Genomic DNA, 57,522 nt, shown 5'->3' with positions numbered 1-57,522 from the left:
CTGTCGCTGACGCGGCGGTTCCGCGGCGGCTCGTGCGCGCGGTCGAGCCGCGCGATCACGAACGCGACGTACCCGCCGAGCAGCAGGCACGCGAAGAGGACACGCACCAGCGTGTCGACCGTCGAGGGCTCCACGCTCAGGCCGCCGCGTCCGGGGTTGCGCTGTCGGCCGGAGGGTCGCCGACGCCGGTAGCGAGCCACTCGATGCACGCGCCGGTCGCTTCGGCGATCGCGACGATCGAGTCGATGCCGGGCTCGATCTCGCCGCGCTCGTACTTCGACAGCGTCGACTGGTTGATCTTCGTCGCCTCGGAGAGCGCGACTTGGGTCATCCCCCCGCGTGCTCTCCGCAGCCGTTGCCCCATCGCGACGCGGCGCGGATCTCGGTCACTCATGGGACTCGACCCTACGTCGAATCCTACTAGGCGTCAAGGATTAGGCGGTAACGATGTCTCTTGCAGCGAAACACGCACCATGCGCCTATCCAGGCGTGAGCGACTACGCGCGGGAGCTGGGCGAGCGCCTCAAGGTGGCGAGGGAGGCCGCCGGACTGACGCAGCAGCGGGCGGCCGCCGATGCGGAAGTCGATATCGGGACGCTCTCCAAGTACGAGCTGGGCAAGGTGGCCGAGCCGTCGATGGCGAAGGTGCGTCGGCTGGCCCTCCTCTACGGCGTGCGCGTCGAGTGGCTCGACTCCGGCGACGGCCCGATGAAGCACGGACAGGAGCGTGTCGAGCGCGACGACGAGCTCGGCTACCCGGAGATCGAGGCCTACATCGAGGCCCACCCGGAGCTCGAGCCCGACGAAATCGCGGCTGCTCGGCGTCTTCGGCGCAGCGGTGGACCCGACGAGATCACCTACGAGGTGGTCGACGGCTTCGTGCGCGGGTGGCGCGCGCGGAAACGTGGCCGCGCGATCCAGAGGCCGAAGCTCACGGAGTAGTCATCGCTGCCGCAGGCTGAGCTGCTCGGCCTCGCAGACCACGATGACGCGGCGCCACGGCCCGTCGACGAGCGGTACCGCGTAACAGAGCTCGTCGCCGCGAACCTCCGCGCCCGCCTCGAGCGCCTGGTCCGCGAGGCCGCGTTCCCATCGCGACACGCGGCGAAGGCGGGGCTCGACCATCAGACCCGGCGTGAACACGCGGCTCGTGACGCGGCCGTTGTCGATGATCGTCGCGACCGCCTCGCGAACCTCGACGATGCGGCGCGCGATCATCTCGGCGCTCGCGTTCGGGTGGCGGTCCCGCAGCTTCAGCAGCGACCACGCCGTGCGCTTCAAGTCGAGGTCGAAGTCCCAGCGAGGTAGGAGCATCGCGCCCGCGAGGTAGCGCGCGCCCTTCTCGCTGTCGTCGCCCTCTATGCGAAGCACCCAGTGCCCGCATTCGTGCGCGATCAAGCCGTGGCGGCGGACCAGCCGCACCCGTGGGTTCACGCGGATTACCTGCGCGTCCGCGTCGAGTTCCGCGCCCGCGCCCGACCAGGCTTCGATCTCCAGGCCGAGCCCCTTCGCGAGCTCGAATGCGCTGACCGGCGCCCCGACCTTCGCGCGCTCGAGCGCTCGAGCGGCGGTCCCCTCCCACCTCAGCCAGGGCGACTCCACGTGGTGATCGATCCCTATCTGCGGATCGATCTCCAACGGAGAAAACGACGAAACTCGTGAGCGAACGCACGAGTTCACGAGCACGCTCCGCCTAGTACTTGACACCTAGTCGGATTCGCCGCAGGGTAGGCCCATCGACGACGCGCTGAGCGCGACGCGGAGGGCGGGATGGCGAACCGACGGGTCACGATCGAGGGCAGGCCGGCACCGGGACGGGCGGCGGCCGCGGGCTTCGCGGTGGCGGTGCTCCGCGTCGCGGAGACCGGCGCGCTGCTCGAGCGCGACGGCCGCGTCGTCGAGTCGGTCATCGTGCTTCCGCACGGCGTGCGCGCCGCGGGCGAGCGTCTCGCGACCAGCCTCGGCCTCGAGGTCGCGTCGTGAGCGCGTCGATCAGCACCGACGACTGGATGCCGATCGAGCGGCTCCAGGAGATCGTCGAGGAGGGCGGCGGCACGTGGCCGACTTTCGATGCCGCCGAGTACGAGGCGGCCTGCGCGCACATCGACTCGTGGCGCTCCGCCCGCCCGCGCGGGGTGCGCCGCGTCAGCTACACGACGTGGTCGAAGCCCGGGCACCCCGATGAGGTGCGCGCGTTCGCGACCGATCGGAGCGCGTTCGTCGCCACGGGATGCGGGGCCACCGTCGCAGCTGCCGAGCTCGACCTCGCGCGCAAGCTCCCGCTCCCCGCGCCGGCGCCGCTCCCGACGCTTGCGACGTACGCCGAGATCGCGAAGGTCGAAGGTCTCGCCGACCTCGGCACGGAGCGCGACCACAGCCCGCGCACCGACGGTGAGACCGTGCGCGTGGGAGCGGCGGCGTGATGCGCTGCGACGGCTCCATCCGCATGCGGAGCGGCGACCTCGAGGAGTGCCCGGGCTGCCGCGACTGCAGCCCGCTCCCGGGCCCTCGTGAGCCGCGCTTCGTCGCGTACGAGCCTCGCTGGGGCTGGCTCTACGACGACGGCGTCTGGCGCGAGATGAACGGCCGCGCGATCCGGAGCGCGACCGCGGCCGAGCTGAGTGCTCACGGTCTCGCGCCGAGCGCGAGGGCCGCGTGAGCGCGAACACGTACTGCACGCGGTGCGCGACGTGGACGAGCTTCGGCCGTCCGTGCCCGTGCCCGCGGCGCCGGAGCGAGCTCGAGCACGTCGTGCTCGCCGCTGCGGTGCTCGCGACCGAAGAGCGCCGCGCGACGCCTGTGCGCGCGATGGCGAGGTGGATGAAGCGCGTCGCCGCTGCGCGACGCGGTGAAGGGAGATCGTGATGTCGACGACGAGTACTCGGGCACCGCAGACGCAGGCACGCACCACGCAGCAGCGCCCGCCCGCGCAGCGTCCCGGCGCGTCCCTCGCGCGCGCGCAGAGTGACGCCGCGGTGCGCGGCACCTTCCACCTCCCCGAGCAGGTCGAGGACGCGCTTCGGAAGGCGCAGGAGCGGTGCCACCTCGTCGCGCCCGCGACGACCGCGTCGGCGCTCCCGGCCGGATGCTCGGTCGCGATCTCGCCGGTGTTCGTCGACGTCGCGACCGAGACCTACGGGATCCCGGGATCGGGCGACGACGGCGGCGGCAAGCGCGGCCTCGGCAAGAGCGTGCTCGATCGGATCTTCGCGGCGGTGGGCGGCAGCTGGGACCCGCAGCAGACGCGCCGCATCGACGACGGCTCGGACCCCTACTTCGTCCACTACCAGGCCGTCGGCCACGTCCGGAACTTCGACGGCTCCGTGCGCGTCGTGAAGGGCGAGAAGATCGTCGACGTCCGCGAGGGCTCGCCGGCGATCCAAGACCTCGTGTCGGTGTCGCTCGCGAAGCTCCGGAAGTTCGCCGAGCACAAGAACAAGAGCGAATCGGAGCTCCGCCGCGTCGCTCGCGAGCGCGCCGAGAACCAGGTGCGCGGTATCCGCCTCCACATCCTCGGCCACGCCGAGTCGAAGGCGAAGAACCGAGCGATCCGATCGCTGGGCATCCGCACGTCGTACACCGTCGAAGAGCTGCAGAAGCCGTTCGCGGCGGCGCGCCCGATGTTCACCGGGCACAGCGACGATCCGGAGCTGCGCCGCATGTTCGCGCAGCGCATCGCCGACACGTTCCTCGGCACGACGACCGCGCTCTACGGAGCGCCCGCCGCGCTCCCCCCTGGGAGCCCGCCGCCGCCCGTGGGGATGGCGCGCCGAGACGCGCTCGACGACGGGTTCGACGAAGACGCGATCGACACGCACGTCGTCGACGACGCGCCCTCGCGCGCCACGTCGCGTGCGCCGCAGGACGAGCGCGCGGACGAGACCGACGACGCGGGCGAGCCCGCGGGCAGCTCCATGATCCTCCCGTTCGGCCGCGCGAAGGGCACGACGATCGGGACCGCTGACGACGAGGACCTCGAGTGGGTCGCCAACGCGCTCGCGCGGATGGTCGAGGACCCGCAGAAGTCGCGCTTCCGCGACGACAACCAGCGGCTGCTCGACGCGATCGATCGCGAGCTCGCGCGCCGGCGCGGCGAAGAGGAGCCGCCCGAGGACGCTCCGCCCAGCGACGACGACTACCCGACCTGAGCGGAGTCGCGATGTCGAAGCCTCCGCACGAGCGCTCCGCCGAGGAGTGGCACGAGTCGATCTGCGCGCAGCTCGCTCACCACGGCCTCGGCGCGAGCTCGGACCCGAAGCTCCGGAACGCGGCGGCGCACGTCGCGATGGTGGTCGCGCACGCGATCAGCGAGGCGCGCCGCTCGAGCCCTGCACCCCGCCGCGTCGCCGCGCGCCGTCTCCCGAGGACCGGAACGTGACCCGCATCGCCGTCATCGCCGATTCACACTTCGACGAGCACTCGCGCTTCGACGAGTGCGTGCGCGTGCACCAATGGATCGCGGACGACATCCGCGAGCGCCGCGTCGATCTCGTCCTGCACAGCGGCGACGTGTTCGAGCGCAAGAGCTCGCCGCGCGAGCGCGCCGCGGTCGCCGACTGGCTTCGATCGGTCGCGCGGTTCGCACCCGTCGTGATCGTGCGCGGCAACCACGACGCGCCGGGCGACCTCGCGCTGTTCTCGAAGCTGCGCGCGCAGTATCCGATCATCGTCGAAGAGGCCGCGGCCGTGCACGTCGTGGCCGGCGTCGCGGTCGCGTGCCTCGCGTGGCCGCGCAAGGCCGAGCTCGCGGCGCGCGCGCCGGATCTCGACCCGTCGGATGCGTTGCGTCGCGTGCTGCTCGGCCTCGGGCAGCAGCTCGCGGAACACAGCGGCCCGCGCGTGTTGCTCTCGCACGCGATGGTGCGCGACTCGCGCGTGAGCACCGGGCAGCCGCTCGTCGGCTGCGACATGGAGCTCGGCGTCGAGGACCTCGCGCTCGCGAACGCCGACGCGTACGCGCTCGGCCACATCCACATGCCGCAAGAGTGGGAAGCGGCCTCGCAGCCCACCGATCGCCCCTGGTACGAGGCGACCGCGCCGGTGATCTACCCGGGCTCGCCGCGTCGCACTGCGTTCGGTGAGGTCGAGGAGAAGGGGTACGTGGTCCTCGACTTCGAGAACCACGAGCCCGTCCGCGTCACGCGCATCACGACGCCGTGCGCGCGGATGCTGCTCGTGAGCGCCACGTGGGAAGCGGGCGCGCTCCGCTGGGACGGCGAGCACCAGACGCCGGACCTGATCGGACCACTAGAGGGCGCCGAGATTCGGCTCCGGTACACGGTCCGCGCGGACGAGCGCGTCGCGGCGCGCGACGCTGCCGTACGCGTGGAGGCGGACTGGCGCGCGCGCGGCGCGGTCAACGTGAAGCTCGAAGACGTCGTGGTGGCGATGAACGCCGCGCGCGCGCCCGAGGTCGCGAAGGCCCGGACGCTCGAGGAGAAGCTGCGCGCGTTGTGGGCCGCGCGCGGCGACGTCGACGAGGACCGCGCCGCCCGGCTGTTGCCGCGCGCGCACGAGCTCGAGGAGGCCGCGTCGTGATCCGATTCGATGCCATCGCAGCGCGCGGGATCGGTCCGTTCCGCGACGAGATCCGCGTCGATCTCTCGTCGATCAGCGGCCGACTCGTCGCGGTGACAGGCGAGAACGGCGCCGGGAAATCGACGCTGCTCGAGCTGCTCGCGGGCGCGCTCTACCGCGAGTGCCCGACTCGCGGCGCGCTCGCCGCGCTCGCGACCACGCGCGACTCGTTCGTCGAGGTGCGCGCGGTGAACGGTGCGCCGTGGACGATCCGGCAGACCGTCGACGCGATCACCGGCAAGGGCGAGTCGATGGTGCTCGACGCGCTCGGCGCGCCCGCGCTCATCGCGGGGAAGGTGCGCGAGTTCGACGGGTGGGCCGCGCAGCACCTGCCTCCGCGCGAGGTGCTCTTCGCGTCGACGCTCGCGGTACAGGGCTCCGCGGGCTTCGTCGAGATGAAGCCCGGCGAGCGCAAGGCGCTGCTCCTGCGCGTGCTCGGGATCGAGTGGTACGAGCGCCTCGCCGAGGTCGCCCGCGAGCGCGCGCGCGACGCCCGCGAAGCGATGGAGCGCGCCGCCGCGCGACGCGCGGAGGTCAGCGGTGCGTGCGTCGACGTGGCGACCGCGGAGGCCGAGCTGCGCGACGCGGAGCGCGGTGTCGAGGAATGGGCCGAGCGCGTCCGCCAGGCGCAGGAGGCCGCGCGTCATGCCCGCGCCGAGGAAGCCCGGATCGCGGCGCTGGTCGAGGCGGCCCGCACCGCGCGCGAGTACCGCACCGAGCTCGACGCGAAGCTCACCGCAGCGCGCGCGAAGGTCGCCGACCTCGAGGCGCGCGCGCGCAACAACGTCGCGCTGCTCGAGCGCACGGAGGAGATCCGCGGCGCGGTGCGACGCGCGGCCGAACTGCGAGAGCAGCTCGCTGCGGCCGACGCCGACATGCTCGTCGCCGCCGAGCAGGCGCGTGCGGCGAGCGCGCAGGTCGAGCCGCTCGCGCGCGAAGCGCGAGAGATCGAGGCGCGCGTCCGCGTGCTCGGCGATCGCGAGCGCCGCGCGCACGACGTCCTGCGCGGGCGCGACGCGGTGCGCGCCGCGGCTGCGCAGGTGTTCGCGCTCGAGGCCAGCGTCGAGACGGCGAGCGCGGCGGTCGACGTGGCGCAGCGCGCGCTCGAGGAGCAGCGCGAGCGTCGTCTCGCAGGGGCGGACGATCGCGTCGCGACGCTCCGCGCCGCGCTGCAGTCGACCGTCAACCTGGTGGACGCAGGGGCGAGCGCCGACGAAATCCGCGACGTTTCCGCGAGGACGCTCGAGCAGGATGACGCGGCGGTGCGCGCGGCGCGCGAAGCCCCCGCTGCGCTCGCGGCCGCAGGAGACGCCGTGCGGTCCGCGCGCGAGAACCTCGCGCACGCCAGCGACACACTCCGTGTCGCGCGCGAGCGCGCGTCGCGGCTGCCGGCTATCGAGGCCGCCGAGCGCGAGCTCGTCGACATCGGCGAGGAGCTGCGGACGCTCGACGGGCGATCGCGCGACCTCGACGCGCGACAGCGGGACGCGGGCTCGGCGCGCGCGAGCGCCGACGCGACCGCGAACGCGAGCACCGCGGCCGCGCGCGCAATCCGCGCGGAGCTCGAGTCGCTCGCGAAGGTGCTCGAGCTGGTGCCGAAGCTCGACGCGGCCGAGGGCCGGCTCGCCGAGCTCGAGCCGCAGCTCGAGTCGGCGCGCGACGCGGTCGACACGCTGGCGTGCGAGCTCGAGATGGTGCCCGAGCCCGCGCCGATCCCGCCGGCGCCCGACGTGCGCGCCGCGGACGAGGCCTCGGCCGCGGCCGAGGAGCGCGCGCGCCGCGCGCACGGCGCCGTCGCAGTCACGCAGCGACAGCTCGAGCACGCGCGGGCGACGGCGGAGCGTCTTGCCGCGCTCGACGCGGAGCGCGCCGACCTCGAGAGCGAGCTGGCGGACTGGACGCGGCTCGCAGCCGACCTCGGGCGCGACGGACTGCAGGCGATGGAGATCGACGCGGCCGGGCCCGAGCTCTCCGCGACGATCAACGACCTCCTGCACACGTGCGTCTCGTCGCGCTGGACGGTGACGATCGACACGACGCGGATCTCGGCGGACGGGAAGCGCGTCCTCGAAGGCCTCGAGGTGCGCGTGCTCGACACCGAGCGCGGGCGCGAGGCGCCGGTCGAGACGTTCAGCGGCGGCGAGCGCGTGCTCATCGGCGAGGCGGTCTCGCTCGCGCTCGCGATGCTCGCGGCGCGCAAGAGCGGGTTCGAGGGCGTGACGCTCGTGCGCGACGAGAGCGGCGCCGCGCTCGATCCGGATCGCTCGCGCTCGTACGTCGCGATGCTGCGCCGCGCGGCCGATCAGGTCGGCGCCTCGCGAGTGCTGCTCGTCTCCCATTCGCCCGAGGTCGTGGATCTCTGCGACGCCCGCATCGAGATCGCGGGCGGAAAGGTCGAGGTGCGGCCGTGAGCGCGGCGATGACGGTGCGCGCGCAGGTCGTCGGCATCGGCTTCGACGTCGACGGCCACGAGCGGGTGACGCTGCGCATGAAGCCTGAGGACGTCGCGCACCTCGCGAAGGCGGGCGCGTTCGGCCGCGTGGTGCGCGTGACGTTCGACCCCGCCGACCCGAGCGCGCGCGAGAGCGCTGACGAGGATGGTCATGCCGCGCGGTGAGCGAGCACGACGCGCTGCCACGCTCGCGGAGCGCCGACGTGGTCACCAAGTCGACCTCTTCGACGGGCTGGCGGGCGAGCTCGTGGTCGACAACTTCGCGGGCGGCGGCGGCGCGTCGACGGGCATCGAGGCTGCGCTCGGCCGCCCCGTCGACATCGCGATCAACCACTGGCCGGAAGCGATCGCGGTCCACACCGCGAACCACCCGGCGACGCAGCACTTCGTCGAGGACGTCTTCCACGTCGACCCGCGCGAGATCTGCGCCGGCCGCCCCGTGGGGCTCGCGTGGTTCTCGCCCGACTGCACGCATCACTCGAAGGCGAAGGGCGGCAAGCCGCGCTCGAAGAAGATCCGCGGGCTCGCGTGGGTCGCGGTGCGGTGGGCACGCGAGGTGCGCCCGCGCGTCATCGTGATCGAGAACGTCGAGGAGTTCCTCGCGTGGGGCCCGCTCGATCGCGACGGGCATCCGATCAAGGGGCGCGCGGGCGAGACGTTCCGCGCGTGGCGCCGCAAGCTGGAGAGCTACGGGTACGTCGTCGATCACCGGCTGCTCGTCGCGGCCGACTTCGGTGCGCCCACCACGCGACGCCGGCTCTTCGTCGTCGCGCGACGCGACGGCGCGCCGATCTCTTGGCCCGTGCCGACGCACGGCCCTGGGCGCGCGCGCCCGTGGCGCATCGCTGCCGAGGTGATCGACTGGTCGCTGCCGACGCCGTCGATCTTCACGCGCTCGCGGCCCCTCGCGCCCGCGACGTTGCGCCGGATCGCCGAGGGCGTGCGCCGATACGTGTTCGAGGCGGCGCGCCCGTTCGTCGTGAAGTTCTACGGCACGTGCACGGCGACCGACATCGGCGCGCCGCTGCACACGGTCACCGCGGGCGGCGGGAAGTTCGCGCTCGCGGTCCCGACGCTCATCCAGACCGGGTACGGCGAGCGCGAAGGGCAGACGCCGCGCGTTCCTGGACTCGACAAGCCGCTCGGGACCGTCGTCGCGGGCGGCGCGAAGCACGCCCTCGTCGCCGCGTTCCTGACGAAGCACTACGGAGGCGTCGTCGGGCACGGCCTCGAGCGCCCGATCGGCACCGTCACGACGCAGGACCACCACGCGCTCACGACGGCGGCGCTCGCGCCGGTCGCCGACTGCCGCGCCGACGTCGGCGCGTTCTTGCGCGCGCACGGGATCGAGCCTCGGCCGATCCGGATCGGTCGCGAGCGATACCTCATCGGCGACATCGGCTCTCGCATGCTCGCCCCGCGCGAGCTCGCGCGCGCCCAGGGCTTCCCCGAGGACTACGTGATCGAGCGCGGCGCGGGTGGAAGCCCGCTCACGAAGACCGACCAGATCGCGCTCGTCGGCAACAGCGTGTGCCCGCCTCTCGCGGAGGCGATCGTGCGCGCGAACGTGCGGCATCCCGCGGAGGCCGCGGCGTGATGCATCCGAGCGCGAAGAAGCGGCACCGGACCGCGAGAAAGGCAGGAGGCTGATGGACGTCGTGATCGATCGACGCGCGCTCGCACGCGCGCTGGACCCCGTCGCGAAGGTCGCGACGAAGAAGAGCACGATGGTCGTGCTCGAGAACGCGCACATCGTCGCGCGCGACTCGGTGCTCAGCCTCACTGCGAACGAGACGCACCGCGCCGCGCGCGCGACGGCGCCGGCGAAGATCGCCAAGTCGGGCGAGGCGCTCGTGAGCGCGGCTGCGATCGCGGCGGCGGTCGCGAAGCTCGGCGGCGACGAGGTGCGCCTCTCGGCGGCCGACTCGTCGCTCGTTGTGTCGTCGGGCAGCGCGCGCGTGCGCCTGCCCACGGCGCGCATGGACGACTGGCCCGTGCCCCCGTTCGCCGCGACCGAACAGGGGTGGATCGAGCTGCCCGCGCAGGCTCTCCGCGACGTGTTCGCGGCGTCGTACGCCGTCAGCAGCGACACCTCGCGCCCGCACCTGGGCGGACTGCTCCTCGAGGTCGAGGGCTCGGCGCGCACCCTGCGCGCGTGCGCTGCCGACGGGCACCGCCTCGCGCTCCACACGAGCAAGCTCAAGGAGGCCCCCGCGGGGTCGTTCCGCGTCGTCGTGCCGTCGGAGGCGATCTCGCTGATCACGAAGGCGATGGGCGACGCCGAGCGCGTCGACGTGCTTCGCGGCGACAAGCTGTTCGAGCTGCGGGTCGGCGCGCTGCGCCTGTCGACGGTGCTCCTCGACGACGGCTTTCCGGCGTACGACCGCGTCATCCCGACGGGGCACCCGACGCGCATCAGCGCGGCGCGCGCGGAGCTCATCTCGGCGATCGACCTCGCGATGCTCGCCAGCCCGGACGGTTCGGGAGGCGTCTCGCTCGAGCTCGCGGCGGGCTCGCTCTCGGTGAAGGCGGAGTCCGCCGAACGCGGCGAGGCGCAGTCGGCAGTCGCCGTCGATCAGCAGGGGCCGGACACGCGGATCGCGGTGAACGGCGTGTACCTGCGGCATGCGCTGAACGCGCAGGTCGACGACGTCATCACCGTCGAGCTCGCGGGAGACCTCGATCCGCTCGTCGTCGTCGACGCGGCGCGCGAGCGCCTGAACGTGACCATGCCGATGAGGAACGCGTGATGGACACCGTGCTGCATCCGGGGCCGTTCCGCGCGGAGCTGCGCGAGGGAGCCCACGTGGTCGTCGACGCGCGCGGCGTAGTTGTCGCGCGCGTCGAGGGCGAGTGGCCGCACCGCACGGCGGAAGCCTTCGTTGTCGCGCTGAACGAGCGCGAGCGCGTGAGCGGCCGTCTCGTCGAACTCGACTCCCTGCTCGAGCGGCACGACCGCGAGGACGTCGATGACCTCGACAACTACATCGACTACCTCGAGGAGCGTCCCCACGTCGACGACTGGCGCAAGCTCAAGGCGCAGCACAGCGCGCTCGAGCGTGAGCTGAAGGAGGCGCGCGAGCTGAACAGCCGGCGCGCGCGAGAGATCTCCGAGCTGCGCAGCACGTGCGACTGTGGAGAGGGCGCGTCGCCGTGACCGCCGAACGAGTCACCACCGCTCTGCGCTCGCGAGCGTTCCTCGCCGCGAACGAGCACGAGCTGCACGAGGGTATCGAGTCGGCGCTGCGCTACGACGGCGTCGAGTTCGAGCGCGAGGTGCGCCTCGACGCCCGGAGCCGCGTCGACTTCCTCACCGACGACGGCGTCGCGATCGAGGTGAAGGTCGATGGCGCGGTGGGCGAGGTGGCCCGGCAGCTCGAGCGCTACGCGCGCTCGCCGCGGGTCACGAGCGTTGTCCTCGTGACCACTCGTGCGAGGCACCTGACGCTCCGCTCGTTCGCGACGATGGCCGACAAGCCGCTCGCGGTCGTGTGGCTCGGAGGCGTGGCGTGAGCGCCGCGCGCGATCTCGCGCGCGAGCCGCGCGCCTTCGGCACCGCCCGCCTCGTCATCGGAGATGACGGTCGCCGGTGGTGGTCCATCGAGGCCGCGCCGTCGGTGATGCTGCGCCTGCGCCGCCTCTTCCAGGGATCGGCGCGCAGCGGCAAGCGCATCGTCGTCGCCGACACGCTCGAGGCCTGTCGCGACATCGAGTGGGTCTGCGAGCGCTGGCGTCTGTCGATCGAGCCCGCCGACTACGCGGCCGAGCGCGCGGGCCGCCACCGTGAGGCGGAGGAAGCCGTCGAGCGCATCCTCGCGGCCGGCTACCTGCCGCGCACCTTCGACCTCGCGATCCAGCCGCGCGAGTACCAGCGCCGCGCGGCCGAGCTCGCCCTCCGCACGCGGCAGCTCCTGCTCGCCGACGACGTGGGCCTCGGCAAGACCGCCTCGGCAATCTGCGCGCTGACCGATCCGACGGCGCGCCCGGCGCTCGTGGTCACGCTTACCCACCTGCCGAAGCAGTGGGAGGCCGAGCTCGCGCGCTTCGCGCCGGGCATGCGCGTGCACCGGATCCGCGACGGCGCGATCTACGACATTGCGGCGTGGGGCCCGCGCCGCCGCAAGCGGCGCGCGGGGCAGCTCGAGATCGCGGGGACCGAGCCGAAGCTCCCTGACGTGATCGTCACGTCGTACTCGAAGCTCGCGAAGTGGGCCGACGTGCTCGCGCCGATCGCGAAGTCGGTCGTGTTCGACGAGGTGCAGGAGCTGCGCAAGCACGGCTCGAACAAGTACGAGGCCGCGACGCAGATCGCGCAGGCCGTCGACCTGCGCGTCGGGCTCTCCGCGACGCCCATCTACAACTACGGCGCCGAGATGTTCAACGTGCTCGAGGTGCTCGCGCCGGGCGCGCTCGGCAGCTGGCCCGAGTTCGCCGCGACGTGGTGCGGGAGCGAGGGTGCGGACCGCGAGAAGGCAGAGCTAAAGGACCCGCGCGCGTTCGGCGCGTGGGCTCGAGAGCAGGGCTTCATGCTGCGCCGCACCCGCGCCGACGTCGGCCGCGAGCTGCCCGCGGTGACGCGCGCCGCGCAGCACGTCGACTGCGACGCGAAGCCGCTCGAGGAGATCCAGGGCCGCGCCGCCGAGCTCGCGAAGATCATCCTCGCGCAGGACCAGAAGGGCTTCGACAAGATGAAGGCCGGCGGCGAGCTCGATTGGCAGCTCCGCCGCGCGACCGGGATCGCGAAGGCGCCGTTCGTCGCCGACTTCCTGCGCCTGCTCGTGGAGAGCGGCGAGCGCGTGCTCTGCTTCGCGTGGCACCACGCCGTCTACGACGTCATCGAGGAGCGCCTCAAAGACCTCGGCGTCGCGCGCTACACGGGCGAGGAGAGCGCGACGCAGAAGGACGCCGCGCGCGCGGCGTTCGTCGACGGCAAGGCGCGCGTGCTGCTCATGTCGCTGCGCTCGGGCGCGGGACTCGACGGGCTGCAGTCGGTCTGCCGCACCGTCGTGTTCGCCGAGCTCGATTGGTCGCCGGGCGTGCACGAGCAGTGCATCGGCCGCGTGCACCGCGACGGCCAGACCGACCCCGTCGTCGCCTACTACCTCACGACCGATCAGGGCTCCGACCCGATCGTGATGGACGTGCTCGGCGTGAAGCGCGTGCAGGTCGAAGGCCTGCGGAACCCCGACGCCGAGATCGCGGCCGCGCAGCAGATCGACCCCGACCACATCCGGAAGCTCGCCGAGAGCTTCCTCGCGAAGAGGAGCGACGACGATGCGTGATGAAGCGCGAGCGCTGATGGGCGGCGGGAGCGAGGAGGCGGTCGACCGCGTGGCCGCGCGGCTGCTCGCGTCGGCGCAGCGCGTCGAGCAGCTCGAGCGCGAGATCGACCTCGAGCGGCAGCTCGTGAAGAACGCCGAGCGCGGGCGGCAGCGTGCGATCGCGGAGCGCGACGCGGCGGAGCGCGAGCGGGACGCGCACGGAACTCGCATCGAGAGCGCGCGCGGGCATCTCGAGGCGGCACGCGACCGCGTCCGCGTGGAGGGCCTCAGCTGGGCGTTCGGCGCGGCTATGGACGCCCTCCGCGAGCTCGGAGGCGATCCCGTGATCGACGAGGAGCGCCGCGATGCGTGAGCGCGAGACGACGTGGGAGGAGCGCGCGACGTGGGACGTGTGCCCCGTGTGCGCTGCGCCCGACGGCGAGTGGTGCAGCTCGGCGGTCGGCGCGCAGCTCGGCTTGCGCGTCGACGGTCGGCGCATGCAGGACGGCGAGGGCGCGCACCTCGCGCGACTTCGGCGCGCGCCGGTACGCGTGCGGATGGTGCCCGCGTGAAAGCGATGTCGAGCGCGTCCGCCGATCTCGAGGACCTGCTCGTCGGCGAGCACGGCGAACTCGTCGACACGAGGCAGGTCGCGGCGGTCCTGCGGATGACGAGTCAGGGCGTCCGGATGCTCGTGCAGCGTGGCCGGCTCCGCCCCGTTTCGACCCGCGGAGCGCGCGGGCTGATGCTGTTCCGCACGCGCGACGTCGCACGGTACCTGGAGGGAGAGGATGGGTCGAAGACGCAGAGCGAAGATCGAGGGGGTGCAGCGGCTCCCGGACGGCCGCTACCGGCTGCGCGGGGAGTACGTCGACCCGAAGACCGGGAAGCGCCGCGAGCTCGATCGCAGGGTGGAGGCAGCGGACGACCTGGATGCGGCATCGATCCGCGCGAAGCTGCTCGACGAAGCGACGGCGGGCCGCGCCGAACGAAGGGCACGCGCTCGCCTCGGTGAGGCGCTCGACGCGTGGCTCGCGTCGAAGGTCCTCACGATCCGACCGAGCACGCACGACCGCTACACGACGGCCGTCGAGAAGTGGAAGGGCGCGATCGGCGAGTACTTCCTCGACGCGATCGAGCCCGACGACGTGCGCGGCGTGCTCGCCGGGTGGCGCGACAACGAGCGCGCGACCGAGACCATCAACGGGAGGCTCCGCGTGCTGCGCACGTTCGCGAAGGACACGCGCGCGCCGCACATCGTCGACGGCGTCGCGGCGCTCCCGACGACTCTCGAGGAGGACGAGGCGGCCGAGGACGAGGGCCGCGGCCTCACCGTCGACGAGCTGCGCTCGCTGCTCGACGTCGGTCCGCGCGCGCCGCTCCTCCTGCTGCGCGAGGACAAGAAGACGCCGCGGTTCAAGACGCTGCCGAAGGGGTGGGCGCGCGCGTGGGCGTTGGTCGCGACGCTCGCGTGGACGGGGCTCCGCCCGGCCGAGGCGGCCGCGCTGCGATGGGACGACGTCGACCTCGAGGCCGGCGTGCTCCGCATCCGGCGCTCGCACTGGCGCGGCATCATCGGGCACCCGAAGGCGCGCGCGTCGAAGCGCCGCGTCGCGATCGCGCCCGAGCTCGCGTCGCTCCTGCGCGCGCACCGCGAGACGATGCTGCGCCAGCAGTGGGCCGGGACCGAGAGCGGCCTCGTGTTCCCGTCGCCGCGCTACGGGCGGCCGAGCAAGGCGAAGCGCCGCAAGGGCGAGCTCGTCGAGCTCACGACGAACACGTACGCGCGGAAGACGATCGAGAAAATGATCGAGGCGGCCGGGATCGATCTCGGCGAGCGGCCCGCCCTCTACTGCCTGCGGCACACGATGAACAACCTCGTGCGCCAGCACGCGACCGAGGAGGTGCGTCGCTCGATCATCGGTCACGCCGAGGAGGTCGAGACGTACACGCACGTCGCGATCGAAGAGCAGCGCGCAGCCTTCTCGCGGGTGACCGCGGTAGTGCGGGCTCGAGCACTCAGCGAGGCGTGAGCACGACAACGTCGTTCGCGACACGCACGCTGCACCTGCTGGAACCGTCGACCAGACGAGGCCTGAACGCCTCCAATCCGTCGGCGAAACCGGCGTTGAGAAACGCCTTCGGTACATGCTCCTTCGCAGCGAGCAGCCGCGAGCGAAGGTCGTCCGCAGCATCCACCGACATCTCCCCGCTCTGCACCGCAAACGCAACGAGGTCGAACATCCGCAGCACCGGCACCGGCACTTCGACGTCGTTGTTCAGGAGCGTCCTGATCGCGTTGCCGTCGTTCGAAGTGGTCGGCATCTGCAGCGTGAGCGCCGCCGCGTACGTCGACGACTCGCCGATGTCGACGTAGCGATAGTAGTCGTCACGGAGATCCTGGAGACGCTGCCAGATCGCGTCAGGTGACTCCTCTGCGATCGCGCCGCTCAGCTGGCTTTTGATGCGCCGGATCGTCGGGACGCCTAACACCTGTATCAATCCGCTGTCGCTCGCGGTTCGATACCGACTGGCCAGGTCGCTTCGTGGGCGACTGAGGAGCTCCGCGTCTACCTCGGGCACGACGGTCGGCTGAACGCCGAAGCGGTCGCGCAAGCACTTCAGAGGCAGCGTGCTGCGCCCGATGAACAACTGGAAGACGACGTCAGCGTCGCACAGGAGCAGAGGCGGGTTGGGTGGCTGCACGGGACCTACTCGATCCCGGGCACTCGATCTCCGAACCGCTCCATGAAGGTGCGACGATCAACCATCAAAAGCTCGGCGCCCTTCGACCAGCTCACCGTCCCACGCTCGACGGCACCGACCACGGCCTGAACGTACGAAGGCGGCAGGTACAGAGGCACACCGACCGCCGTCGCGGTGCGCTTCTCGAGCCAATCCGACTTCTTCTCAGGATGGCGCCCGAAGTACTTCATCGCGGGCAGCGCCCGTTCCGTCAGCTGCTCAAGGTGCGCGCGGTAGTCGAGCGTCTGCGCGCGAGCTGCGCCTTCCGCATCGAGGAACTTGCCCTCCACGGCGGCCCTCAAGATCACGCGCGCCTCGACCTCGAGCTTCGCGACGAGCGTCGCGAGGTCCTCGGCCTCGAGGCGCTTCCAGTTGATGCCGGATGCCTGTGCGACGTGGCGAAGGACGCTCGCCGGGACCAGCATCTCCTGAGCGAAGGCGTCGGCACGCTGCTCTGTGACCGATTCCGACAGCGAGCCGATGGAGCTCTCGTCCTCGGTCTTGAAATCGATCGATGCCCCTTCCGACTCGGCGTCGAAGATGAGGTGCGCGATCTCGTGGCACAGCACGAAGTTCCGATGGAACCAGCTGCTGCGGAACGAGTTCGCGAAAATCGACGGACGGATCGCCTGCGGCCCGGACTGAACGTAGAAGCTACAGCCTTCGATCTTCGAGTCCGGAACGGGCGTTTCCACCACGAGGACGCCGAGATGACGGAGGTGCTGCCGAAAGACACTGCCGATGCCGGTCGCTCCCTGCGACAGGCCCCGCTCGGTGCGCAGTGCGCGCGCCGCGATCCGTCCCTGCTCCGCAGGAGACGCGGTCTCGTCCATCGCCTTGCGCTTCGCACCCCAGAAGACGTTTCGCCACATCATCGAAGGCGAGGAGCCGGTGGTGGCGCATTCGAACTGATCGCAGGAATGCGCCAGCCGGCGAAGCACCGCGACGTACGTCCGATCTGTGGCGGATACGCGGTCCTCACGCATCCGGAACCACACCCCGGCCATCTGGGTCGGGCTCGGCAGCTCGCCTCGTCGTGCGAGCGCGGGCACCGGCGTTCCAAACAACTCGCTCAGCGAGCGCGCGTACCCTGCGGGGATGGTCTTCTGACCCGCGATCCACTCGTCGAGCACGCGCGGGCTCACCCCGATGATCTTGGCGCACGCGCCCTTGGTCAGCTGCGCAGTCTCGAGAAGGTCCTTCAGCATCGGCCTGCCGTCAGGATGTTGGGAACGTGCGAGCCCTGCTCGCATTGGCAAGACCTGAGCAAACGACGCGCCGCTCGTGCAACGCGCTGCCGCGGTGCACGAAGCTGTGGCAAAGGTACCGCGCCTGTGCCGTTAGGCGCCATACCACTCCAGCGAGACGGCCCGCCCGGCGCCCCGGGGTTGCCGGGGATTGTGCCGGGGATCTCGGCGCCATCGATCACTGGAAACTGAGAGCGGGACAAGGGATTCGAACCCTCGACTTCAACCTTGGCAAGGTTGCACTCTACCACTGAGTTAGTCCCGCGAGGGACGGCCTATCTAGCCCGACCCCCCGGAGCCGTCAAGGACGTTTTCGTCATTCGTAGCGAACGCCTTCCGCGGGCAGCAGACGCGCGGCCCACCAGCTCGGCAGGAGCGTCGCGACGAGGCAGATCCCCAGCGCGATCAGCACCGTCGTGCCGAACTCCGACATGCTCGTCCGCACCGGCACGTGGTCGATCAGGTACACGTGCGGATCGAGCGGGAAGCGATAGCTCTCGAGCCAGAACGAGACGCCTCCGCCGAGCGCGAGCCCGATCACGGTGCCCACCAGCCCGATGATCAGCCCCTGCACCAGGAACACGACGAGCACGTGCAGGTCGTGCGCGCCCATCGCCTTCAGGATCGCGATCTCGCGCTTCTTCTCGAGCACGATCATGATCAGCGTCGCGATCACGTTGAACGCGGCGATGAAGATGATCGTCGCGATCACCAGGCTCAGCATCACCTTCTGGATCTCGAGCGCGGTGAAGAGGTTGTGGTTGAGCTCCTGCCAGTCGAGCGTGTGGTACGGCCCGCCGCCCAACACGCGCTCGAGGCGACGCGAGATCGCCGGGGCCTGCTCGAGATCGTGCAGTCGGATCTCGACGCCCGTGACGCTGTCGCCGTGATCGAAGAACGCCTGCGCCTCGTAGAGATCGGCGTAGACGAGGCGCGAGTCGTACTCCTGGAAGCCCGCCTCGAAGACGCCGATCACGCGGAACTCGCGCGAGCGCGGGGTGCGCGCCTCGGCGTGGAACATCGAGGTGTCGAGCCCGGAGAGCGGGCTGATCACGCTGACGCGATCGCCGACGTGGAGGTCGAGCGTGCGCGCGAGCGTCGCGCCGACGACCACGCCCGGCAGTGACTCGGTCGGCGTGACCTGCGCCTCGGTGTCCTCGAAGAGCACGTCCTCCACCGGCCCGTCGGACACGCTGGTGTCGGTCCCTTCGAGCGCGGCCTCGGCCTCCTCGGGGGTCGGCACGCGCACGACCGGGAGCTCGTCGAGCGGCTCGTCGTCGTCGGGCGTCTGTTCTTCCTGGCTCGGCGCCGGCGCGCTCGCCGCGGACTCGGTCGCGCGCGCTGCGTCCTCGGGCGCGCTCCCGTCCGCGATGCGCTCGAGGAACGCATCGAGATCGAGGCCCTCGGTGCGCGCACCACCTTCGTCGTCGGGCCTCCGCGGCGGCGCGGCGCCCTCGCGACGCAGACCTTCGAGCGATCCGTCGACGAGCTGGGTCGGGAGATCGAGCACCGTGGGCATCGCGACCGGATCGACGCCCTTCACGAGCACGCCCGCGATGCGATCGCCGCGCGCGAGCATCATCTCGTTGATCACGAACGGCGCGGCGCCGGCGACCTCCGGCATCTCCATCGCGCGCGCCATCACGTCCTCGTACTCCTCGAAGTCGAGGCCGTACTTCATGACGAGCACGTGCGCGTTGACGCCGAGCACCTTGTTGCGGAACTCGACCTGGAAGCCGCTCGTGATCGACATGACGACGAGCAGCGCCGCGACGCCGAGCGCGACGCCCGAGACCGCGATGAACGTGATGACCGAGACGGTCTTCTTCTTCTTCGACCGCAGGTAACGCAGGCCGATCGTGAGGGCGTAGTCCATGCGGTGCGGACGCGCGGGTCCTCTATCACGCAGCGCCGGGCCGAGCCATCGCGGGCCCCGACCGAACGTGGGATCGCCGGCGAGAGAGGTCTCTCGGCGGGTGCTGGCCGGGCGAGGGCGACCGCCTATATGCTTGCTGTAGAGATGTACCTTCGCTTGGCTGGGCTGCTCGCGGCGTGGGTGGCGCTCGCGGGCTGCCACGAACGCACGACGCTCGATCTCGACGCGGGCCCTGCGGATGCGTCCCCACCGGGCGCGACCGGGCTCATCGAGATCGAAGGGCCGACCACGCTCGCGCTCGCGCCGGGTGAGCACGCGGAGTTCGTCGCGCGCTGGACCGACGCCGACGGCCGGCCGGTCGCGGTGCGCGACGTGTCGTTCGCGCTCGAGGGCATGGCGCGCGACTCGACGCTCTTCTCGCTCGGCGGGCGCACCGACGAAGAGGGTCGCGTCACCGGGATGGTCATCGCGGGGAGCGAGACGGCGACGTTCCGGCTGCGCGTCGTCGCGCCCGGCGCTCGCGCCGCGTACCTCGACGTCGCGGTGAGCGGCGACGGGTTCGGCAGGCTCGTGGTCGCCGTGGAGGGCGGCGACGGGCGCGACATCGCGCAGCGCACGGTGCTCGTGCACCAGTCGACCTCCGGGAGCGTGTCGTGCGAGGACGCGCTGACGCGGCGCGAGGCGGATCGCTCGCGCACGACCGACGCGCTGGGCGAGGCGGTGTTCGCGCCGCTGCCGGCGGCGCAGCGATTCACGATCGTCGCGCGCGCGACGAGCAGCGCGTCGGTGATCGTCGCGGAAGGGTGCGTCGCGGACGTGACGCTCGAGCCGACGGGCGACACGCGCGCGACGGTGACGCTCGTGCCGCGGACGCTGGGCATCGAGGGCGAGTACGACGCCGAGCTCGCGCTGCAGGCGGGGACTGCGCCGCGCGTCGCGGCCGACACGCTCGCGATCGCGCTCGAGGCGGCCGTCGTCGCGAGCGGCGGCGATGCGTCGATGATGCTCGACGCGCTCGAGTCCGCGTTGCGCGATCGCGGCGCGATCGCGGCGCTCTCCGCGCTCGAGGCCGCACGTGCGACGGGCACCGCCGAGCGCGACCTCGCGACGCGTCTGGTGGTGGAGGAGGCGAGCCTGGTCGGCGGCCTGCAGCTCGTGCTCGACGAGGTCGTCACGCTGCACGACGCGCTCGTCGTCGACGGCGTGCTCTTCGTCGCGGGCTCGATGGACGGGCCCGTCGCGTCGTTCACGCGCGGCGAGGTTCGCCTCGGCGACGCGGACGCGGAGCCCGTGATGATCGATCTGCGCGAGGTGGGCATCACCGCGCGAGCGCCCGCGAGCGTGCGCTGGACCGCGGAGACCGACGTGCTGCAGCTCGAGTCGATGCGCATCGAGCTGCCGATCGCGACGCTCCTGCTCGCCGGCATCGACGCGCTCGCTCGTGCGCGCGGCGTCGAGAGCGCGGGCGGGCTGATCGCGTCGCGCGGCGGCTGCGACGTGCTGCAGGCGTGGATCGCGGAGCAGGACGAGATCGGCGCTGCGTGCTCGGCGGAGTGCGCGACGGCGGCGTGCGACGCGGTCGGCGCCGCGGTGATGACGCTGGCGCGCGGCGCGACGGAGCCTCTCGATGCGCTGCGCGCGCGCGTCGTGCTCTCGGGACCGCTGACGAGCGAGGACGCCGACGGGAACCTCACGGTCGACGCGCTCCGCGCAGCGGCGCTGAGCGGCGCATGGCGCAGCGCCGACGGGCTCACCGGCGAGCCGATCGACGCGACGTTCGGCGGCGCGCGCATCTCGCCGCTGCCGTGAGCGACTCGCGTTATCCGCTCGAGGCCGCGCGCACGCTCCGCGCAGAGGAGCAGGAGGTCGCCGAGCGCGCGCTCGCTGCGGCGATCTCCGCGCACGACGCGGCCCAGCGCGCGAGAGAGCGCGCCGAAGAGACGCGGCGCGCGCACGCGGCCGAGACCGAGCGCGTCGCGCGCGAGGAGCGCGCCTTGGACGGGCGTACCGCGCTCGACCTGATGCGCCTCGAGGAGTGGATCGCGCGTCGTCGGCGCGAGGAGCGTACGCTGGCGTCGCGTGTGAGCCACGCGAGCGAAACGGAGCGAACGTCCGAGCGCGCTGTCGAGGAGGCGCGCGCCGCGCTGGCGACCGTGCGCGCCGAGCGTGAAGCGGTCGAGCGCCATCACGGCGCGTGGCTCGATGCGCGCCGCCGCACCGCGGAGCAGAAGGAACAAGACGAGGCCGACGAGCGCGCGTCGCGTCGTCGCTGAGCGCGGGAAGCGCGACGCGGGCCCGCGGTGTTGCAGCCGCGGGGAATTTGCTCGGTGGGATCTCGCTCCCTAGAGTGGCTCTGGATGGTCGGGGCTGCGTCGCGTCGCACGCTGCTCGGCGCGCTCGCCGCGCTGTGCGTGACGTGTCACTCGCAAGTGAGCCCCACACCGTCGCACGCCGACCCCGAGCCTGCGCCGCCCGAGAGCGCACCGTCGGGGTTCGATGCCGACGTGGCGCGTGTGGATCCCACGTGTGCGCTGGGCACGGCGCGCGCGCGCCTCGATGCGAACGATGCGGTCGAGGCCCGGCGCATCGCGCTCGCTGCGTCGGCGCGCGAGGGTGAGCCCGATCGCGACGCGTTGGTGTGGATCGCGGCGCGCGGCGCGGAGCGCGCAGGAGAAGTGCCGCGCGCCATCGAGGCGTGGTCGTCGATCGACGCTGCGACGCCGCTCGGTGGCTGGGCGCGGCTCGCGGCGGCGCGCGCGGCGCTCGAGACCGATCCGGCGACCGCCGCGACGCTGCTCGCGCCGCTGGGCGATCTCGACTTCCCTGCTCGCGACGAGGCGCGCGCGCTCGAAGCGCTCGCGCGCGCACGCGCCGGCGCGGAGGACGGAGACGCACGCCTGCGCGCAGCGATTCCGAACGCGCGCAACGCGACGCGCGTCGAGCTCGAGCGTGCGCTCGCGGACCTGCTCGCATCACGCGACGACGTCGCTGCGCGCGTCGAGGCGCTCTCGCTGCTGCGCGGGATCGACGCGCGCGGACCGAGCACGCGTGCAGGGCGCGAGGCGCTCGAGCGCGCGAACGAGGTGCTCGCGTCGCTGCCCGCGGAGCGCCGGCGCTCGCTCGCATCGCCCTCGATCGAGCAGCAGATCGCGCGCGCCGATGCCCTCGCTGCAGCGATGGACCACCAGGGCGCGGAGGACGCGTACGCCGCGCTCGTGCCGCGGTTGCGCGACGATCGTGCGCGTCGCTGCGACGTGCGTCTCGCGCAGGGACGCTCGATGTATCGCAGGCGCGCGCGCCGTGAGGCATCGACGCTGCTCGTCACCGTGGCCGACGAGTGCCGCGAGCACGAGGACGTGCGCGCGTGGGCGCGCTACTACGCGGCGAAGTCGTACTCGGCGCTCCAGGCGTACCCCGAGGCGATCGCGCAGTACGACGTGCTCGCCGAGGAGCTCCCCGGCCATCGCCTCGCCGACGACGCGCTGATCAACGCGGCGCGCCTCTCGGAGGAGCGCGCCGATCCCGACGGGATGCGCGCGCGTCTGACGCGCGTCGTGAGCGAGTTCGTCGGCGGCGACATGCGCGGCGAAGCGCGCTTTCTGCTCGCGTGGAACGCGCGGCGCGAGGGGCGCCTCGCGGACGCGCTGGCGCAGCTCGATGCGGCGCTCGCCGAAGGCCCGGGCGCGCACGAAGCGAGCGGGGAGGGCGCCGAGGACGTGCGCGGGCGCGCGGCGTACTGGCGCGGTCGCGTGCTCGAGCAGCTCGATCGAGCGAGCGATGCGGCGGCGCAGTACGAGGCGCTCGCGCGCGCGCTGCCTCTCGCGTACTACGCGCAGCACGCGGTCGCGCGGCTCGCGACGATCGACGCGGCGCGCGCGCGCGCGGTGATGCCCGCCACGAGCAGGTCGCTCCCGCCGCTTCGGTTCGCGCGCCGCGCGGAGCTCGATCGCCCGGCGTTCGCGCGTGCGGTCGCGCTCTTGCGCGCAGGGGAGATCACGTGGGCCGAGCGCGAGCTCGAGCACGCGGGACTGCTCGCCGCCGACGCGACGCCGGACGCGCTCTGGCTCGCCGCTGCGCTCCTCGATCGCGCGGGCGCGCACAGCAAGGCGATGGAGCTCGCCCGCCGTCGCCTGCGCGCGCCGCTCATGGCGTCGATGCCCGAGGGGCGCGCGCTCGCGCTCTGGCGCATCGCGTATCCGCGCGCCTATCACCCGCTGATCGACGACGCCGCACAGAACGAGGGCGTCCCCGCGTCGTTCGTGCGCGCGATCGCGCGCGAGGAGTCGAGCTTCCGACCCGAGGCGGTCAGCGTCGCGCACGCATACGGGCTCATGCAGATCATCCGACCGACTGCGCAGCGCGTCGCGCGTCCGCTCGGTCTGCCCAGCGATCCCGGCGCGCTGCGGACGCCCGAGGTCAACGTGCGCATCGGCGCGCGCTACGTGAGCGGGCTGCGTCGTCGCTACGACCCGCAGCACGCGCTCGTGCCCGCGGCGTACAACGCGGGCGAGGGCGCGGTCGACCGCTGGCTGCGCGAGCGCGGCGATCGCGCGCTCGACGAGTTCATCGAGGAGATCCCGTACGACGAGACGCGCCGCTACTCGCGACGCGTGCTGCAGACGTGGGGCATCTACTCGTGGCTCGACGAGGGACAGCTGCCGAGCTGGCCTACGACGCTGCCGGCGCGCTGACGATCGAGCCCTCGATCACGCGATCGAGCGCGACGCGCGTCGCATCACGCGCCGCTTTCATCGCGCGCAGACCTTCGCCGAGCCGATAGGGCCCCACGCGCGGGAGATCCTCGATCACCAGCGCGACGAGCCCCGCGCGCTGCGGCACCTCGAGCGCGGGATCGTTCTTCCGGCGCCACGGCGAGCGCGATGCGAGGTGATGGAAGAGCACGCGCTCGCGCTCGGGCACGCCGCGCAGCCCGGGCCGATCCGACACGCCGCCATCGACGAGCCAGCGCCCGTCCACGCGCACCGGATGGAACATCAGCGGCACCGCGCACGACGCATGGATCGCGGCCGCGAGATCGCCCGCGTCGATCACGCGGGTCCGGTTCCAGGCGACGTCGTGCGTCGAGATCGTGATCGGCACGCGCGCGCGCTCGAAGCGACGCGCCGGCAACATCGACTCGAGCTTCGCGCGGAAGAGCGCGCCGCGGAGGAGCCCCGCGCCGAGCCCGGGATCCCAGAAGTGCTCGCGTCGCAGCGCCTCGAGCTCGCGCCCGAGCGTCGTCGCGTCGACCCCCGAGGCCCACGCGCCCGCGACCAGCGCGCCCGCGCTCGACCCCGATGCGCGCGAAGGGACGAGCCCTTCGTCCTCGAGCACCGAGAGCACCCCCGTGTGCGCGAAGAACCCGAAGAACCCGGACGACATCGCGAGCGCGAAAGGCCCCTCGTGGAGCCACTCGCGCAGCGTCGGACGCGCGCGCGTCATCCTTCCTTGTCGAACGTCTCCTGCAGCTCGAGCAGGAGCTTCTTCGCCTTCGCGCTCAGCTTCTTCGGGACGTCGACCTGGATCACGCAGACCAGGTCGCCACGCCCGCGCCCGTCGAGGCGCGGGATGCCCTGGCCGCGCACCTTCACGTGCTCGCCCGGCTGCATGCCCGCGGGCAGCTTCAGCTCGGCCTCGCCGTCGAGCGTCGGGACCTTCAGCGACGCGCCGAGCGCGGCCTGGGTGAACGACACGTGCAGCTCGTGCAGCAGCTCGTTGCCGTCGCGCACGAAGCGCGGATCCGGCTCGATCTGCACCGTCACGTAGAGGTGGCCCGCAGGCCCGCCTTTGCGACCGGGCTGACCCTGCCCGGCGAGACGGAGGCTCTGGCCTTCGTCGATGCCGCCCGGGATCGCGACCTTCACCTTGCGCTCGACCGGGACCTCGGCGCGACCGCCGCACTCGGCGCACGCCTTCGTCGCGATGCGCCCCATTCCATGGCACGTCGGGCACGTCGTCCCGAGGAAGAACCCGCCGCGCGCGTGCGCGACCTGACCGGCGCCCTTGCAGGTCTGGCAGACCTGGACCTTGCCGCCTTCCGCGCCGGTTCCGTCGCACGCCGTGCACGGCGAGGGGAACTGCACGGTGACTTCCTTCTGCGCGCCGAACGCGGCTTCGGCCATCGTGAGCACCACGCCGGTGCGCAGGTCCGCGCCGCGCGTGGGGCCGTCGCGACGAGCGCGTCCGCCGCCGAAGCCGCCGCCGAACCCGAACAGATCGCCGAAGATCTCCTGGAAGCTGGAGAAGATGTCGTCGACGTTGCCGAACCCGGCCTGGCCCTGCAGGCCCTGGTGGCCGTAACGATCGTAGACGGCGCGCTTCTCCTGATCCTGGAGGACACCGTACGCCTCGCTCGCTTCCTTGAAGCGCTCCTCGGCGGTCGCGTCGCCGGGGTTGCGGTCCGGGTGGAGCTCGAGCGCGAGCTTCTTGTAGGCCTTCTTGATCTCGGCCAGCGTCGCGGTCCGCTCGACCCCGAGCACTTCGTAGTAGTCGCGCTTGGCCATGCTTTCTTTGGTCGCGAGGGCTCGGAAGAGGCCGGCCACGATAAGTCGGAAACGATTCCGGTCAAGCCGCACGGAACCCGCGCGAAAGAGCGGTGTCGGTACCCAGCGAGACGGGCGAGCGCGCGGACGCGAGCGGGCGAGAGCACCGCGTGCGCACGAGCCCCCGACCGGCGTGGCCGCCGGAAGGGACTGCTCCGTCTCGCGGAGGAGGTCGAGCGACGATGGCGCAGGCGAGCGAGCGCAGGGTGCAGGTCGTGATGAGCTGGGGCGGCAACCCGCAAGGCGAGGTCAGCGTGAAGGCGGGCCGCTGCGTCGTGATCGGCGAGCGCGCCGCGCACTTCCTGTTGCCGGCGGACGCGGGGATCGAGCGGTTCGCGCTCGTCGAGAGCGACGGGACGGGTGGGTTCCTGCTGCGTGTGCCCGCGGGCGCGCTCCTGCGTGCGTCGCGCGACGGCGCGGACGTGAGCGCGGAGGCGACGAGCGACGCGACGGGCGCGCGCTCGATCGCGCTCGATCCCGCGATGCGCGCAGAGATCGAGCTCGGCGCGTTCACGTTCTTCGTGCAGGAGGGCGCGCCCACGATCGAGCGCACGCCCATGGCGCGCCCCGACTTCGCGAGCTGGCGCTGGGCGGGCGTGTCGCTCGCGGTGCACGGCGCGTTCTTGTTCTCGCTGCTCTTCTCGCCGCCCAACGCGGGCGCGCTCTCGCTCGACCTCACGCACGATCAGCAGCGCTGGGTGCAGGTGCGCCTCGACGCGATGGCGCACGAGCGCGAGGAGGTGATCCCCGAGGTCGCGCTCCAGGACGCGACGCGCGGTGCGCAGTCGGGACAGCCTTCGCCCGGTGAAGAGGGCGCGGCGGGCGCGCCGGACGAGACACGCAGCACCGGAGGCGGCGTGCGCGTGCGTGGTGATCGCCAGGATCAGCGCGTCCCGCTCGATCGCCAGAGCGTCACGAGCGCGGGCGCGCTCGGAACGATCGCGGCGTTCACGCGCAGCATGAGCGCGGTGTCGTCGCCGTACGGCGCGGCGGACGCGATGGGCTTCGCGACGGATGACGCGTACGGCGCGCTGATGGCGGACCAGGCGGGCTTCTCGCGCGGCTTCGGCGGGCTCGGGATGAACGGCGTCGGTCGCGGTGGCGGATGTCTCCCGGGGCAGCCGTGTGGTCAGGGCACGATCGGCGTCGGCGGGCTCGGCGGGATGGGCTTCGGAACGTGCGGTCGCGAGACGTTCGAGCGCATCGAGTCGACGCAGGGCCACGCCGCGGCGGTCGCGCAGTGCGCACCGGGGATGGCGGGTGGTGACGTCGGGATCGGCCGTCCGGGTCGCGAAGGCCGTCCCTCCGCAGTGCCCACGCTTCGCTGCGCGCCGGGCCCCGACGGCCAGTGCGGTCAGGTCGCGGGCGGTCTCTCGCGCGAGCAGATTCGCTTGGTGGTCACGCGCAACCGCGGTCAGGTGCGCCACTGCTACGAGCAGGCGCTGCAGCAGCGCCCGGATCTCGCGGGGCGCCTGAGCGTCGCGTGGACGGTGCACCCGGAGGGACGCGTGACGACGGCGGTGGTCGGGAATGGCAGTGACCTGCGCAACGCCGAAGTCGAGCAGTGCGTGCTCCAGGCGGTGCGAAGGTGGCAGTTCCCGGCGACCGACGGGATGACGGCAGTGACGTACCCGTTCCTGTTCCAGACGAACTGAGCGCCGGACTGGGACGAGCTGGCCTCGGATCCGCGGGATCCGAGGCCAGCTCGCGCTCGTGGAGCCCACTCTCTCAGCGTCGCTTCACCAGCGGCCACCTCTTCACGTTGTCGATGAGCTCGGGCTCGACGAAGAGATGGTCGAAATCGCTGAGCGCATACATGATCGGCCAGTTCGCGCGCTCATGTGCAAGTGCACTGCCGAGATACGTCAGCGTGCTCGACTTGGGCAGCGTCGAGCCACCTGCGTCGATTTTTCTGATTCGCGGCAGGAATACGAACTGAAGCCACTCTACCGGAGTCATGGTGTCCGCCGCGAAAGGTTGTTGGAAGTTCATCCTCTCGCTTGCGATTGGTGTCGACGCCCACTGGTTCGCGTCTCGAATCGCGCGCTCGATGCGCTCCGCGCCGTCGCGAACATCGTCCATCGAAGGCGCCTTCGCAGTGAGCATCGTCTGCGCCGACCAGAACGCCACTTCGTTCCTGATCTGATCGTCAGTGGGCCAGTACTCGAAGTGGTTTCCGACCTCGATCATCCGGGCGGACATCTCCCGCCACTGGCCCTCCAGCGGGACCCCGGCCTCCGTGATCTCGCGGTGGATGACGAGGCCCATGCGATTGTGCTGGCGTTCGGAGTACTGCGGGGTACGCCCGCCTGCACACCATGCCTCGATCGTAGTGAGCGCCTCGACGAAGTAGTCGGACAGCGGCGGAACGACGAATCGGTCGCTTGCGCAGTATTCGCGGCAAATGTGCAGATTTCTCCAGAAATCGTCACGGGATCGCACGTGTTTCCATACTTGTCTGAATTGCATGTTCGTTCGCTTCAGTCGTTGTGTTCGAAGGGAGTTCGAGCGAGTAGGGTCGATCTTGTCGGTTTCGAGCCGTCGGGGTTGTTTCGGTAGGTCCGCTGGACGCCGCCCCCGTACGTCCAATGCCGCCTTGCCGGTCCCGATGGGGGCTTCTCAGACCATTCGTCATAGCATGCGGCTGCACGACCCTGAATGTACGGTTCGTCGCCGTTCGTCATCTCGCGCACGTTGAACGTCTTTGGCTCCATCCTGCCGGTGGACCGGTTGAAGCCTTGCTCGTGAACGCCAACGTCGTGCGGCGTCGTTCCCACGTCGGCATCGGCGAAGTACGAGCCCTCTCCCGAGTGCGCTTGCCATTGTCCCTGCACGGGTGCCTGCTCAGGTGGCGGTCCGACGAATACCGGATGCGTGAAGTCGAATCCGTTCTTCTCGCCCTGGTCCCATCGATCGCTGCCGATGAAGTCCTCGACCAATAGCTGGCGTGCCGCGACTTGGTCTGGGGAGGCACCGTCTGAAGCAGCGAGATCGAAGATTTCGCGGTCGAAGCCCGGGAGCATCGCGGCATGTCGAATCGAGTCCGACTGACGCGCCGCTTCTCCATGCCGCTGGTCGTAGACGGCGAGTCGGTCCGCGAGATCTCCCTGGACGATACGCGGAGGCGTGGTGCCTTCGGGCGAGCCCTGTTGGTAGCGGGGCGTGGGCGATTCGACGTCGGTGTCGGACGGTTCGACCGGCCGGCGAGCCGCTTCGCACATCAGTCCGCGGACGTCGACCTGGCGCAGCGGGTTTTCGGTGTACGCGTGAGTGTTGGTCCCGCCCGCGACACCCCACGGATCGCTTTGGAGATATCGGCCGAGCTCCGGCGAGTAATAGCGGAAACGGTTGTAGTGCAACCGAGTCTCCGCATCCCAGAAGTGCCCGGGGAAGCGGAACGGCTGGTGGAATTCGTGTCCGCCTTCGACGACGACTCCGTACGGCTCGCGTCGCGCCCACCAGACCGCTTCGCCCTGCTGATCGCGGATCAGCTCGGGTGTGCCTTGGTGATCGGCGAAGACGTAATAGCGCCGGCCGCTCTCGGGGGCTGACTCGATGTCCTCGTACTCGACGAAGAGCACGGGGACCATCGCGAAGTCATCGGCGTAGACGTAGATGCGGACTCGGCCGTCGGGGAGTCGCTCCGCGGCCAGACGATCTGTGTCCCACCAATACGTGCTCTCGCGCGTGTCGTGGCGCTTCTTCGTGCGGCGGCCGAGCGCGTCGTAGTGGGCGCGCCACGTGCTGCCGTCGGGAAGGTCGATGCGGACGAGCTGATCGCGCGCATCGTGATGGAATCGAGTCTCGCTGCCGTCCGGGCCCCGGCGTGCCGCGAGGTGATGGCGGTGGTCGTACTCGAAGGCGTCGCCATTCGCCGCATAGAGGCGATTGCCCTCGATCAGCGTGACGCCGCGCAGCCCCGGCTTCTCGAGGAGGTTGCCGGCGCCGTCGTAGACGTACCGACTCGGCTCCTCATCGCTCTCGTGGCGGACGCTCGCGACCTGATGAGCGACGTCGTGCTCGTAATGGATCGTGCCGCGAGCCGAGTCGCGGTTCGCGACGAGGTCACCCTCGCCGCCGTAGGCGTACTCGCGCGACCACGTGTCGCCCGAGGACGTCGACACCGCCTTTGCCAAGCAGCGGCCGTCGGGTGCGTATTGGACGAGCTCGCTCGCACCGTCGGCGAGCTCGCGCCGGAACACGCCCGGTGCGAGGCGGCGCAGTGTGTGTGCCGCGCCGGTCGGATCGATGATGCGAACCGAGCTCTCCGCCCCACGCTCGTATCGGATGTCGAAGCGGCCGAGCGTCCGGGTGTGGACCAGACGATCGCCGACGTAGCGGTGCTCGACGCCGAGCCCGTCTCGCCGATCCGCGATGCGATGGCCCCACGCGTCGTAGTCGAACGTGACTCTTCCGGCGTCGTTCTCGGCGACACGGTACCGACCGCGCCCGTCGTGCTCGAAGCGCTGGACGTCGCCAGTCGCGAGCTTCCGCTCGGCGAGCAAGCCAGTCGGAGCATAGGAGAGCTCGAGCAGGATGCGACCGAAAGCATCGCGCTTTGCGATCAGCCGATCGGCGAGATCGTACTCATACTGGTCGCGCGTCGTGCCGGCGCGACGAACCTCGACGAGGCGTTCTTTTGCGTCGTAGCGATACTCGCTCAGCGTGCCGCCGCCATCGAGCAGCGACGCGAGCTTCTCGGCCTTGGTGTATGTGAACCGTGTGGTACGGCCCAGCGGATCGCGCTCGAGGACGCGATGATTCCACGAGGCGTGCTCGCTCGTGTACGTGCGACCATCGAAGTCGGTGTAGCGACGAACGTTGCCGCTCGGGTCGTAGCCCCAAGTACGACTGGCACCATCGCGCTGCTGCGCGAGCAGAAGGCCCTGCTCGTCGCGTCGTTCTCGGACCGAAGCCAGCGCGAGCTCGTTCGCGGGTGTCCGAAGGAGCGAGCGCTCCGATGCGAGCCACGTGGTCTCCGGGAACGAGGTCGCCGCGTCGAAGGCGAGCTGCTCGAGGTCGCCGAGCTCCCACTGCAGCGCGCAGCCCGGGACGCGATGGGCGTCGGGCGGAAGCGCGTCGTCGGCCTCGGGCAGCGGGATTCGCCGTCCGCTCGGCTCGACGCGCGCGATCATCGCGCCGCGTGCGTCGTACTCGAACTGCGTCGTCGCGCCGGTCGGATCGACCTCGCGCACGATCCGACCTGCGCCGTCGCGCTCCCAGAAACGCACTCCGCCGAATGGATCGACGACCTGCAGGAGCGCGCCGCTCGGGTCGTATTGATAGAGCCACTCGCCTCCGCTCGCCTCGCGAACGACGGTCGCGCGCTCATGCGTGCGGTGCTCGAGCCGCACCTCGAGCACGCCGTCTTCGCCACTCGAGCGCACGCAGCGCCCGTCGCGGTCGTACTCGAACGAGAACGTATATCCGCGACGATCGACGGTGCGCTCGACGCGCCTCGACGAGTCGTACGCGAGCCGGAACGTCTGCTGGTAGGCGTCGCGGCCCTCGACGAGGCAGCCGTGCTCGTCGTAGCGATATCGGGTCAGCGCCTTGCCGCCTCGAGCCGCGTCGAGCAGGACGACCTGCACCAGATGCCCGCGCTCCCAATCGACGCGCAGGCGCCGGCCCGACGGGAGGACGATGGACGCGAGCTGGCCCAGACCGTCGTGCTCGAGCCGAACCGAGGCGCCAGCCTGGTCGATGCGAACGAGCCGCGCGAACGACGCGCTCGGTCCGCGCTCGAAATGACGCTCGGGCTCTGCGTGCCCGCGCACGACGAAATGTCGCGTGTCGATGCGCTCGAGCTCGAGCCCGCCGGCGACACCGACGATGCCGTCGGCGAACGCGTGGGGGAACGCGACCGCCGGATCGTGCGGTCGCCGGTAGAGCACCCCGTCGAGGTCCCACTCGAGCGCGTGGTCGAGCTCGTGCGCATGGCCCCACCCGAAGCCGCGATCCGTGTCCGATCGCGCGCTGTCGTACGAGCGGCGCCAGACGAACGGCACTGGCTCGTCGACGACGCGGAAATCGGCGACACGGTCGAGCACCGCGCCGGTGACCACGTCGATCGGATCTCCGACGAGGCCGGGCTTCGAGCCCGCCATGCATTCGCGACGCGAGTCGCTCACGACGGGCCTCCGGGGGAGCGGGCTGCGAGTTGCCGCGCGAACATGCTTGCCAATCGGCCGCTCGCAGCGGCCGTTGCGTGGCGATCGTCAGGCGCAGTTCGGTCGGCCGACGCGCTCCCCGAGCCAGCGCACGAACCGGAATCGGCTCGTGCACGAGCGCCGCGCGAACGACTCACGCAGATGCCCGAGGACCAGTGATGCGCTGGGCATCGAAGCGCCGCCGATCAGCACCGTCGACGAGCCCATCGACACCACACCCACGCCTGGCGCGATGCCCACGTCGGTGCCCAGCAGCGCCTTCAGCGTGGCGTTCATCGCGTCGCACGTCGCCTGCAGAGCCGCCATCGTGCCCGCGAGCGCTTCGCCGGCTGCCTGGGCCGCCATGCCCGAAGCCTCGGCTGCAGCGGCCGAAGCTTCGGCCTCGGAGCTCGCGTCGTCGACCTGCTCGCGCGCCTCCTCCGCAGCCGCCGAGCGTTCCTCGCCAGCGTGCTGGTGAGCGAGTGCGTTCGCCATTCCGACACCGACGTTCGCGACATCGCTGAGGACCGATCCGATCGTCGCCAGTGCGATCGGGTTGCAGTGCATCGTGATGTCGGAGATGCGCGCGGCACGCGCGCCGCCGATGAACACGTTGCGCGATCCCGTCATCACCTCGAACGCCGGGGCGAGGCTCACGCAAGTGAGCCCGATCCCCATGTCGCCGCAGCGCAGCGCCGGGAACCCTCCGATCAGCACGCTCACGCATCCCGCCGGGACGGGAAAGCCGAAGCTCGGCAGGGGGATCGGTGCTGCCGGGGGGATCCAGCTCGGCGGATGAAGGTGTCCGTGCGGCGTGCCGAGGTGCGGCGACATGACCGTCGCGGCGGGAAACGGAACCAGCTCCATGATCGACGGCACCGGAATCTGAGACATCGCGGTGTCGACGAGGTCGGGAATCGCGCTCGCGAGGCCAACGATTCCACCGGCGTATTGGGCGATCGCGCCCCACGTTCCCTGTTCGGGCGGCGGGGCGTCGGCGAACGGTGCGATGGTGCGATCGAGGCAGTCGGAGAGAACGTCGATCGGTACGAAGCCCGTGTTCGCGCCGATGGGGTGGCCTTCGCGCGGCGAGCGCAGCGGGATGTCCTCGCCCGGGCTGCGCACGCGGTCGCCCTCGGCGGGTGCTTCGTCACCCGACATCCACCCTTCGATCCGTGCCCAGCCGATGTCGTTGATGATCGTCATGCGAAGACTCCGCAGTCGCAGCTCGCGTGGCCGCGAGACAGCAGCGCTCGCACTTGACCGAGCGTCGCCTCGGCTCGACGCGCCTGATCCTGCATCCGCGCCTCTCGATACAGCGCAGCGAGCCGCTCGAGGATCGCGGCCCAGCGCGTGAAATATCGCTGCTCGCGTGAGAGCTCCGCGCCGCGCAGCCAAGTCGTCGCGGCGCCGCCGTAATCGCGCGCCGCGAGCTGCATCTGCCCCAGCTTCTCGGCGAGATCGCAGCGGACCACGCCATTCAGAGTCTGCGAGGCGATCTGGTCTGCGAGCGCATACCACTGGCGTGCCTCGGCGAGCTCCTGGCGGGCGGCGCACGTGTCGCCGAGGCCGATGGCCGCATTCAGCGAAATGCCTGGCAGCTGCGCGGCGGTCGCGACGACCATCGCTTGTTGATATCGAGCCTTCGCCTCCCCGAGCCGGCCCAACCGGCGAAGCGTGTCGCCTGCTCCCTGCAGACAGTAGGCCTGCGCCGCGGGATTCTCGCTCTCCACGAAATAGTTGTGGAGCGCGCCATATTTTGCGAGCGCCTCGTCGAGCCGGCCGTAGGAGAAATCGAGACAGGCGAGCTGGAGAATCGCCATCATCCGTTCGGGGCGAGGGACGCTCGGGTCTCGCGCTTCCTCCGCGAGCGAGTCGATCAGGGCCTTGGTGCGGAGGTCGACCTCGTAGATCGAGGCGCCTGCGAGCCGGTGCTGGTCGACGAACGGAACGAGAACCGGCGCCCGCGGATCGTCGCGAAGGATGAAGCGCGTACGGACCATCCAGGGCTCGACGTCTCCGCGGAGAAACAAGCCCGAAGCGATCTCGGCCCAGGCTCGCGGCTCTCGCACCGCGGACGGGAGGAGCATGAGGACGACGCGACCCTCGTCGGTCGGCGTGCACTCGCGGAGATACGCCGCGAGCTCTTGGAGCCGCCGGGTCGGCGGCGTCGCCGCATCGAGCACGAGCGCAGGAAGCGGCGGCGGCACCTCACTTCCCTCGGGGCGCTGACGGAGATCGTCGACCTCGGCGCGCACGTAGTCGACGATGGTCGTCACGTACTGGGCTGCCGAATCGACGGGGTGCGCGAATACGAGCACGAGGTCGTCCGGGCGCTCCTGACGCGTGCGCTCGGCGAGCTTGGCGAGGAGCGGAACTTCGGCGTCCCGCGCTCGTACGATGAGCGTGAGGTCGCGCCGTTGATCGCCGAAGTCGCGCAGGGTGCGATGGATGGCCGCGAGCTTTCTCTGCACGAGTCGCTCCTCAGTTGATGCGGACGAGCGCACCCGCGATGGTGTGCGTCCCCGTCGCGTTCGATTCGATGCGCGCGCCCTTCACGGTCACTCCGGTGGGCGCGGTCTCGACCGAGTTCGAGCCGCCTGACGCCACTGCGACCTTCGAGGGGCCGGAGATGCTCACTTCGCCGTTGGATTTGAGCGTGATGCTCGCAGCGCCGCAGACGAGCTTGAGCTCGGTTGCGGCGCCGATCTCGACCTTGTTGCCGGTGCTCAGGATCTGCACCTTGCCGGGGGCGCTGAGATAGCCGACGTCCTTCAGGTAGAGCTCGGTCTCGCCGCGCTGGACCTTGAAGTGCTCCGCCGCAACGATGTTGAGCTGCTTGTCGACTCGCACGCTGCGGTTTTGTTTGACGTGCAACACGTCGTGTTTCGAGATGAGGCAGTTCCGGCCATCCGCGAACCGCTCCGTCACCGGACCGTTCACCAGAAGGTTGCGTTCGTGCTCGACCTCCTTGTGCTCGCGACCCCCGATCTTCGTCGTCTGGTTCTCGCGGATGTGATCGGTCGCGTCCACGTCGACGCGCGTATTGCGGTTCCCGACGACGTGCACGTCCTCGTCGGCGTCGATGATCTTGTAGCGATCGCGCTTCACGTGGAGGTGCTGGTCCTGGCCGATCACCTCGCGTTGCGTCCCGTCCACCGTGTTCGTCTGGTTGCGCTTCACGTGGGTCGAGTGGTCGTGCTCGACGTCTTCCGCGAGGTCCCTCTGGGCGTGCAGATAGACTCGCTCGCTCCCCGCTTTGTCCTCGAAGCGCAGCTCGTTGAATCCGTCGCTGTTCATCGAGCTCTTGGTGCGCACGACGCTCTGCGTCTTGTCGTCGGGCAGCGTGATCGGTGGGACGTTGTTCGCGTTGTAGACGCAGCCGGTCACGAGCGGTCGGTCCGGGTCTCCGTCGAGGAACGTGACGACGACCTCCATGCCGATGCGCGGGATGAACATCGCGCCGAACCCCGCGCCCGCCCAGCTCTGCATCACGCGCACCCAGCACGTGCTGTCCTGGTCGTTGGTGCCGACGCGATCCCAGTGGAACTGGATGCGGATGCGGCCGTGCTCGTCCGTCCAGATCTCTTCGTTCGACGGACCCACGACGAGCGCGGTCTGGATGCCGTGGACGCGCGGCTTCGACGTGCGTTGCGACGGACGATGAGGGACCGACGACGGGATGCACACGAACTCGTTCGCGTACTCGAGGTCGCTTTCGCCTTCTCCATCCTGCGCCGCGTCGCCCGCGTGGAGATCGCGTCCGCGGTGGCGCACGGCGACCAGCAAGTACTCGCCGTCGAGCCCGGGCTCGGGGTGTCCCGACAGCGTGAACACCGTGCCGACGGTGAAGCCGGTGACCGCGCCGTCGCCGCGATATTCGAACGTCGTGAGCGCCTGTCGCTCTCTGCCGCGCTCGACTCGATACTTGAGGTCGTGAGTCGTGTATCGGCGGCCGTTCTTGTCGTAGTCGGCGCTGACCGTCCCGCCGTGCTCGTACTGCTCGCGATCCCGATCGCGTGCGTCGCGGCTCCGCTGCTCGCCGGAGAACGGGAGCGTGTCGGCCGTCCAGTCGAAGTCCGCCAGGGTGAGGCTCGTCGGGCCGAGCTGATCCGCCGCGGTGAGCGCGTAGACGGGCTCCGCGCGCGCGATGTCACCCCCGCGGTGCGCGACGAAGGGGACGTCGGCCGCGGTGGTGAGCAGATAGCAGGGCGCGTAGCTCGCGTTGTCGTCGACGACGACGAGCGTCTCGTGATCGCCATTCTGCTCGAAGAAGTAGGTGAGCCCTTCGTCCTCGCAGAGGCGATGGAAGAAGTCGAGGACGCTCTCCTGGTATTGGACGCAATACTCGCGCTTCAGATATTTCGCGGTCGCGTCGATGCGGAGCTCGCGTCCGTACTGCTGCAGCGAGGTCCCGACGAGCGCGTCGATCACCTCGAGCGACGTGAGGTTCTGGAAGATGCGGCTGTCGCGCACGTGCCGCAGGACGTCGAGCGCAGGGACGACCTCGATCGTCGTCGTGAGGTGACGCTCGCTGCGCTGTCCGTGCTCGACGCGCGAGACGAGCCCGTGAACGGAGCGACTGGTGTCCTGCCCGCGCTTGATCCGGATGCGGCAGTCCTGCCCGAGGAGGTCGTTCGGGAGCGCATCGACGTCGTCGGTGACGAGCAACAGGCGCGCTCGATAGGGGCGATTCAGCTCCTCTTCGATCTCGACCTCGCGAATGCGCCACCCCGCCTCCGACTGCGCCTCGCACTCGAGCTCGTACTCGACGCGGTGCTGCTCGGCCTCGCCGGTGATCGCCTCGATGATCGCTTCACCCGCTTCGACGAGCGCCTCGCCCGCCTCGTACGCGGCGGCCGCGATGCCGGTCGCCTGCTGCGCGACACCGAGCACCGAGCGCACCGCGGGGTCGGCCCCCGCGAGCCCTGCGACCTGATCTGCGACACCGAGCGCCGCGCCGGTCCCCTGGAGCGCGCCCATCGCGTCGATGTCGCCGGTCCCGCCGCCGCCCTCGGCCATCTGCTGCGCCATCTCGGCGCCGCGCGAGACGCCTTCGATCACCTCGTGGGCGGTCTCGAGACCTTCGCGGACCTCGTCCTCGGTCTGCTCTGCGTGCTCGGGGGCGGGCGTGTGCTCTCGGTCGTCGGCCATGTGCGCTCCTCGTCGGTGCGAGGTGCTCATCGGCGTGTCGCAGCGCGCGTTGCGTGCTCACGCCGGCGGCGGTGCCGCCGTGTCGACGAGCGCGACGGCGTGCCGCGCGTCGGGCGTGATCTCGATGCGGCGCACGCACGCCAGATCGCTCGTGCTCGCGAGGCGCTCCGCGGCGCGGCGCTCGAGCTCGTTGCGCAGCGCGATCCGCAGCCTCCGCACCGAGGGCTCGTCGCGATCCGGGATCGCTTCGAAGCCGAGGTGCTGCGCGACGAGGTGTGCGGTGCGCGCCATCTCGAGCGCGGCGAGCCACACCGCGTCGGGCTCGGGGGCAGGCTCGACGACCTCCGGCGGCGCGACGATCTCGGGAGGAGCCTCCCGGCGTGCATCGACGGGCTCGGGCGGACGACGCCGTCGCGCCGCGAGCACGAACGCCAGACAGACGAGCAGCAGGATCGCGATCACGATCGTGAGCAGCACCATCGTTCACCTCCACGCGACGAAGCCCCACGGATCGCTCGCGATCACGTGGGGCCTCCGATCGCGCGGTGCGCGACTCACTTCTTGTCGAGACGACCGACCAGCGAGAGCGTGAAGTCGGCGCCGGCGTACTTGAAGTGCGGCTGGAGCAGGATCTGGCACGAGTACCAGCCCGGCTGTCCGTCCACGTCCTTCACGACGATCTGCGCCTTGCGGAACGGGCGCCGCGCGCGGACCTCGGGCGCCGGCGACTCCATGTCCACGGCATACTGAGAGAGCCACTTGTTGAGGCCCTTCTCCATGTCCTCGCGCGACTTGAACGTTCCGATCTGCTCGCGCTGGAGCACTTTGATGTAGTGCGCGACGCGCGTGATCATGAACATGTACGGGAGCATCATGCCGAGGCGGAAATTGGTCTCCGCGGCTTTGCCCTCGGGCGTGTTCGGGAAGACCTTCGGCTTCTGCACCGAATTCGCGCTGAAGAACGCGGCGTTGTCGGACTCCTTGCGCCAGACGAGGCCGATGAACCCCTGCTCCGCGAGCTCGTACTCGCGACGATCGGTGAGCTGGATCTCGGTGGGGATCTTCGTCTCGATCGCGCCCATCGCCTCGAACTGATGGAGATGCATGTTCTCCACCGCGCCGCCGCCCTTCGGACCGATGCAGTTCGCCGCCCACTTGTAGCGAGCGAACGAGTCCGACAGACGCGCTGCGAGCGCGAAGCTCGTCGGGCCCCAGAGATAACGCTCGTGCTCTCCGACGACGTCTTCCTCGAAGTGGAAGGCCTTCACCGGGTTGGACTCGGGGCCGTACGGCAGGCGCATCAGCATCCGAGGCACGCAGAGGCCGACGTAGCGCGCGTCCTCGGTCTCACGGAACCCGCGCCACTTCGCGTACTGCGGGCCCTCGAAGATGCTCTGCAGATCCTTGAGCGCCGGGAGCTCGGTGTACGTCTCGACACCGAAGAACTTCGGGCTCGCGTTCGCGAGGAAGGGCGCGTGCGACATCGCGCCGACGGCGGCGCAGTTGCGCAGGAGCTGCACGTCCTGCGGGCCCGGGCCGAAGTCGAAGCTCGAGACCATCGTGCCGTAGGGCTTGCCGCCGAACGTGCCGTACTCCGCGGAGTACGCATGTCGATAGAGGCCCGACTTCGTGATCTCCGGCGCGTCCTCGAAATCCGTCGCGAGCTCGTCCTTGGTGCACGAGAGGATGTCGACGCGGCAATTCGCGCGAAAATCGGTGTTGTCGACGAGGTACTTGAGGCTGCGCCAGCTGCGCTCGATCGACTGGAATCGATCGTGGTGGAGGATGGCGTTCAGCTGCGCCGAGAGCTTTCGATCGATCTCCGCGATCATCATGTCGACCGCGAGCTTGTCGACCTTGTCGCCGGCGCTCGGCTGGGTGAGGCCTTGTTTCGTGAGGAGGTGAGCGAGGAAGGCCTCGACGCCCTTCTTCGCGATGTCGTAGCCGTCGTCGGTCGGTGCGATCTTCGTCTCGGCGAGGATCTCGTCGAGGACGGAGACCTCGCGCGTCTCGGCGTCGGCGGTCTGGGTCTGCGGGCTCAGCTGCGTGGACATGGCGTCTCCTGGTCGATGGGAGGGCTCACTCGCCCGTGTTCTCGAGGCCGAGCTCGGCGAGCAGCTTCGCGCGCGCATCCGGGTCGGCGATGCTCGAGGCGAGGCGCTTGCGGAACGCGGGGGCATTGCTCATCGGGCCCTTCAGCGCGGTGAGCGCCGCGCGCAGCTCGAGGAGCTGCTTCATCGCGGGGACCTGCTCCGCGATCTGCTCGGGCTCGAGGTCCTTCATCGAGCGGATCGCGATCTGGACCGGGAGCTCTTGGCCCTCGCGCCCCGAGAGGTGATCCGGGACGTTCAGCTCGAGCTTCACGTCCTGCTCGCGGAGGACGTCGTTGAAGTTGTCCTTGTCGATCGCGACCGGCTTCCGCTCCTCGATGAGCGAGTCGTCCGGGCGGCCGGTGAAGTCGCCGAGCACGAGCGTGCGGAAGGGCAGCTCCACGTCCTCCGCGACGTCTCCGGTGGCCGACTTGTACGTGATGTTGATGCGCTCCTTCGGCGCGACGCTCTGATCCTTCGACATCGTGGTGGCTCCTTGTTCGGGCGAACGGACGCGGGCGACGAGGCGAAGCACCTCGCGCTGACGGGCTCTTCATCGGAGGCTCGCGGCGCGCGTTGCGTGGCGCGCCGAAAAATCATCCGCGCGGCAGCGATGCGGCGGTCGCCGGGTCGAGCAGGCAGAGGCGCGCGTGCACGTCGGCGGGCGCGAAGGGGAGCGTGTTCTTCTCGGAGCCGGCGGCGCACGCGCGGAGGTAGAGCGCACACGCGCGCGCCGCGAGCGGGGCGTCCCACTCGGCGAGATCGCGCGCGATCGCGTCGCGATGGAGCTCCGCGGACAGCGCGAGCGCGACGGCAGGCGCCTTCGCCTCGAGGGCGAGCGCGGCGAGCTCCAGACGCGCGACGAACCGCTCGCGCGCGGTGGTCGCGAGCCGCACGGCGTGCTGCGCGCGACCGAGCGCGTCGCTGGTGCGACCGGCGCGGAGCGTCTCCTTCGCGTCGCGCAGCGTCACGTCGATCGGGCTCTCCGCGGTCTTGGTCTCGGCGCGGGGTCCGGCGTCGCCCGAGAGGGAGTCGAGCCACTCGCGCGTCGCCGGCGCGGCGAACGGCGTGCCGTCGGAGAACTCGATCTCGAGCACGCCGGGCAATCGCGCCACGAGCGCGCGCACCTCGTGCGCGTGGAGCTCCGCGACGTCGCGCGCACCTCGGGCGAGGAGCGCACGCTGGAGCGGGACGTGCGCGTCGAGCCAGAAGCGGTGCTTCTCGAGCGCACGCACGCAGAGGTCGATCGTGCGCATCGGGTCCGCGTCGTGCGGTGCGCGCTCGATCTCCTGGCGCATCGCGGCCGGCGGCGCCGGCATCGCGGTGCGGCGATCCTTCGTGATCGCGGGCGCTTGCGCGATCGGCAGGTGGAGCCCGGTGAAGAAGAGACGCAGCGCGGAGAGGTCGTTGGGGCTCGCGGCGCGGATGCTCTTCGCGGTCGAGACGAGCGAGCTCCCGACTTGCACGAGGAACTGCGGCACGCGGCTCGGCTCGTCCGTCGCGCTCGGCGCGGCGGCGGTGGGCGCGACCGTCGGCGCTACCGGCGCGCTCGCGGGCGTCGGCGTCGGCGGCGTGATCGCGGGCTGCGCCGCGGGCGCAGGTGCGATCATCGGCGCGGGCGTTTCGGGCGGGAGCGACATCGTCCACCGCTGCACGGCCTCCGCGAGGCGGTGCGTGCCCGGTGCGTCGTCGCCGAGACGCTCGGCCGCGTGTCGACGGAGCGCCGCCAGCGCGCTCTCGACCGCGACGAGGTGAGCGCGATCGCTCGCGCCGACCTGCACGGCGGCGGCCTGCTGCTCTGCGCGATCGAGGAACCACGCGAGCGCGTTCGCGCGTGCGCGCGGACGTGCGGGGTGGAACGCGTCGTAGCGCTCGAGCAGTGACGCGAGCAGCGCCGTGCCGAGCGCGAGACCGGCGACACCACGGCGCTGCAGCAGCGCGCCCGCGAGGTACGCGGCGGCCGCGAGATCTTTCGACGCGCCGAGGACGCTCGTCGCTTCGCGCTCGACCACGTCCCAGCGACACGGCCCGGCCGCGGGGGACTCGAGCTTCGCGATCTCTTCGCGAAGGCTCTGGTAGGAAGGAAGCGCGCGCGGATCGGGCCCAGCGGGCGCGCCGCCCGCGATCGGGCGAAGCCACGGCTCGAGGGTGGGGGTCAATGACTCGAGGCTCATCCGGGGCTCCTCTGGCTCTGGGTCAGCGCGTCGATCACCGCGACGAGCGGCGCGCTCGGCGGCGGCAGCAGCGGCTCGATCACGGTGCGCGCCTTCGCGCGCGCGGCTTGGCTCGTCGTCGACAGCGGCCAGATGCGCGCCGAGTCGACCGCGCATCCGGTGACCGCGTGCAGCGCCGACGAAGGCGGATCGCCGAGACACACGACGAGGCGTGCGTCGGCGCCGGTCGTCCACAAGCACGAGAGCGGACGATCGAGCGTCGGCAGCAGGCGGCGCGCGAGCTCGAGCCACGCCATCGCGTCGGTCGCGACCGTCACCGGGCACACCAACGCGGGCCCCTGCGCGCGGCCGACCTGCGCCGCTGCGACGCGCACCGTGTGGTACGCGTAGTGAGGCGCATCGCCTTCGCCGAACACGCGATCGTGGAAGTCGTTGGTCGCGGCGAGCTGCAGCGCTTGCGCTGCGCGCGCATACGCGTCGCGGGTGTCGGCGCCCGACGGGATCGCGATGTCCGCGAGCGAGCGCACCACCTCGACCAGCGGCTGCGTCGCGCCGAGCTCGAGCGCGCGTCGTGCGCTCCCGAGCACGTTCGACCACGCGAGCGGGACGGCGGGGAACACGCGCGAGAGGTCCGACGCCGGCACGACGCGCAGCGCGACCAGGGGGAACTCGCGACCGACACGATCCTGACTGCGGATCATCGTGCCGACGAGAGCGCGGTCGTTCGCGCTCCCGGAGAACACGAATCGCAGTCCCTGCTGTGGAATGGCGCGCACCCAGTTGGGCAGTCGAGCGACGGAGTCGCCGACCCAGCGAAAACACTCCATCGCGACGGGATCGCGCAGCTCGTGGCGCACGAAGTCGCCCTCGCGCGGTGTCTTTCCGAAGACCGTCCAGCTCATGGCCCGTGCTCTCCGTGCTCGTCAGTCGTCGACATCGGCGCTCAGCCGCCGACCGTGCACTCGCCGTCACGCGCGGTGATCACGCGCGGCGCCTGGACGCCCACCGCGCGCATCGGACCGAGCACGCGTCCCTGACGATCGTCCGGCGCGAAGAACGGGTTCTCCGCGCGCACCAGACGGACGTCGATCGTCACGTCGAGATCGTGGCCGGGCAGGTGCCACGTCACGGTGAACGTGCGCGCACCGGGCCCACCGCCGCCGATGCGCGCGGCGCGCTCCATCAGGCGGAAGAGTCCCCACTCGCCCTCCTGGCGCACGCGCTCCTGCAGGCCGTTCGCGCCGAGTACCTCGATCGACGCGCCCGCGTCGGGCCGCTCGCCGGGCCACACCACGCGCGTCCAGCTCTCCGGGCCGTTGCGATAGTCGATGAGCGTTCCGCCCGACGCGAAGCGAACCGACGCCGCGCCCGGCACGGGGTGCACGCGCACGTCCATCTCGACGCGCGGATCGGTCGCGCCCGGCGGGAAGAACGCGCTCGTGATCGTCTGGCTGCGCTCGAGGAAGAGCGGCAGCGTGCTGCGATACACGCTGCCCGCGTCGCGCCCGAGGCGAGTCGCGAACACGTAGCGCGCGCCGTCGCGCTCGACCTGCGACGTGAGCGACTGCTCGTAGAAGGTCCAGACGGTTCCGCTCGCCGGGCGATAGAACGCCGCGAAGTCGGCGATCGCGGTGTCGTGGCCCGCCGGCGCGAACGGATACCGCCCGGCGAGCGTGGAGAAGAACGGCACCGCGACCGACGAGCACCAGGCGCGCGCGGTCGAGCCCGCCATCGACTCGCTGGACGTCGTCGCTGCGCCATCGATCGGCGGCCAGAGCAGCTGCTCGAAGAAGGGACGCCACCCGACCGGCTGCTCGGCAATCAGCGCCTGCACGCGGGTGCGCGCGGTCTGCAAGCGCGAGACGAGCTGGGCGCCGGTCGACGGGTCGTCGCGATGCGTCGCGAGCGCGTCGCGGAGGAACACGAGCTGCTCCTGATAGACGTCCAGCCCGACCGGCGGCGGCGTGCCGCTTTCGACCGGCGGCGCGACGCCGAACTGCACGAGCCCCTCGAACGCGCTGCGGACGGAGTCGCCGGTGAGGCGCGCGGCCGGCGGCGTGGGCGAGGCGTCGGTGAGCGTGTCGCGCGCGGCGTCGACCGCCTGGTTGCCGACGCGGCCACGTACGGTCTGTTCGAGCGAGGCGAGCAGGCCCTGCGCGGCACCGTTCGTCGCGGGAGGCGGCTCCGGCTCGACGAGCTGGAGGTTGTGATCGATCGCGGCGACCAAGCGGCCGAGCGGCGCGGGACTGCCACGCGTGAGGTCCTCGAGCAGCGCGAGCGCCTCGGTCTCGTCGTGCGCGGTCTTGGTGCGCAGGCCTCGCACGAACTGCTGCCACTCGTGCACGTACGCCTCGAAGTACTGGGCGCGGAGCTCGTCGCGCATCGCGCGGCTCCGCTCGTCGGCGTCGCCGTGGATCGGACCGAGCACCCACGCCGCACCCGCGCGGCGTGCGCCGGCATCGTCGATGCGCTGGCGGATGTGCTCCTCCCACGCCCGCCGGGTGAACGCACCGCGCACGTGGGCGCGCGCGCTGAGCGCCGCGCCGGTCGCGCCGATGAGGCGCTGCAGCGTGAGGTCGTATCCGCGACCCTCGGTCTCGCGCACCAGCTCGGCGAGCGCGACCTGGCTCGCAGGCAAGCGCGAGAGCGCGAGGCGCGCGCGGCGCACCGCGTCGTCGTCGCGCGTCACGTAGAGGGCGGGGCTCTCTGACGCGAGCTCGAGATAGAAGCGCGCGTGACGCGCGAGCATCGCGCCGTCCGCGTCGCGCGCCGCGCTGCTCGACTCGGCCCAGAGCGCGGCGAGCGCATCGACGAGCCGATCACGATCGACGTCGCTCGTCGCGGGCTCGTCCGCAGCGCGCGGCATCGTGAGGCGCAGGTGCCGCTCGAGCGCGGCGTAGAAGCGCTGGTGCTCCTCCGCGCTCGGTTGCGCATCGAGCTCCTGCTCGAAGCGACGTCCCCACGTGTCGAGCGCGCTGGCTTCGCGACGCACGAGCGGCGCGACGACACCCTCGCGCATCGCGCGCGCGTACGCCTGCGTCGTCGGCTGCACGAGCGGCCCGCCGCTGTAGAGCCCGAGGCGCATCAACCACGGCGGACCCGCGGCGTCGTAGGACCGCAGCTCGTCGGCGCGCCCGCGCAGTGCCTCGAGCGTGCTCGGCGCGAGCGGCGCTGCGAGCGCCTCGCCGTCCTTCGTGCTCTCGCCGACGGCGCGCAGCAGCTGCGCGGTGTCGCGCACCATCTCGCGGTTGAGGCGCCACGAGACCGCGCTGCCCACGAGCGCGAGCCCGGCCGTCGCGCAGAGCGCGAGGCCCGACGCGACCTGCACGATCTGGCGACGTCGCGCGCTGAGCTCGGTCGGCGCGACCAGCTTCGCGTCGGGGAAGAGGACGTCGAAGAAGACCTTGGTGAGGAAGTAGCTCTTCGGCTCGAGCACCGGCTCCGGGAGCGCGAGGTGCGACGGCAGGTTCGCGGCCTCCGCGAGACGGCCCAGCAGGCGATCGATCGGCGTGCCCTCCTGCGTGCCGCTCGTGAAGTACGTGCCGCGCAGCACCGGCGACTGGCGGTACACGTTCGGCTGAAAGAGCTCGACGAGGAAGTGCGTGAGCGGCTCTCCGAGCGTCGCGAGCTGGCTCGGGAAGCCCGCCATGAGCTCGCGCGTCTCGAGGCGTCGCTCGTGGCCGATGCGCGTCATCACCCGCTGCCGCGCGCTCTGCACGAGCTCCGCGAACCGTGCGTCGACGGTGGGCGCGAGCTCGAGCCCGAGCTCGCGGAACGGCAGGGTGTAGCCCCAGAGCTGACCGCGCTCCGAGCGCGGCAGCTCGGCGAACGTCTCGACGAACCCGGGCACGAGATCGCACTTCGTGACGAGCACGTACACCGGCAGCGCGATCCCGAGGCGCGACATCACCTCGTCGATGCGCTCGCGCACTCGCGCCGCGAGCACCACGCGGCCTTCGTCGCCGGTCGAGACGAGGTCGTCGACGCTGACCGCGACGAGGATCCCATTGAGCGGCTGACGCGGGCGGTGCCTCTTCAGGAGATCGAGGAACGCGAACCACTCCTGATCGTCCTCCTGCGTCGTCCAGCGGCCCGCCGTGTCGAGGAGCACCGCGTCGTTGGTGAGCCACCAGTCGCAGTTGCGCGTGCCGCCGATGCCCTTGATGCTGCCGCGCGACTGGCTCGGCACGTACGGGAAGGGCAGGCCCGAGTTGCGCAGCGCGGTGCTCTTGCCCGCGCCCGGCGGGCCGATGATCACGTACCAGGGGAGCGCGTAGAGCGCGCCGGCGCCGCCGCCCTTCAGCTTCGACGTCTTGAGCGCTGCGACCGCCTTGTGGAACTCGGCGGTCATGCTCTCGATCTCGGCCGCGAGATCGGGCCGCATGCTGTCTTGGGCGCTCGCGGCCTGGGCCATGAGCGCACGCTCGATCTGTCCGGCCTTCCGCTGCGCGAGGATGCGCCGGACCACGAGCACGAACGCGATCCCGATCAGCGTCAGGACCGTGAGCAGGAGCGGGATCCACAGCGGGAGCTCGAGCAGCCACGCCGCGATCCAGGCGAGCACGAGGAGAAGCCCCGCGATGACGAGTGCGAGCATCGGTGTCGTCCTTCCGTGCTGCTCGCATCGGCCCGTCGTCGCGCGCGTTGCGTCGAGTCGGCGAGATCGCGCGTCAGCCGCCGAGGACCGGGTGGATGCGGTACGTCAGGTCGACGAACACGCCGGTGTAGAAGACGCACGCGAGCAGCAGCGCGGCGACGCCGATGCCCAGGACGATCCAGCCCTCGGTGCGCTGCGCGATCGCGTCGCGCGGGCGCGTGCCGCTGGGCGAGAGCGCGCTCTCGCGGATCACCCCGAAGCGCTCGAGGTCGAGTCGCACCGAGTCGGTGAGCTCCTGGAGCGCGAGCTCGCCGTGCACCGCGTAGCGACCGCGGAACCCGAGTGTCAGCGCGAGGTAGTAGACGGCGAGCACGCGCGCGCGCGTCGAGTCGCGTCGCAGCGCGTCGAGCTTCACGAAGAAGGTCTCGCCCGCCGTGTTCTCGCCGAACAGCGAGAGCTGCAGCTGCTCGCGCATCCACTCGTAGGCGAGCGATCCGCCGCGCGCGAGCACGACCTCGTCGATCAGCGCGACGAGCGCGAAGCCGATCTCGTCGAGATCGCGCGAGTCGATGCTCTGTTGCTCGCCGAGCTTGCGCATGCGCCCGAGCGCGCCGCGGAAGAGCGAGCGCAGCTGCGCCGCGTCGAGCGCGGAGCCGGGCGGGCACTGACGGACGTAGCGCACGAGGCGCAGGGTCTCTTCGAGGATGGGGAGAATCTCGTTCATGATCGGGCCTCGAGGTATGAGCGCGTGCTCATGCACGCGCGTGGGGGGAAGGCCCCGCGGGCTGCGCGCCGCGCGGGGGAAGCGCGAGGAGCGAGACGCGCGTGTGCCGCGCCTCGAACGGGCGCGGGAGGAACACGGCGATCGCGCGCTCCTTCGCGATCTCCGACCAGTACGAGCCGCGCGCCTCGATGGTGAAGTAGACCTCGCCCGCCTTGACCGGCACCTCGGGGGGAGGGCGGTGCGCGATCTCCAGCTTCGCGCCCGGCATCGCGGCGTTCACGACCTGCGTGACCTGCTGCCACGACGCGACCTTGCCGATCGACGGCAGCAGCGTCGCGACGTCCTTCGCGGGCACGCTGGTGCGCACTGCGAGGAGGAAGCGATCGCAGCGCGCGACGCGCTCGTCGATCTGCCCGAAGTGCATGCCGTCCTCGCGGCCCTCGAGATCGATCACGAGACAGGTCTCGCGATGCGTGTCGCCGAGGATGCGCTCCAGACGGTCGAAGAGCGGCCGGAACGTCGCGCGGAGATCGAGCGGATCGAACTCGGGGACGTCGAGCGACGCGTCGATGGTGAACGCGGAGAGCGCGCCCACGAGATCGAGCAGACGCACGTAGAGCTCGCGCGGCGCGCGATCGCCGCTCTTCGCGAAGTGCGTCAGCGCGGGGAGGGCGGCACCGAGCGCGTGGAGCAGCACGAAGCGCGTCACGTCGGTGGCGTCGGCCTCGACGGTGTGCGCGTCGCGCTCGCGCCGTGCGTCGAGGAGCGCGCGACGTCGCGTGTGCATCCGCTCGACGAGCCGCTCGAGCCAGGCGGTGAGGACGGGCGACGCGCCGATCTGCAGCGAGGGCGGCACGTAGCTCTCGTCGAGCACGTAGCGTCCCTGCGACTCGCGGCGGACCTCGGCGATCTTGATCGCCTCGAGATCCTCGCGCGGCTCGTGCCCGAAGACGAAGCGCACGTTGCGCAGCGCGAGGTCGACCTCGGCGGGCTCGCCGCCCGAGGTGATCACGTCCGCGATGCGCCGCGCGTGCGCGGTGTAGCGGGCACGCGCGCCGACCTGGGCCTGACCTTCGCGCTCGCGCGGCAGCGCGACGTACACGTCGAGCGTCGCGCGCTCTGCGCTCAGCCCTTCCACCGGGCGCGACGGCGGGGCCTCGGGGTGATCGGCGTCCATCGCGAGCACGCCGCCGTCGGGCATCACGCCGACGAACGCGTCGAGCCGCACGGTCCCCTCGCCGAGCGCGTGGCGATCGAGCGCGCAGCGCACCACGCCCCAGTTGTTCGGCTCGAGCGCATCGAGGCGCTGCACGACGAGCGACTCGTGATAGCGGTCGGACTGTTGGAGGTGCTGGGGCCCCATGAGAAGGCCCTCGGTCCAGAGCACCTTGAGCTGCGTCGAGCGGTTCATCCGCGGGTCTCCGTGGTTCGGCGTGACGTGGTGCGACGAGGCGTGCTGCGGCGAGGCGTGATCGCCTCGACGCGGTAGTCGTCGAGGCGGAGGAGGAGACGGCCCGGCTCGAGCGCGGGACAGCTCTCCTCCGACCGTTCGCTGCGCGTCATCGGCACGACCGCGCGCCAGGTGCGTCCCGCGGGCTGCCTCACGATCACGACCGCGACGATCGCCTGCGCCTCCGGCGACGGATGCAGCTCGCGCGTCAGGCGGGCCTCGGGGTAGACGGTGAGCGTCTCTTCGGAGACGAGCGCGTCGCCGAGCACCGTCGCGGCGTCCTGCCAGACGTCTTCGAAGGACGCCATCTCGAGCGCGCTCGCGTCGCGCACCTGATAGAGGCGCAGCTCGGTCGGCAGCGCGCGACCCTCGGCGTCGGGGTTCATGCGCGGCGTCGCCTCGATCGTGAGCGCGATGGGTGCGGGATCGCCGCAGTCCGGGCGCGGCTCGGGCGTGCTCGCGCAACCCAGCGCGAGCAGCGTGAGGACGTGGATCGCGGGTCGTGTCACGGGAGCAATCCCCTTTCTGCGGCGAGCTCGTCGAACGCTCGCTGCACACGCTCGTCGGACCACTGACGTCCGAGGCGGTACTCCTGGATGCCGGCCTCGAGCTCGGCGGCGCTGGTCGCGCGCGGGCGGCGCGGATCTCCGTCGAAGAAGAACGCGTCGCGGGCGCGACCGGGCGCGCCGTGGAAGCAGCGCCCGATGCGCGCGAGCATGCGCGCGCGCTCGATCCCGGCGAGATCGCGCACGCCGATCACGGCGGCGAGCGCGTGCTCGAAGTTCGAGAGCTCACGCAGACGCGAGCTGATCGGGTCGGCGATCTCGAGCACGCGCGCGTAGCGCACGCGACCCACCGACTCGGCCGCCGCGCGGGCGTACCAGCCGTAGTAGTTCTCGGCGACGTCGCCGACGCCGAGATAGTGCGCGAGCGAGACCGCGCCCGCGTCCCCACCACCGAAGCGCTCGAGCACGCGCTGCACGTCGGGCCGCTCGCGTGCGATCGCGCGCGCCGTCGTAGTCATGCGCGCGCCTTCGCGCGAGGCGCGATCGAACCCGATGCCGTGGTCGCGCTCGTAGCGGCGGAGGAACGCGTCGCGCACCTCGCGACGGCGCAGCACGAGCGTGTCGGCGAGCTCGGCGAGCGCCTCCGCCGGCAGGCCGGTGGAGCCCGCGAAACGGCGGCCGTGGCGCGCGATCAACGCGCGGCGATCGCCGCTCGCCGCGAGCGTCTGCGCGTCGCGCACCTGCGCCGCGTCGAGGCCCGCACGCGACGCGGTGTCGCTCGCGGCGCGACGCTCGACGACGATCTCGTACCACGCGCCGAGGGCCTCGCCGCGCCGCTGCATGAGCCCGATCTCGAGCCGTCCGATGCCGATCTCCGCGAGCTGCGCGTCGGTCAGGCGCGAGAGGTGGAAGAGGTGATCGCGGATGGTGAGCTGCGCGACGCCGTACGACGCACGGTGATCGACGCCCGCGGTCGTGCGCAGCGACGAGAAGCGCGCGCCGGCGGTGCCCGACTCGGCGCGTCGGTTCGCGTCGACCGCGAGGTAGAACGCGTCACGGTCCTCACCGCCGAGGCGTGCGTCGGTGATCGTGCCGAGCAGGCCCTCTTCGCGCGGGGCCTCCGGCACGGGCGCGACTCCGTCTGCTGCGGCTGCGCGGCGTCCGGGGGCGTTTCCGACCGCGACGTATCGCTCGGCCTCGAGCTCCGCCGCGACGAGCGCGTTCGGGAGATCGCGCGGCGCATCCCAGGCCTCGTCGTCGAGATCGGCGCGCACGTCGAACTCGGGCTCCTGCTCCGGCTCCGGCTCGGCCGCGGGCACGTCCCACGCGGGCGCCCAGGGCTCGAGCATCACCCCGAGCCCGGCGCCGAGCACGATGGCGCCGAGCGACGCGCACGCGATCACGATCATGGAGCTCATCCGCAGCGTCACCGCTCGTCCGTCCTCGCGCGCTCGTCGTCGCGCCGAGGTGCTCATCGAGCGACGTCGGCGCGCGTTGCGTGCTCAGCGATGCGACGTGCGCGTGCGACGATCTCGCCCCGCGCGGGGCTCGCGCGGCGGGGCGCGAGGGGGCCGCGATCGGCGCGGAGGCGGACGCCCGTCGGCGTGAGCCGGCGAATCCCGTCGGCGTCGTGCGTGGCGCGCGGCGGTGCATCGGGATCGGCGGCGTCGATCTCGCGCACGGTGAGGTGCTCGCGCAGGACGACCGCGTGTGGGTCCTCGTCGAGCACCGCGGTGCGCACGGTGCGGATGGTCCAGCCGTCGTCGGCGTGCTGCTCGGCGCGGTGGCGCAGGACGATGCGCGCGGGCGCCTGGCATCCGACCTCGGGCTCGTCGAGCGCCGCGGGGACCAGCGCGCCTCCGGAGCGCACGAGCAGATCGGCGACGCGATCGCCCGCGAGCTCGCTCTCGATCGACACCACGATCGCGTCGTCGGTCCGCAGCACGCGCGCCTCCGCGTGGTCCGCGGAGCCCGCGTGACGACCGATCGCCTGCACCTCGAGGCCGAGCGTGGTGCGACGCACGAGCGCGAGCGGGCCGACGTGGAGCCCCGCGGCCGTCGTGTGCGTCGCGACCCAGAGCACGTCGTCCTCGCCCTCGCGGTGCAGGCGCGCGACGATGCGGGGCGCGATCGGGTGCAGCGTGCCGAGCGCGCGCGGTCGGTCGCTCGCGCACTGCGGCTCTTGCGGCGGCGTGCGAGCGAGCAGCTCTTCGCACGACGAAGGACGCCCTTCTTCGTCGTCGGTGAGCAGCGCGATCCACTCCGCGTCGGTCGGCTCGGGCACCTCGATCGACTCGCCGCCGGCGCTCGGCGCCGCGCGGCGCGCCTCGTGGCACACCGTCGTCGGAAGTGGACGCATCGGTGCTTCGCACGCTGCGAGCGCGCCGAGCATCAGGACCATCATCGCGACGCGCGGCGCCATCGCGTGCCTCATCGGATGCGCGTGACCGGGATCGACTGCTGCTCCGGCACCGTCGTCGGCGGCGGCGGAGGGGGCGCCGCATCGCGCTGTTGCGCGCGCCGTCCCGTGATCGCGAGGTACGCGCGGCTGAACCGCGCGCCGAAGACGTGACGCGCGAACCGGTCGCCCTCGGCGAGATCCGCGTGCACGCGCGTGTAGAGGTCCCAGAGGCTCGCGCCGCGCAGGGGCAGCAGATCGAGCAGTCCTCCGCCCTTCGCGCGCGCGCCGACGGCCTGCGGTGAGATCTCTTCGATCAACGAGCGCACGCCCTCTCGCGTCGCGCTCACCATCGCGATCTGGTGCATCGCGAGATCTGCGAAGACCCGCGTCAGCGCGCCGACGCGCTCTTCGCCGTCCACGCGGAAGTCGCAGAGATACGCGAGGATCTCCTGACCCGACTGCGGCACTCCGTCGCCGCTGCCGAGCCCGAGCTCGCGCGCGACGTGCTCCTTCGCCCGCATCAGCTCGAACAGCGACTGCGCGAACGTCTGCAGCAGCGCGGCGACGCGCGCGAGGACGCGCGCATCATCGACGTCCTCGCCGTGCGGGCCGGTGAGCGGGACACCCGCGAGCTTCTCGAGCCACTCGCGCGCGGTGACCTCCTTGACGCTCATGCCGTCGACGCCGTGTCGCGCCGCGATCTCGACGTACTCCGGCAATCGCGAGAGCTCGGGGAGCTCGCGCGCGAGCTGCGGGATGATCTTCTGGCGCGATGCGGACGGCAGGCTCTCGATCTGATCCGCGAGCACCTCGAGGTAGGCCCGTCGCGCAGGCTCCACTGCGGCGAGAAGCGTCCGCAGGTACTGCAGCTGGCTCATCGCGCTGCTGGCCAGCGCCGTCTGCGCATCGTTGCCGACGCCCTCGGTCGCGAGGTCGTCGCCGCTGATGCGCGTGACGTCGATCATCGAGATCGCAGTGCGCAGATCGTCGGGCATCGCACCGCCCATCGCGACGCGCCGCGAGCGGCGCTCGCCATCGGCCGCGCGGCTCACCCGGAGGACCACGGGGCCGACCTCGACACGCGTCTCCGCGTGCACCGCGACCGCGTGGTGCGCCGCGACGCGCTGCATGTCGACGACGCTGCCGTTCGACGAGCCGACGTCGGTGAACCAGACGTGGTGCTCGTCGAACGCGAGCTGCGCGTGCCACTGCGAGACGCTCGGCTCGTCGAGGAGCAGGTCGTTGAGCGCGTTGCGCCCGATGCGGATCGGCGAGATGCGGAAGAACGCCTCTTCGTCGACGCCGGTGCGCGGGTCGTGGATGGCGACGCGGAGCTCCATGACGTCGCTCCTCAGCGCGTGGTGATCGACACGTCGCCGGACTCGGCGATCGCGACGTCGACGTGGGTGAGGTCCGCGCCGTCGCCGCGCGCGACGAGCAGCTCGGTCGCGAGCGGCACGAGCACCGCGCGCTCGAGCATCTGGCGCACGTAGCGCACTCCGCCCTCGATCTCGCTGCAGCGCGCGACGACGCGATCGCGCACTGCGGCGGCGAAGGAGACCTCCACGTCGTGCGCCGAGCGAACCCGCGTGGCGACGCGCGCGAGCTCGATGTCGACGATGCGGCCGAGCGTGCTCTCGCCGATCGGCGCGTACGGCACGACGGTCATGCGGTTGAGCAGCGCGGGCTTGAAGTGCCTCGCGAGCGCCGGGCGGATCGCCTCCGTGACCTCGTCGATCGACTTGCCCTGCGCGTAGAGCTCGACGACGCGATCCGACGCGAGATTGCTCGTGAGCAGGATGCAGGTGTTGCGGAAGTCGATCTGTCGTCCCTCGGCGTCGCTGAGCACGCCCTTGTCGAACACCTGGTAGAAGGTGTTCATCACCTCGAGCGCGGCCTTCTCGCACTCGTCGAGGAGCACGACCGAGTACGGCCGCTGGCGCACGGCCTCGCTGAGCTCGCCGCCTTCTCCGTACCCGACGTAGCTCGGCGGCGAGCCGATGAGGCGCGTCGCGGTGTGCGGCTCCTGGTACTCGCTGAGGTTGATCGTCGTGAGGAACCGCGAGCCGCCGAAGAGCAGATCGGCGATCGCGTACGCGGTCTCCGTCTTGCCCACGCCGCTCGGGCCGACGAGGAGGAGCACGCCCATCGGCGCGTCGGGGTTGCGCAGCCCCGCCTGCGCGACGCGCAGCGACGCGGCGACGCGATCGAGCGCGGCGTCCTGACCGAGCACGCGCGTGCGCAGGCGCTCACCCAGCGTGAGCACGGCCTGGCTCGTCGCGCTCTGCATCGCGCCGACGGGCACTCCGGTCCAGAGCTCGACGGTGCGCGCGATCGCCGCGGCGTCGACGTCGATCGCGACCAGCGGCTCGCTCGCACACAGCGCGCGCAGGGCGTGCATCGCCTGCTTCGCATCGGACTCGAGCGCGTCGATGCGGTCCGCCGCCTCCCGGTCGCCGTCGTCCGCCTCGTTCGCCGCCTCGTGCATCGCGCGTCGCGCGCCCAACGCGCGCTCGAGGGCCTCGCGCTGTGCCGCCCAGCGCGCCATCAGCTCCGAGCGCGCTCCCTCGAGCTCCGAGATGCGGCGCTGCAGCTGGATGAGCTCGGTCGCGCGCTGTGCATCGTGGTGATCGACGAGGTCGCGCGCGATCGCTTCCTTCCGGCGCGTCGTGGACGCGATCTCCGCGTCGAGCGCGACGATCTTCTCGGGACGCGCGCTGCGCTCCACGCGCACGCGTGCCGCAGTGGTGTCGAGGAGATCGACCGACTTGTCCGGGAGCTGACGGCCCGTGATGTAGCGATGCCCGAGGCGCACCGCGGCCTCCACCGCTTCGTCGCGGATGATCACGTCGTGCGCGTCCTCGTAGATCGTGCGGAGCCCGCGCACCATCCCGATCGCGACGTCCTCGCTGGGCTCTTCGACCTTGATCGGCTGGAACCGACGCTCGAGCGCGGCGTCCTTCTCGAAGTACTGCTTGTACTCGGCCCACGTCGTCGCCGCGATGGTGCGCAGCTCACCGCGCGCGAGCGCCGGCTTGAGCAGGTTCGCCGCGTCGGCGCCGCCCTTCTGGTTGCCCGCACCGATGAGCGTGTGCGCCTCGTCGATGAAGAGCACGATCGGCGTGGTGGAGGTCTGCACCTCGTGGATCACGCTCTTGAGGCGCGCCTCGAACTCGCCCTTCACGCTCGCGCCCGCCTCGAGCGACCCGAGATCCAGGCCGCGCAGATCGACGGTGCGCAGTGACTCGGGCACCTCACCCGCGACGATCGCGCGCGCGAGCCCTTCGACGAGCGCCGTCTTCCCGACGCCCGGCTCGCCCACGAGGATCGGGTTGTTCTTGCGGCGACGGCAGAGCACGTCGATCACCTGACGGATCTCGCGCTCGCGGCCGAACACCGGGTCGATGCGCCCCGCGCGCGCGGCATCCGTGAAGCTGTGCGTGAACCGCGAAAGCGCGCTCCCCGGGCCCGGCGCGCCTTCGACGCGCGGATCGCTCGCCGCCCGCTCGCTCGTGCGTGCAGGGACGGCCTCGGTCGACTCCGGCGTGATGCTCAGCGCGTCGGATGCGCACGCGCGAAGCGCGTCGGTCGAGATGCCGCTCAGCGTGGCGACGGTCTCCGAGAGATAGCGTCCACCGCCGAGCACGATCTGCGCGAGCAGCGCGCCCGAGCGCAGCGCGGTCTCGCCCCACTCGAGCGACGCGAGCACCCACGCGTCCTCGAGCCAGCGCACCAGCGAGTCGGAGATGCGCGGCTTCGACGCGCTGCCCGCGCGGAACGTGCGCAGGGACTGCTCGAGCTCGCTGCGCAGCTTGCGCGGATCACGATCCAGCGCGCGCAACAGCACCTCGGTGTCGCCGCCGTGCTCGGCGCTCATCGCGAGGAGCACGTGCTCGGGCATGATCTCGGGATGTTGTGCCTCGACCGCCTTGCCGACGGCTTGCTCGAGGTATCGCTTCGCGGTCGGCGTCAGGCGCGCGACGACCTTCTGGGGGTGCACTCGCATGGGGTTGTCTCCTGAGCCGCGTCATCGATCGCGCGGCGATCTCGTTGCGTCGGAAATCACGCGGCCACGCGCACCGTGCGCGACGTGCGTGCGCTCGCGAGCCACGTGCGGTGGCCGAGGCCGGTGGTGTGCGAGAGCGGGAACCCGCTGCGCTGCGCGTCGACGTGCAGCTCGAGCTCGAGCTCGATGCCCGCGGGATCGAAGAGGCGGAACGTCTCGCGCGCGAGCGCGTGGAGATCACCGCCCGGCAGACACCGAGGGTGCGTCGTCGCGTCGAGCCCGCGGATCACCACGACGCAGCGCCCGCCCGGATCCGCGGCGTTCGCGCCGAGCACGGTCTCGCGACCGAGCGCGTGCGACGAGCGACCGAGGCGCATGCGGCTCCGCTCGGCGATCGGGACGCGATCACCGGCGAGCTCGCGGATCTCGATCACCAGGCGCGCTGCCGGCACGCGACGGCGCACCAGGATCTGCAGCGCGCGCTGGAAGCCGAGCGCGCTGCGACGGCTCGTCGCGAGCAGCGGGAGGATCGCGATGCGCTCGGGCATCGTCAGCGCGCTCGCGTCGGCGCCCGCCGCGGCGACGAGACGTCGGCTCCAGAAGTCCGAGCCGTCGTCGCGCAGGACCGCGCTCGGGCGGAGGCGCTGCACGCTGCGATAGAGCAGCGAGAGCGCGCGATGGTGGAACACGTCGAGCAGATCGCGGCGGACCGCGCGATCGGGATCCTCGGCCGCGATCTCCTCGAGCATGAAGAGCGGGAGCGGACCGATCGTGCCCGCCGTGCCGAGGAACGTGCTCTCGACGCGCGCGCGGTCACCGTCGAGCGCGACGTTCGACACATCACTCGCCGCGAAGGTGAGCGCGGGGCTGTGGCCCAGCCGCACTCGTTCGTCTGCGGGCCGCGCCTCCGTGCCGAGCGCCGCGCTGCCGAGGCGTCGCTCGAGCGCGGCGACGAGCGCGAAGAACGAAGCGCGACGACCCGAGGTCGCGAGCGCGCCGTGCAGCGCGCTCAGAGGATCGACTGCGTGCCCGTCCGCGGCGTCCACGTGAGCTCCTTCATCGACGGATGCAGGCCGACCGAGAGCGCGCAGAACGCGTTGATCGGGACCTCGGCGGAGAGCAGTCGATCGAGCGCGCACCCGAAGAGGAACGCGTCACCGGGCCCCGAGAAGCGCGACTCCTCGAGCTCGACGCGCGTCTCGACCCCGCGCACCACCGCGCCGCGATGTGCGCGCGTCGCGGCGTGGGCGCGCACCTCGCGAATGCCTTCGAGACGGAGCGAGTTCGCGCGCTCGATGTGCACGTCGACGAGCTCGGGCACGTTGAACGAGGACAGCAGGCTCCGCAGCGCGTCGGGGCTCGCGAGCGATCGATGAGTGCTCGCGAGATAGCCGAGCAGTCGCCACTGCAGCTCGGTGCCGAGCGCCGCGGGGATCGGCTTCGACACGCGGCTCACGTTCCGTGCGGTGGCGAGCGTCGGTGACGCGGGGAGCGGTGCGCCGACGTCGCCAGCGCGGAGCTCGGACGCGAGCAGGCGGCTCGTGCACGTCATCTCGACCGAGACGGTCTCGTCGACCAGACCGTCATCCGGCGCTCCGTCGTCGCCGAGCAGCAAGTAGGCGTCGAGGCCGCCGTCGAGCGGAGAGCGGCGGCGCCGCAACGTGAAGAACGCGTCGTGTGCGCCACCGCGACCGTGATCGAAGAGCGAGAGCGCGCCGTAGTGGATCTCGCCACCACGCCGCATGCGCCGGCCGATCACGCGATCGACCGTGTGGACCTCCGCCTGGTGTGGAGCGAGACCGGATGCACGGAGATGCAGCTCTTCGCGCAGCGGCGCGCGGCGGATCGGCTCGGCAGACGTGGTGAAGAGGTTGATCGCGGGCACGCAGTGCAGGCGCAGCGCGTCGGTGGGCAGTCGCTCGGGAAGCGCAGGCGGCTTGCGGAACCGGAAGACGAGCTCGAGCGTCTCGCGCGCTCGTGCGCTGGGCACACGCTCGAGGCCGTGCACGTCGACGAAGAAGAACTTCTCGGGGAACGTGAAGTACTCGGCGGCGAGCCGCGGTCCGATCGGTGCGGTCTCGGGCCACGGCCAGAGATCTCCGATCGTTCCGTCGAGCGCGGGCAGTCGCGCGGCCGATGCGCCGAGGTGGATCTCGTCGCCGGGCGCCAGGCGGATCGAGATCTGATCGAGATGGCGCGCGATCCACAGCAGCAGCGTGGTCGCGAGGGCGTGCGTGCCGTGGAGGAAGAGGCGCAGCGGGGCCGGGCCGAGCACCGCATCGCGCGCCGCCTCGGGGATACGGATCCGCGCGACGATCTCGGGCGCGTCGGCGCGCATCTCGTCGAGCCGCGTCACCTCGATGCGCGCGGGCGTGAGCGCGACGTCGGCGCGCGTCTGGAACGGGCACGCCGTGCCCTGCACCGCACGTGATCCGTAGATCGCACCGGCCTTGATCTCGTGTCGTGCACGCAGTGCACCGGCGCGTGGCTCCAGCTCGAGGATCGTCGCCGCGGGAATCCCGCGCAGCGTGTGCGGCGCGATCAGCTCGGCGAGCGGCTCCGCGAGCTCGG

At 71.5% G+C, this 57,522-nt stretch carries 49 protein-coding genes and 1 tRNA gene (2 of these 50 only partly in view); 21 read left to right on the top strand and 29 right to left on the bottom strand.

Annotated elements, in window-relative coordinates:
* Together DB32_RS29395 and DB32_RS29390 are read right to left on the bottom strand one after the other, a co-directional pair.
* A protein-coding gene (locus DB32_RS29395; protein ID WP_053235962.1) for a hypothetical protein crosses the window boundary here: on the bottom strand, positions 1-134 show its 5' portion. 94 nt of this gene lie to the left of the window's left edge; only the first 134 of its 228 coding nucleotides appear in the window; the start codon lies at positions 132-134; its stop codon lies beyond the left edge, outside the window.
* A gap of 2 nt (positions 135-136) precedes the next feature.
* Complete coding sequence (locus DB32_RS29390; RefSeq protein ID WP_275935534.1) at positions 137-364, bottom strand: helix-turn-helix domain-containing protein; 228 nt, start codon at positions 362-364, stop codon at positions 137-139.
* Between the two features lie 125 nt (positions 365-489).
* On the opposite strand from DB32_RS29390, the gene DB32_RS29385 reads away from it, so the two are divergent.
* The gene (locus DB32_RS29385; protein ID WP_053235960.1) at positions 490-942 is read left to right on the top strand and encodes a helix-turn-helix domain-containing protein; all 453 of its coding nucleotides are present in this window, start codon (positions 490-492) and stop codon (positions 940-942) included.
* Here DB32_RS29385 and DB32_RS29380 read toward each other — a convergent pair whose 3' ends face one another.
* On the bottom strand, positions 943-1,602 hold the full coding sequence (locus DB32_RS29380) for an ImmA/IrrE family metallo-endopeptidase (RefSeq protein ID WP_169791602.1): 660 nt from the start codon (positions 1,600-1,602) through the stop codon (positions 943-945). It abuts the gene before it with no gap.
* Between the two features lie 168 nt (positions 1,603-1,770).
* Here DB32_RS29380 and DB32_RS29375 point away from each other — a divergent pair, with 168 nt between their 5' ends.
* The 16 genes from DB32_RS29375 (at position 1,771) to DB32_RS29295 (ending at position 15,323) form a co-directional block, all read left to right on the top strand.
* A complete protein-coding gene (locus DB32_RS29375) occupies positions 1,771-1,983 on the top strand; it encodes a hypothetical protein (RefSeq protein ID WP_053235958.1) in 213 nt (70 codons plus the stop codon).
* On the top strand, positions 1,980-2,423 hold the full coding sequence (locus DB32_RS29370) for a hypothetical protein (protein WP_053235957.1): 444 nt from the start codon (positions 1,980-1,982) through the stop codon (positions 2,421-2,423). The genes DB32_RS29375 and DB32_RS29370 overlap by 4 nt, the downstream gene beginning before the upstream one ends.
* A gap of 23 nt (positions 2,424-2,446) precedes the next feature.
* Positions 2,447-2,659 (top strand): hypothetical protein, encoded by a 213-nt coding sequence (locus DB32_RS29365; protein WP_169791601.1) that lies wholly within the window; start codon positions 2,447-2,449, stop codon positions 2,657-2,659.
* A 205-nt stretch (positions 2,660-2,864) separates the two neighbouring features.
* A complete protein-coding gene (locus DB32_RS47240; RefSeq protein ID WP_053235954.1) occupies positions 2,865-4,148 on the top strand; it encodes a hypothetical protein in 1,284 nt (427 codons plus the stop codon).
* 11 nt (positions 4,149-4,159) lie between these two features.
* Positions 4,160-4,378 carry a hypothetical protein gene (locus tag DB32_RS47235; RefSeq protein ID WP_053235953.1) on the top strand — a complete coding sequence of 73 codons (219 nt, stop codon included), beginning with the start codon at positions 4,160-4,162 and terminating at the stop codon, positions 4,376-4,378.
* Positions 4,375-5,538, top strand: a complete 1,164-nt coding sequence (locus tag DB32_RS49710) for a metallophosphoesterase family protein (RefSeq protein WP_053235952.1) — start codon at positions 4,375-4,377, stop codon at positions 5,536-5,538. The genes DB32_RS47235 and DB32_RS49710 overlap by 4 nt, the downstream gene beginning before the upstream one ends.
* On the top strand, positions 5,454-7,988 hold the full coding sequence (locus DB32_RS29340; RefSeq protein ID WP_338054961.1) for an AAA family ATPase: 2,535 nt from the start codon (positions 5,454-5,456) through the stop codon (positions 7,986-7,988). Before DB32_RS49710 ends, DB32_RS29340 begins: the two co-directional genes overlap by 85 nt.
* A complete protein-coding gene (locus DB32_RS29335; protein WP_053235950.1) occupies positions 7,985-8,194 on the top strand; it encodes a hypothetical protein in 210 nt (69 codons plus the stop codon). The genes DB32_RS29340 and DB32_RS29335 overlap by 4 nt, the downstream gene beginning before the upstream one ends.
* Positions 8,181-9,626, top strand: a complete 1,446-nt coding sequence (locus tag DB32_RS29330; protein ID WP_083457907.1) for a DNA cytosine methyltransferase — start codon at positions 8,181-8,183, stop codon at positions 9,624-9,626. The genes DB32_RS29335 and DB32_RS29330 overlap by 14 nt, the downstream gene beginning before the upstream one ends.
* Positions 9,508-10,779, top strand: coding sequence for a DNA polymerase III subunit beta (dnaN, locus tag DB32_RS29325; protein WP_157069524.1), 1,272 nt, complete (start codon positions 9,508-9,510; stop codon positions 10,777-10,779). Before DB32_RS29330 ends, dnaN begins: the two co-directional genes overlap by 119 nt.
* Positions 10,779-11,186 (top strand): hypothetical protein, encoded by a 408-nt coding sequence (locus tag DB32_RS29320; RefSeq protein WP_053235948.1) that lies wholly within the window; start codon positions 10,779-10,781, stop codon positions 11,184-11,186. The genes dnaN and DB32_RS29320 overlap by 1 nt, the downstream gene beginning before the upstream one ends.
* On the top strand, positions 11,183-11,542 hold the full coding sequence (locus tag DB32_RS29315) for a PDDEXK-like family protein (protein ID WP_053235947.1): 360 nt from the start codon (positions 11,183-11,185) through the stop codon (positions 11,540-11,542). Before DB32_RS29320 ends, DB32_RS29315 begins: the two co-directional genes overlap by 4 nt.
* A complete protein-coding gene (locus DB32_RS29310) occupies positions 11,539-13,311 on the top strand; it encodes a DEAD/DEAH box helicase (RefSeq protein WP_053235946.1) in 1,773 nt (590 codons plus the stop codon). The genes DB32_RS29315 and DB32_RS29310 overlap by 4 nt, the downstream gene beginning before the upstream one ends.
* Positions 13,304-13,663, top strand: coding sequence for a hypothetical protein (locus tag DB32_RS29305; RefSeq protein WP_053235945.1), 360 nt, complete (start codon positions 13,304-13,306; stop codon positions 13,661-13,663). Before DB32_RS29310 ends, DB32_RS29305 begins: the two co-directional genes overlap by 8 nt.
* Positions 13,656-13,862, top strand: a complete 207-nt coding sequence (locus DB32_RS29300; RefSeq protein WP_053235944.1) for a hypothetical protein — start codon at positions 13,656-13,658, stop codon at positions 13,860-13,862. The genes DB32_RS29305 and DB32_RS29300 overlap by 8 nt, the downstream gene beginning before the upstream one ends.
* A 252-nt stretch (positions 13,863-14,114) precedes the next feature.
* Positions 14,115-15,323, top strand: a complete 1,209-nt coding sequence (locus DB32_RS29295) for a tyrosine-type recombinase/integrase (protein WP_053235943.1) — start codon at positions 14,115-14,117, stop codon at positions 15,321-15,323.
* On the opposite strand, the gene DB32_RS29290 is transcribed toward DB32_RS29295, so the two are convergent.
* The 4 genes from DB32_RS29290 to DB32_RS29275 form a co-directional block, all read right to left on the bottom strand.
* Complete coding sequence (locus DB32_RS29290) at positions 15,310-15,996, bottom strand: hypothetical protein (protein WP_053235942.1); 687 nt, start codon at positions 15,994-15,996, stop codon at positions 15,310-15,312. The two genes, DB32_RS29295 and DB32_RS29290, sit on opposite strands and share 14 nt — an antisense overlap.
* Positions 15,997-16,001: 5 nt before the next feature.
* Positions 16,002-17,243: an XRE family transcriptional regulator gene (locus DB32_RS29285; RefSeq protein WP_053235941.1), complete on the bottom strand. Its 1,242-nt coding sequence runs from the start codon at positions 17,241-17,243 to the stop codon at positions 16,002-16,004.
* 232 nt (positions 17,244-17,475) lie between these two features.
* Positions 17,476-17,547, bottom strand: a tRNA-Gly gene (locus DB32_RS29280).
* A gap of 51 nt (positions 17,548-17,598) precedes the next feature.
* Positions 17,599-19,158 (bottom strand): ABC transporter permease, encoded by a 1,560-nt coding sequence (locus DB32_RS29275; protein ID WP_053235940.1) that lies wholly within the window; start codon positions 19,156-19,158, stop codon positions 17,599-17,601.
* A 144-nt stretch (positions 19,159-19,302) separates the two neighbouring features.
* Here DB32_RS29275 and DB32_RS29270 point away from each other — a divergent pair, with 144 nt between their 5' ends.
* The 3 genes from DB32_RS29270 (at position 19,303) to DB32_RS29260 (ending at position 23,849) form a co-directional block, all read left to right on the top strand.
* Positions 19,303-20,967 (top strand): hypothetical protein, encoded by a 1,665-nt coding sequence (locus DB32_RS29270; protein ID WP_157069523.1) that lies wholly within the window; start codon positions 19,303-19,305, stop codon positions 20,965-20,967.
* Positions 20,964-21,431 carry a hypothetical protein gene (locus tag DB32_RS29265; RefSeq protein ID WP_053235938.1) on the top strand — a complete coding sequence of 156 codons (468 nt, stop codon included), beginning with the start codon at positions 20,964-20,966 and terminating at the stop codon, positions 21,429-21,431. Before DB32_RS29270 ends, DB32_RS29265 begins: the two co-directional genes overlap by 4 nt.
* An 84-nt stretch (positions 21,432-21,515) precedes the next feature.
* Positions 21,516-23,849, top strand: coding sequence for a lytic transglycosylase domain-containing protein (locus DB32_RS29260; RefSeq protein WP_053235937.1), 2,334 nt, complete (start codon positions 21,516-21,518; stop codon positions 23,847-23,849).
* Here DB32_RS29260 and DB32_RS29255 read toward each other — a convergent pair.
* Both DB32_RS29255 and dnaJ read right to left on the bottom strand, forming a co-directional pair.
* The gene (locus tag DB32_RS29255; RefSeq protein WP_053235936.1) at positions 23,827-24,600 is read right to left on the bottom strand and encodes a patatin-like phospholipase family protein; all 774 of its coding nucleotides are present in this window, start codon (positions 24,598-24,600) and stop codon (positions 23,827-23,829) included. The genes DB32_RS29260 and DB32_RS29255 overlap by 23 nt on opposite strands.
* Positions 24,597-25,661: a molecular chaperone DnaJ gene (gene dnaJ, locus DB32_RS29250; protein ID WP_053235935.1), complete on the bottom strand. Its 1,065-nt coding sequence runs from the start codon at positions 25,659-25,661 to the stop codon at positions 24,597-24,599. Before dnaJ ends, DB32_RS29255 begins: the two co-directional genes overlap by 4 nt.
* A gap of 221 nt (positions 25,662-25,882) precedes the next feature.
* Here dnaJ and DB32_RS29245 point away from each other — a divergent pair, with 221 nt between their 5' ends.
* The gene (locus DB32_RS29245; protein ID WP_053235934.1) at positions 25,883-27,355 is read left to right on the top strand and encodes an AgmX/PglI C-terminal domain-containing protein; all 1,473 of its coding nucleotides are present in this window, start codon (positions 25,883-25,885) and stop codon (positions 27,353-27,355) included.
* A 73-nt stretch (positions 27,356-27,428) separates the two neighbouring features.
* On the opposite strand, the gene DB32_RS29240 is transcribed toward DB32_RS29245, so the two are convergent.
* From DB32_RS29240 to tssF, 20 genes are all read right to left on the bottom strand, one after another.
* Positions 27,429-28,142, bottom strand: a complete 714-nt coding sequence (locus tag DB32_RS29240; protein WP_169791600.1) for a YqcC family protein — start codon at positions 28,140-28,142, stop codon at positions 27,429-27,431.
* Positions 28,143-28,180: 38 nt separating this feature from the next.
* The gene (locus DB32_RS29235) at positions 28,181-31,807 is read right to left on the bottom strand and encodes an RHS repeat-associated core domain-containing protein (RefSeq protein ID WP_476707531.1); all 3,627 of its coding nucleotides are present in this window, start codon (positions 31,805-31,807) and stop codon (positions 28,181-28,183) included.
* A gap of 111 nt (positions 31,808-31,918) precedes the next feature.
* Positions 31,919-33,055, bottom strand: coding sequence for a PAAR domain-containing protein (locus DB32_RS44515; protein WP_075097662.1), 1,137 nt, complete (start codon positions 33,053-33,055; stop codon positions 31,919-31,921).
* Positions 33,052-34,323 carry a tetratricopeptide repeat protein gene (locus DB32_RS29225; protein WP_053235931.1) on the bottom strand — a complete coding sequence of 424 codons (1,272 nt, stop codon included), beginning with the start codon at positions 34,321-34,323 and terminating at the stop codon, positions 33,052-33,054. The genes DB32_RS44515 and DB32_RS29225 overlap by 4 nt, the downstream gene beginning before the upstream one ends.
* A gap of 10 nt (positions 34,324-34,333) precedes the next feature.
* Positions 34,334-37,003: a type VI secretion system Vgr family protein gene (locus DB32_RS29220; protein ID WP_053235930.1), complete on the bottom strand. Its 2,670-nt coding sequence runs from the start codon at positions 37,001-37,003 to the stop codon at positions 34,334-34,336.
* 57 nt (positions 37,004-37,060) lie between these two features.
* Positions 37,061-37,483 carry a hypothetical protein gene (locus DB32_RS29215; protein WP_053235929.1) on the bottom strand — a complete coding sequence of 141 codons (423 nt, stop codon included), beginning with the start codon at positions 37,481-37,483 and terminating at the stop codon, positions 37,061-37,063.
* A 74-nt stretch (positions 37,484-37,557) separates the two neighbouring features.
* A complete protein-coding gene (gene tssC, locus DB32_RS29210) occupies positions 37,558-39,057 on the bottom strand; it encodes a type VI secretion system contractile sheath large subunit (protein ID WP_053235928.1) in 1,500 nt (499 codons plus the stop codon).
* 25 nt (positions 39,058-39,082) lie between these two features.
* Positions 39,083-39,577, bottom strand: a complete 495-nt coding sequence (gene tssB / locus DB32_RS29205) for a type VI secretion system contractile sheath small subunit (protein ID WP_053235927.1) — start codon at positions 39,575-39,577, stop codon at positions 39,083-39,085.
* A 112-nt stretch (positions 39,578-39,689) separates the two neighbouring features.
* Positions 39,690-41,267, bottom strand: coding sequence for a type VI secretion system protein TssA (gene tssA / locus DB32_RS29200; RefSeq protein WP_053235926.1), 1,578 nt, complete (start codon positions 41,265-41,267; stop codon positions 39,690-39,692).
* A complete protein-coding gene (tagF, locus tag DB32_RS29195; protein WP_053235925.1) occupies positions 41,264-42,169 on the bottom strand; it encodes a type VI secretion system-associated protein TagF in 906 nt (301 codons plus the stop codon). Before tagF ends, tssA begins: the two co-directional genes overlap by 4 nt.
* Positions 42,170-42,210: 41 nt before the next feature.
* On the bottom strand, positions 42,211-45,864 hold the full coding sequence (gene tssM, locus DB32_RS29190; protein WP_053235924.1) for a type VI secretion system membrane subunit TssM: 3,654 nt from the start codon (positions 45,862-45,864) through the stop codon (positions 42,211-42,213).
* 73 nt (positions 45,865-45,937) lie between these two features.
* The gene (locus DB32_RS29185; protein WP_053235923.1) at positions 45,938-46,588 is read right to left on the bottom strand and encodes a DotU family type IV/VI secretion system protein; all 651 of its coding nucleotides are present in this window, start codon (positions 46,586-46,588) and stop codon (positions 45,938-45,940) included.
* A 28-nt stretch (positions 46,589-46,616) separates the two neighbouring features.
* A complete protein-coding gene (tssK, locus tag DB32_RS29180) occupies positions 46,617-47,999 on the bottom strand; it encodes a type VI secretion system baseplate subunit TssK (RefSeq protein WP_053235922.1) in 1,383 nt (460 codons plus the stop codon).
* Complete coding sequence (tssJ, locus tag DB32_RS29175; RefSeq protein WP_053235921.1) at positions 47,996-48,547, bottom strand: type VI secretion system lipoprotein TssJ; 552 nt, start codon at positions 48,545-48,547, stop codon at positions 47,996-47,998. Before tssJ ends, tssK begins: the two co-directional genes overlap by 4 nt.
* Entirely contained in the window at positions 48,544-49,962 is a 1,419-nt protein-coding gene (locus DB32_RS48620; RefSeq protein WP_169791597.1) for a hypothetical protein, read from the bottom strand. Before DB32_RS48620 ends, tssJ begins: the two co-directional genes overlap by 4 nt.
* Positions 49,963-50,015: 53 nt before the next feature.
* Positions 50,016-50,966 (bottom strand): hypothetical protein, encoded by a 951-nt coding sequence (locus tag DB32_RS29165; protein WP_053235919.1) that lies wholly within the window; start codon positions 50,964-50,966, stop codon positions 50,016-50,018.
* 8 nt (positions 50,967-50,974) lie between these two features.
* A complete protein-coding gene (locus tag DB32_RS29160; RefSeq protein ID WP_053235918.1) occupies positions 50,975-52,285 on the bottom strand; it encodes a type VI secretion system-associated FHA domain protein in 1,311 nt (436 codons plus the stop codon).
* A gap of 11 nt (positions 52,286-52,296) precedes the next feature.
* Complete coding sequence (tssH, locus tag DB32_RS29155; RefSeq protein WP_053235917.1) at positions 52,297-54,951, bottom strand: type VI secretion system ATPase TssH; 2,655 nt, start codon at positions 54,949-54,951, stop codon at positions 52,297-52,299.
* Between the two features lie 56 nt (positions 54,952-55,007).
* Positions 55,008-55,997, bottom strand: coding sequence for a type VI secretion system baseplate subunit TssG (gene tssG / locus DB32_RS29150; RefSeq protein WP_053235916.1), 990 nt, complete (start codon positions 55,995-55,997; stop codon positions 55,008-55,010).
* On the bottom strand, positions 55,961-57,522 hold the 3' portion of the coding sequence (tssF, locus tag DB32_RS29145; RefSeq protein ID WP_053235915.1) for a type VI secretion system baseplate subunit TssF. It continues 187 nt past the right edge of the window; 1,562 of the gene's 1,749 nt are visible here — the last part of the coding sequence; its start codon lies beyond the right edge, outside the window; its stop codon occupies positions 55,961-55,963. The genes tssG and tssF overlap by 37 nt, the downstream gene beginning before the upstream one ends.

Source organism: Sandaracinus amylolyticus, assembly GCF_000737325.1.
Lineage (GTDB): Bacteria > Myxococcota_A > Polyangia > Polyangiales > Sandaracinaceae > Sandaracinus > Sandaracinus amylolyticus.
Note: the sequence above shows the minus strand (reverse complement) of the source record. Positions and strands in the feature narration are given on the sequence as shown.

Coding starts and splice junctions, on each gene's coding strand:
- DB32_RS29390 (WP_275935534.1), bottom strand. CDS start 364: ATGGGGCAACGGCTGCGGAGAGCACGCGGGGGGATGACCCAAGTCGCG.
- DB32_RS29375 (WP_053235958.1), top strand. CDS start 1,771: ATGGCGAACCGACGGGTCACGATCGAGGGCAGGCCGGCACCGGGACGG.
- DB32_RS29365 (WP_169791601.1), top strand. CDS start 2,447: ATGCGGAGCGGCGACCTCGAGGAGTGCCCGGGCTGCCGCGACTGCAGC.
- DB32_RS47240 (WP_053235954.1), top strand. CDS start 2,865: ATGTCGACGACGAGTACTCGGGCACCGCAGACGCAGGCACGCACCACG.
- DB32_RS47235 (WP_053235953.1), top strand. CDS start 4,160: ATGTCGAAGCCTCCGCACGAGCGCTCCGCCGAGGAGTGGCACGAGTCG.
- DB32_RS29330 (WP_083457907.1), top strand. CDS start 8,181: ATGCCGCGCGGTGAGCGAGCACGACGCGCTGCCACGCTCGCGGAGCGC.
- DB32_RS29320 (WP_053235948.1), top strand. CDS start 10,779: ATGGACACCGTGCTGCATCCGGGGCCGTTCCGCGCGGAGCTGCGCGAG.
- DB32_RS29305 (WP_053235945.1), top strand. CDS start 13,304: ATGCGTGATGAAGCGCGAGCGCTGATGGGCGGCGGGAGCGAGGAGGCG.
- DB32_RS29300 (WP_053235944.1), top strand. CDS start 13,656: ATGCGTGAGCGCGAGACGACGTGGGAGGAGCGCGCGACGTGGGACGTG.
- DB32_RS29285 (WP_053235941.1), bottom strand. CDS start 17,243: ATGCTGAAGGACCTTCTCGAGACTGCGCAGCTGACCAAGGGCGCGTGC.
- DB32_RS29275 (WP_053235940.1), bottom strand. CDS start 19,158: ATGGACTACGCCCTCACGATCGGCCTGCGTTACCTGCGGTCGAAGAAG.
- DB32_RS29270 (WP_157069523.1), top strand. CDS start 19,303: ATGTACCTTCGCTTGGCTGGGCTGCTCGCGGCGTGGGTGGCGCTCGCG.
- DB32_RS29260 (WP_053235937.1), top strand. CDS start 21,516: ATGGTCGGGGCTGCGTCGCGTCGCACGCTGCTCGGCGCGCTCGCCGCG.
- DB32_RS29255 (WP_053235936.1), bottom strand. CDS start 24,600: ATGACGCGCGCGCGTCCGACGCTGCGCGAGTGGCTCCACGAGGGGCCT.
- dnaJ (WP_053235935.1), bottom strand. CDS start 25,661: ATGGCCAAGCGCGACTACTACGAAGTGCTCGGGGTCGAGCGGACCGCG.
- DB32_RS29245 (WP_053235934.1), top strand. CDS start 25,883: ATGGCGCAGGCGAGCGAGCGCAGGGTGCAGGTCGTGATGAGCTGGGGC.
- DB32_RS29235 (WP_476707531.1), bottom strand. CDS start 31,807: ATGGCGGGCTCGAAGCCCGGCCTCGTCGGAGATCCGATCGACGTGGTC.
- DB32_RS44515 (WP_075097662.1), bottom strand. CDS start 33,055: ATGACGATCATCAACGACATCGGCTGGGCACGGATCGAAGGGTGGATG.
- DB32_RS29220 (WP_053235930.1), bottom strand. CDS start 37,003: ATGGCCGACGACCGAGAGCACACGCCCGCCCCCGAGCACGCAGAGCAG.
- DB32_RS29215 (WP_053235929.1), bottom strand. CDS start 37,483: ATGGTGCTGCTCACGATCGTGATCGCGATCCTGCTGCTCGTCTGTCTG.
- tssC (WP_053235928.1), bottom strand. CDS start 39,057: ATGTCCACGCAGCTGAGCCCGCAGACCCAGACCGCCGACGCCGAGACG.
- tssB (WP_053235927.1), bottom strand. CDS start 39,577: ATGTCGAAGGATCAGAGCGTCGCGCCGAAGGAGCGCATCAACATCACG.
- tssA (WP_053235926.1), bottom strand. CDS start 41,267: ATGAGCCTCGAGTCATTGACCCCCACCCTCGAGCCGTGGCTTCGCCCG.
- tagF (WP_053235925.1), bottom strand. CDS start 42,169: ATGAGCTGGACGGTCTTCGGAAAGACACCGCGCGAGGGCGACTTCGTG.
- tssM (WP_053235924.1), bottom strand. CDS start 45,864: ATGCTCGCACTCGTCATCGCGGGGCTTCTCCTCGTGCTCGCCTGGATC.
- DB32_RS29185 (WP_053235923.1), bottom strand. CDS start 46,588: ATGAACGAGATTCTCCCCATCCTCGAAGAGACCCTGCGCCTCGTGCGC.
- tssK (WP_053235922.1), bottom strand. CDS start 47,999: ATGAACCGCTCGACGCAGCTCAAGGTGCTCTGGACCGAGGGCCTTCTC.
- DB32_RS48620 (WP_169791597.1), bottom strand. CDS start 49,962: ATGAGCTCCATGATCGTGATCGCGTGCGCGTCGCTCGGCGCCATCGTG.
- DB32_RS29165 (WP_053235919.1), bottom strand. CDS start 50,966: ATGGCGCCGCGCGTCGCGATGATGGTCCTGATGCTCGGCGCGCTCGCA.
- DB32_RS29160 (WP_053235918.1), bottom strand. CDS start 52,285: ATGGAGCTCCGCGTCGCCATCCACGACCCGCGCACCGGCGTCGACGAA.
- tssH (WP_053235917.1), bottom strand. CDS start 54,951: ATGCGAGTGCACCCCCAGAAGGTCGTCGCGCGCCTGACGCCGACCGCG.